The sequence below is a fragment of the Gordonia metallireducens genome (assembly GCF_021245825.1).
Taxonomy (GTDB): Bacteria; Actinomycetota; Actinomycetes; order Mycobacteriales; family Mycobacteriaceae; genus Gordonia; species Gordonia namibiensis.
This window is the reverse complement of sequence record NZ_JAJQJP010000020.1, coordinates 1-44,260: the sequence shown is the minus strand read 5'-3', so window position 1 is coordinate 44,260 and position 44,260 is coordinate 1. Positions and strand designations below refer to the sequence as shown.

The following is a 44,260-nucleotide window of genomic DNA, read 5'->3' as shown; positions in this document are numbered from 1 at the left end:
GTCGGTGGTGGAGCGGTTTGGTGTGTCGGTGTGTCATTTTGTGCCGTCGATGTTGTCGGTGTTTGTCGATGCGCTGGGTGGTTCGGGTGGTGCGGGGTTGGGGTCGTTGCGGCAGGTGTTCTGTTCGGGTGAGGCGTTGGGTGTTGCGGGTGTGGAGGGGTTGCGGGGGTTGGTGCCTGGTGTGCGGGTGGTGAATTTGTATGGGCCGACTGAGGCTGCGGTGGATGTGACGTCGTATGTGGTCGTCGGTGGTGAGGTGGTGGTGCCGATTGGTCGTGCGGTGTCGAATGTGTCGGTGTGGGTGTTGGATTCGCGGTTGCGGCCGGTTCCGGTGGGTGTGGTGGGTGAGTTGTATCTGGGTGGGGTGCAGGTGGCTCGGGGGTATGCGTCTCGGTCGGGGTTGACTGCGGAGCGGTTTGTGGCGGATCCGTTTGGTGGGTTGGGTTCGCGGTTGTATCGGACGGGTGATCGGGTGCGGTGGTCTGGTGTTGGTGAGTTGGAGTATTTGGGGCGTAGTGATTTTCAGGTGAAGTTGCGGGGGCAGCGGATCGAGTTGGGGGAGATCGAGTCGGTCCTGCAGACCGCACCCGGCGTGACCCAGGTGGTGGCGTCCGTGATGGAGGTGCCCGCCGGCGAGCAGCTCGTCGCCCATCTGACCGGAACCGATGTCGATCTCGATGCCGTCCGGACCGTGGCCGAGAAACTGCCGGGCTACATGCGTCCGACGTCCTGGGTGATCCTCGACGAGATGCCGTCGAACACCGCGGGCAAGATCGATCGCAAGGCACTCCCGCTTCCGATGTACGCGGCCGACGAATACGTCGCCCCGTCGACACCCGCCGAGATCGCCGTCGCCGACGTCTTCGCCGATGTGCTCGGGGTCGACGAGGTCTCGGTCGGCACCAGCTTCTTCGACGCCGGCGGGAACTCGCTCGCAGCAACCCGTCTCGCGTCACGACTGGGACGAACGCTCGGCGTCCCGGTCACCGTGCGGGACGTCTTCGACGAGCCGACCGTTCGCGGCCTCGCCGCCCGCGTCGAACGTTCCGGCGCCGATCCCGCGGCGCTCGGCCCGGGGGTGGGCGAGAGGGCATTCCCGCCGCGTCCCGACGTCCTGCCGCTCTCCAGTGCACAACGACGCATGTGGTTCATCAACCAGTACGAACCCGACGTCGCGTCGTACATCATCCCGTTCGGATTCCGTATCCGCGGACGGGTCGACGTCGAGGACGTCCGGTCCGCGATCGGCGATGTGATCGCGCGGCATGAGATCCTTCGGACCACCTACCCCCTCGGGCCGGACGGCCGACCGCACCAGGTCATCGCCGACGACGGCGACTTCGATTGGCGGGTGGTCGATTCCGATGCCGAGGCGATGGCCGTCACCGCGGTGCCGTACGACCTCACCCGGGACCTGCCGGTACGGGCACGTCTGCACCGCGACCCGGCCGACGGTGCGCTGCTCGTCCTCGCGATTCACCACATCGCCGCGGACGGGGCGTCGGGGACGGTCCTGGCCCGCGACCTGCTCACCGCATATGTCGCGCGACGTGACGGCGGGCCACCGGACTGGGCGCCCTTGCATCGCCAGTACGCCGACCATGTCCTGGAACTCCGGCAGGGAGACGAGACCGCGGCCACCCGACGCCAGTGGTGGGCGGACCGCCTCGCCGGTGCTCCGGCGCTCCTCGACCTCCCGACCACACACCCGCGACCGTCGACCCGCGACACTCGCGGTGCCACGGTCGACTTCACGATTCCGGGCCGCACCGCGTCGGCCGCCGCCGATCTCGCCCGTGCCACCGGGACCACGACGTTCATGGTGCTGCACGCCGCGCTCGCGGCGCTCCTGAGCCGCCTCTCGGGGAGTGGAGACATCGTGATCGGCACAGCGACCGCCGGCCGCGATGGCGAGACCGACGACCTGATCGGCATGTTCGTCAACACCGTCGCTCTGAGGAGCCGGGTCGTGGCGGACGGCGGGTTCGCGGACCTCCTCCACGAGATCCGCGACGGCGACCTCGACGCCCTCGCACACGCCGACGTCCCCTTCGACGAGGTGATCGACGCGCTCGGGATCACCCGGGCCGCGTCCTACGCGCCGCTCGTCCAGGTCCTGCTGACCACCGCCGACACCGCCGACACCGCCACGCTGCCCGCGGAGTTGTCCACAGAGCTCGCCGGCCTCGACATCAGTCCGGTGGTCGTCGTGGACGACTCCGCCAAGTTCGACCTCACGGTCGCGGTGCGCACCGACGGGGCGGCGGGCGCACCCTGGCGCGGCACCCTCACCTACGCCGTCGACCTCTACGACGATGCCGACGCCCGGCGCCTGGCCGACCGCTTCGTCAGCCTCCTGGTCGGGGCGGTCGCCGACACCACCACGCCGGTCGGCGATCTCGAACTGCTCGCCGCCGACGAGAACACGGGACCGCTGGTCTCCGGTGACCCGGACCCGGGTGTCGTGCCCCTTCCCGCACTGCTCGCCGCCGCCGTCCGATCGCGGGGCGACCACCCTGCCGTCATCGACGACCTCGGCGGCTGGACGTATGACGAGTTGGACAACGCGAGTTCTCATCTCGCCGCCGAACTCGTCGAACAGCGCGTCGGTCCGGACGACGTCGTCGTGTGCGCCTTCCGGCGGTCGGCACGGGCACAACTCGCACTGTGGGCGGTCGCCAAGGCCGGCGCGGTGTACTGCCCGGTCGATCCCCGCCATCCCGCGGATCGCATCGCCGGCGTGGTGGGAGCCGCGCGCGCCGAGGTTGCGCTCACAGACGGCTCGGTGCCGACGTCGACCGGGGAGTTGCAGTGGATCCTTCTCGACGCCGACCGGGCCGCCGAACTGAGGTCACGAGAGCCCCGGTCGGCTCCCGCGATGCGGCGCCCCGTGTACCCCGACGACGGCGCCTACATGATCTTCACCTCCGGTTCGACCGGAATGCCCAAGGGTGTGCTCGTCACCCACCGGGGCCTGTCAGGAGTGGCCGCGGTGCTGCGCGACCGTCACGGATCAGGGCCGCAGGCCCGATGGCTGGGTATCAGCTCACCGGCCTTCGACGCCTCGATCCTCGAGGTCCTCGGCGCCTACGGCAGCGCGGCCACGCTCGTCGTCGTCCCGCCGGAGATCTACGGTGGACGCGAACTGGCGGACTTCGTCACGACGCATCGGACGACACACGCGTTCCTGGTGACCTCGGTGGCCGCCTCACTTCCCGACCCCGCGTCGTTGCCGTTCACCAACGTGCTCGTCGGCGGCGAAGCCGTCCCCGATGCCGAGAAGGACCGTTGGGCCGCGCACACCGCCTTCCACAACGGTTACGGACCCACCGAGACGACGATCGTCGGCGTCACCTCACCGGCGATCGGCCTCGACGAACCGGTCCGGTTGGGACGTCCCGTGCCCGGCACCACCGCGCACGTGCTCGACGCCCGACTCCATCCGGTGCCACCCGGCGTCGTCGGAGAGCTGTATCTCGCCGGCGGGGAGCTCGCCCGCGGTTACCACGACCGTCCGGCCCTCACAGCCGAGCGTTTCGTGCCTGCCCCGTTCGGCTCACCGGGCAGCCGCATGTACCGCACCGGCGACCTCGTCCGGCGGTCGCGCACCGGCGAACTGACCTATGTGGGGCGCAGCGATTTCCAGGTGAAGCTGCGTGGCCAGCGTCTCGAACTCGGTGAGATCGAAGCGACCCTGACCGCTCACCCGGCCGTGCGCAACGCGGTCGTCATCGGCGTGGGCGACCCCGTCTCGGAGCTCGCCGGGTACGTCGAACCCCTCGATCCGAACACAGAGCTCGACACCGCAGACCTTCGCGAACATCTCGCCGGGCAGCTACCGCCGTACATGGTTCCCGCGCGCCTCTCTGTCCTGGAACGGCTCCCGCGCAATCCGGTCGGCAAGATCGACCGCAGGCAGTTGCCGGAGATCGACACCGCCGACGCGACCGACACCCACACACCGCCGTCGGGTCACACCGAACGAATCCTCGCCGCGGTCGTCGCCGACATCCTCGACCTCGAGAAGGTCTCGGCCACCGCAGACTTTTTCGCCATCGGCGGGAACTCGCTGTCCGCGACCCGACTGAGCGCCCGTGCCGGGGACCAGTTCGGCGTCCGCCTGGGCGTCCGCGACGTCTTCGAGTCGCCGACCGTGCGCGGGCTCGCGCGGCGCATCGAGACCGCCTTCGACTCGGAGCCGCCGCAGGCGCCACTGGTGCGCGTCGTCGACCGCCCGGACCGGATTCCGTTGTCGTATGCGCAGCAACGCATCTGGTTCCTCAACCGGTTCGAACCGGAGTCGGCTGCCTACACCATCCCGTTGGCCGTACGACTGCGCGGTTCGCTCGATCGGTCGGCGCTGCGTGAGGCCGTCACCGATGTGCTCGCGCGGCACGAGATCCTGCGCACCGTTTTCCCGGCCGACGCGGGTGAACCCTTCCAGCGAGTCCTCGACATCGACGAAGCCCGAGCAGCACTGCGGTGGGAAACCGACACGCTGCCCGCCGATCCGTTCGCCGCCGACGACCTGTCCGTGCTCCTCGGGCCGCCCGGGTTCGACATCACCACCGAGATCCCGCTGCGCGTACGGCTCCTGGAAGTGGGAGGAGACCGCACGGACGGTGACGATCACCTCCTCGTCGTACTTCTCCATCACATCGCTGCCGACGGCGAGTCGATGCGACCGTTGCTGTCCGACCTGTGGACGGCCTACCTCGCGCGTGCCGAGGGACGGCCACCGGCGTTCACCGAACTACCGGTCCAGTTCGCCGATCACGCACTGTGGCAACGGCAGACCCTCGGCGATGTCGACGCCCCGGAGTCGGTGCTCGGCAAGCAGGTCGGGTACTGGGTCAACCGGTTGTCCGACCTGCCCGACCTCCTGCCGTTGCCGACAGATCGCCCGCGGCCGCCGGTCGCGTCTCAGCGTGGTGGCCGTGTCACCGCGGAGATCCCGGCCGACCTGGCCGCCCGGATCTCCGCGGTGTCCCGGGATCGCGGGATCACCGACTTCATGACGATTCACGCGGCCCTCGCGATCCTCCTGGCCCGCCTGTCGGCGAGCCGCGACATCGCGATCAGCACGCCGGTCGCCGGACGTGGCCACGCTCATCTCGACGACCTGGTCGGCATGTTCGTCAACACCCTGGTCCTGCGCAGTGAGGTCGACCCGTCGATCGGTGTCCGCGACTTCCTCGACCGCGTCCGCGTCGACGACGTCAACGCGCTCGCCCGCGCGGATGTCCCGTTCGACTATCTCGTGGACCGGTTGTCCCCGGCGCGATCCGAGGCCTTCGCCCCGCTGAGCCAGGTGATGCTGTCGGTGCTGCACGCCGAGGGCTCTGCTGAGACCGCCGACGCAGCCGAGGCCGCCGGCGGACTCCGTCTGGAACCTCTCGCGGTGTCCACCGGGACCACTCAGCTCGACATGACGGTCGCGGTCAGCGTGAACCCGCAGGGTGCGTGGCCGGTCGAGATCGTCTACGCGACAGATCTGTTCGACGCGTCGACCATCGAGGTGATGATCACGCGGCTGATCCGTGTGCTCGACGCTCTCACCGGCACGGAGATCGACGGCCGGTCGGTGGGCGAGATCGATCTGACCGACGACGCCGAGCGGGCCCGGATCGCCGAACTGGTCTCCGGGCCGGACCTGTCCGTGCCCTGGTCGACGGTCTCCGAGGCGGTCGACGCCGCTGCCCAGAGCGCACCCGGCGCGATAGCTCTGGTGGCGGGGGATCGGACGCTGACCTACGCGGAGTTCACCACCCGGGTGTCCGATCTCGCACAGCGGCTCTCGGACCAGGGCGTGGGACCGGATGTTGCCGTGGGCGTGTGTATCCCGCGTTCGGTCGAGCTCGTCCTGGCGATCCACGCCGTGGTCGCCGCCGGTGGCGCCTACGTGGTCATCGACCCGGCAACGCCGCCGGAGCGACTCGCGGCGATGATCGACGCGGCGTCGATCTCGGCGATCCTGGCCGCCGACCCCCGGCCCGAGGTCCTCGTCGGCGTCAGACCGGAGGTCCTGGTGGTCGACGCCGACACCCCGGTTGCCGACGACCACGCCGCGGCGGTGTCCCGCACCGCATTCCGTCGGGTGGTCGACCCCGACAACGCGCTGTACACACTGTTCACCTCGGGATCGACGGGAACACCCAAGGGCGTCACGGTCAGTCACCGAGCAGTCCTGAACCGTCTCGCCTGGATGCACATCCGGGAACCGCTGAGCACCGACGACGTCGTGATGCTGAAGACCCCGGCCACCTTCGACGTGTCGGTGCCGGAACTGTTCGCGCCACTGATGGCCGGTGCCCGGCTGGTGATCGCCGAGGACGGCCGCCACATCGACCCGGCCTACGTCCTCGACGAGATCCGACGCCGGGGGATCACGTCGATCCACTTCGTGCCGTCGATGATGGCGGCGTTCGCCGAGTACATCGGCGACGACCCCGAGCGGCGCGCGGCCCTGGCGACGTTGCGACGCATCCACGCCTCCGGCGAGGCGCTTCCCGCCGCGACCGCGCATGCGCTGGGTGCGCTCGTCCCGGACGCGGACATGGACAACCTGTACGGGCCCACGGAGGCCGCCGTCGAGGTCACCGCTCACCGCCTCGGTACCGACGAGGTGACCGTGCCGATCGGCCGGCCGATCGCGAACACCACGACCTGGGTCCTCGACGACCGGCTGCAACCCGCGCCGGTCGGGGTCGTCGGCGAACTCTATGTCGGCGGCGGGCAGCTGGCCCGCGGGTACGCCTCCCGACCGGATCTCACCGCCGAACGCTTCGTCGCCGACCCCACCGGGCGTCCGGGCGCCCGCCTGTACCGGACCGGTGACCTGGTCCGATGGAACGCGGAAGGCGAACTCGAATACCTCGGACGCGCCGACTTCCAGGTGAAACTCCGCGGACAGCGCATCGAGCTGGGGGAGATCGAATCGATCCTCGCGCGAATCGACGGCATCACCCACGCCGCGGCGACCGTCCGGAGCGGACCGACCGGCGAGGTCCTGGTCGGCTACCTGGCCGGCGACGTCGACCTCGACGCGGTGCGGGCGCGCGTGGCCGAGACCCTGCCGCAGTACATGCGACCGACGCAGTGGGTGATCCTCGACGACGTTCCGCTGACCGCCACCGGCAAGCTCGACCGGCGTGCGCTGCCCGCGCCGACCGCGGTGTCGGCCGAGTTCGTCCCGCCCGCCGACGGAATCGAGCGAGCCCTGGCGGCGGTCTTCGCCGACGTCCTGGCCCTCGACGAGGTCTCGGTGACGGTGCCGTTCTTCGACCTCGGCGGGCACTCGCTCGCCGCGATGCGTGTGGTGGCCGGCGTCGCCGAACGTCTCGGGGCGGACATCGACATCCGCGACATCTTCCGCGCTCCGACCGTAAGAGAGCTCGCGCGTACGCTGACCCGGCGGCGACTGTCGGCGCAGCCGTTGAGTCGTCGCCGGCGCCCGGAGCGGGTTCCGTTGTCGTATGCGCAGCAACGCATCTGGTTCATCAACCAGTTCGATGTGGCGTCGCCGGTGTACAACATGCCCGTCGCCTTCGATGTACTCGGCGACCCAGACCTCGCCGCGTTGCGCGAGGCCTTGCTCGACGTCATCGCCCGACACGAACCGCTGCGCACCGTCTTCCCGATGGCGGACGATGGGACACCGGTACAGCTCGTGCTCGACACGAGTGACGCGGCAACCCGCTTGCGCTGGAACGTGACAGCCGATCTCGACGCCGCGATGGCCGTCTGCGCCGAGGGATTCGACGTCACCGTCGACCTCCCGGTGCGGGTCGCGATCGCGCCCATCGACGGCGGATACCGCGTCGTCGTGGTGATCCACCACATCGCCGGTGATGCCGCATCCCTGCAGATCCTGACCGGGGAACTGCTGGTCGCGTACCAGGTGCGAGCGTCGGGAACGAATCTGCCCGCACCGGAGCCGCTGGCGGTGGGTTACGTCGACCACACGCTCTGGCAGCGTGAGACTCTGGGTGACCTCGACGACCCGACCTCGCTGATGACTGCCCAGTTCGACTACTGGTCGACGGCGCTCGACGGCATCCCCGCGGCGCTCGACCTTCCGACGGACCGGCCGCGACCGCCGGTGATCGATCACCGGGGCGGACGACTGCCGATCGAACTCGGGCCCGAACGCAGCGCCGCGGTCGCCCGTACCGCCCGGGCGCACGGGCTGACCCCGTTCATGGTGTGCCACGCCGCCTTCGCCGCGGCGCTCGCCAGACTCGCCGATGTCGACGACGTGAGTATCGGGGCCGCGGTGTCGGGTCGTGGGCAGGCCGCGACGACGCGCATGATCGGCATGTTCATCAACACCGTCGTCCTGCGCACGAGGGTCGGAACCGATGACACCGTCGCCGATCTGCTCGATCAGGTACGCGACACCGATGCGGCGGCCTTCGCCCACGCGGACATCCCGTTCGAGACGCTCGTCGAGCGCCTCACGCCCGTCCGGTCCACCGCGCACGCCCCGCTCGTCCAGGTCATGATCAACTACCTGGCCGACACCTCTGCCGGACACACCGACCGGTTTGCGGTGCCGTCGGAGATCGCCGACGGTCTCCGCGCGCAGCCCGTCGACCCCGGACCCCCGCCGGCCAAGGTGGACCTCACACTGGGGCTCGCGGAGACCACGACCCGCGACGGGATGGTGATCACCGGCGAGATCGACTACGCAGCAGCGCTCTTCGAGCCGGCGACGGTCGCGGTGTTCCGCGATGTCTTCGAGCGGATCATCGATGCGATCACGACGGACGAACCGGCCACCACCCTGCTGGGTGAGATCGAGTTGGTGACCGAGGACGATCGTCGTCGACTCAGTACCGAGGGTGCGCCGGGTGCGGTCGTCGTCGACACCGCCGGGCGGGCGTTGCCGGCCCGAATCCCCGGCGAACTGCGCCACGACGGCCAGTCGACGGGTGTGCTCGCACGGTGGCTGGATGACGGCGCGAAACCGGGGATCGAGGTCCTCGGCCGGCTCGACCGTCAGGTCCGGCTACGCGGGCTGCGCGTCGATCTCGACCTGGTCGAGACGGCCCTCGCCGAACTCGACGGTGTGCGAGCGAGCGGTGTCGTCGCTGTCCCGAGCGACGACGGTGTCGAGATCCATGGATGGGTGAGCGCCGACCACGAAGGCATCACCACCGACACCATCACCGCTGATGATCTACGTCGCGCTGCCGTCGAAGTCATCGCACCGCACTGTGTCCCGTCGGTCCTGACCATCGTCGGCGAGATCCCCGTCGGGGACGACGGACGACCCGACCACGCGCAGATGTCGGCGGTGATTCGGGAGACCGCTCACAACGCACACGCCGCGGAGCAGCCGGTGGCGCCGGCCGGGGAGTGGGAGGAGCTCGTCGCCGAGTGCATGTCCACGGTCACCGGGGTCGCGGTCACGAGCGCGGCCCAGGGATTCTTCGACGTCGGTGGGACGTCACTGTCCGCGGTCCGTCTCGTCGCCGAACTCCGTCGCCGTACGGGCATCCCGGTCGAGGTCGCCTGGGTGTTCGCCGGACCCACCCCTCGCGACCTCGGCGCTCGGTTGGCCGCACACCTCGAACCGGAATCCGCCGAAACAGTCGCGGCCGACCCGAAGAACGGCGGCGTCGTCGTACCGCTGCGCCGTGAGGGCTCACGGAACCCGGTGTTCTGTGTGCATCCCGCCGACGGACTGGCGTGGCTGTTCGGCGGTCTCGCACCCCATCTCGACGACCGGCCGGTGTACGGACTCCAGGATCCGTATGTGGTGGCCGGCGATCTCCCCGACGCCACGGTGCACGATCTCGCCGTTCGCTACGTCGACGAGATCCGACGCATCGCCCCCGAGGGGCCGTACCACCTGCTGGGGTGGTCGATCGGTGGCCTGATCGCGCAGGAGATGGCCGTCGAACTGCGGTTGCGCGGCGAGGACGTCGGATTCCTGGGGCTGCTCGACAGCTACCCGGCCGACGACGTAGAGCTGGCGACGAGTTGGACGGACGAGGGGGAGATGTCGGTGGACATCGACGCCCGAGAGCTGGCCTCGGAGTTGCTCGGCGGTTGGCGTGAGGTCATCGACGTCGACGAGCTCGTCGACCCCGACGACGCGGGATCGGTTGCGCCGGAGACGATCGCCGTCGCGATCCGGGACAAGGTCACCGGACTCGGATTGCTCGATGCGGAGTCCTTCGACCGGATGCTGACGCGCATGACGAGTTCTGCCGAGCGCACGATCTCGCACCGGCCGCGACCGTACGACGGCGACACCATGCTCATCGTCGCCGCCGACAGCGACACCGAGGGCTCGGCGGACGCGGGCCCGAACCGCTGGGCGCCCTACCTGGGCGGTGGCGTCACGCGGATCGACATCGACACCGACCATCTCGGCATCGTCGGCAGCGACGCCCTGTCGGAGTTCGGACCGCGGATCGACGCAGCGATCAGCGACGCGGAGTCGCGGCGTCGGTGACGGCAGGCAGATCCGCCAGCACCGCGGGCAGCGGCTCGTCGTGCACGACCACCAGACGCTGAGTGGCACGGGTCAGTGCGACGTACAGGTCGCTGAGACCGCGCGGTGACTGGGCGATGATCGTTGCCGGCTCGACCACGATCGTGGTGTCGAACTCGAGCCCCTTGCAGGTCCGGACCGTGTAGACCTTCGGCGCCTCCACACCCTTCGCATCGAACGCGTCCGGGTCCAGAGCGGCGGCCACCACATCGACCAGCGTGTCGGGGACGACGACGGCCGTGAGTCCGTCGGGTTCGGCGAGATCGACGGCGTGGAGTACTCCGGCCGCGATGCCATCCGCGTCACCGGTGTCGTCCACCGGGATAGCCACCGGCTCGATACCGTTGCTGCGCAACGAGGTCGGCGCGGTCTCGCCGTTGCCGATCTCGTCGAGGACACGGGCGGCATAGGTCATGATCTCGCTGGGCGTGCGGTAGTTCACCGATAGTTCCTTGAACTGCCATCGCTTCGCGACGTACGGCTCGAGGACCTCACCCCACGACCGGGTACCCGCCTCGTCGGATGTCTGGGCGGTGTCACCGATGATGGTCATCCACCGGTTCGGGATGCGGCGCATCACCATCCGCCATGCCATCGGCGAGAGCTCCTGCGCCTCGTCGACGATCACATGACCGAAGGTCCAGGTGCGGTCGCCGTAGGCGCGCTCGGCGGTGGTGGCGCGTCGGGTCTCGGTCTGTCGCGACGCCAGTTGTTCGGCGTCGATCAGGTCGTAGGCCATCAGGATCTCGGGATCGAGCTCGTCCTCGAGATCCTGTGGGGCCGACCCGGTCAGGATGTCGAGAGCATCCTGCGCCTCGGCGAGCTGGCGCCGCCAGCGTGCACGTTCGGCGCGTTCGGCGTCGTCGGTGCCGTATCCGATGAGTTCGGCCAGCTCGTCCAGTAGCGGAACGTCGGCGGGGGAGAAGTCCTCCCCGGTGGTGGAGAAGGTGCGCGGTTTCCGCAGCAGCGCTGCCCGGTCGTCGTCCGACCAGCCGGGCGTGGCCCTACGGATGGCGCGTTCGTCGGTCAGCAACTCGCGCAGCATGTCCTGCGGCGTCAGGGTCGGCCAGAACTTCAGCAGCGCGGCACGGATGTCGGGGTCCTGGCTCATGTCGTCGCGGATGTCGGCGATGTCGGCAGGGCTCAGCAACTGCGAACCGTCGAGCAGACTGGAACCGATGGTCGAGGCATGGCGCCGGGCGAGTTCGGCGAGACCGGCCTTGAGGAAGGCGTTCTGCGACTGGTTGTGGGCACGCCGTGTCGAACGGGCCTTGGCCCGTGCGGCTTTGACCAGTTCGGAGTCGATCTCGACCCGGTAGCTGTCGAAATCGACCGGCTCCGGCCGGGACGGCAGGGACTGCTTGGCCCGCACCGCACGTTTGAGGACGTCGACCATCCGCAGGGCGCCCTTCACCCCGGTGGTGACACGCGGGTCCTCACTGCGGGCCCGGACGCCGGGGAACAGGTCGCCGATCGTCGAGAGAAGTACGCCGGACTCACCGAGCGACGGCAGGACCTGACCGATGTAGCTGAGGAAGTCGTCGTTGGGTCCGATGATGAGAATGCCGCTGCGCGAGAGAACCTCGCGATGTGTGTAGAGCAGGTAGGCGGCGCGGTGCAGCGCGACGGCCGTCTTGCCGGTGCCCGGCCCGCCCTGGATGACCGTCACACCCCGGTGCGTCGACCGGATGATGAGGTCCTGCTCCCGCTGGATGGTCTCGACGATGTCGGTCATCTCGCCGGTCCGCGCCGCGTTCAGCGCGGCGACGAGGGCGGATTCGTTGACGACGTCGCCGTGGCCGAAGTCGTCGAGGAGGGCATCGCCGGCGGTCAGCGATTCGTCACTGACCCCCCGGACCTTGCGACTGCGGGTCCGGATGTGGCGACGGCGGGCGACCTCCTCGGGCGCCGCCGGGGTGGCGAGGTAGAAGGGACGCGCGAGCGGTGCACGCCAGTCGAGCAGCAGCGTTGCGTCGGTCGCGGTGTGGTCGTGCGTACCGTCGTCACCGAGGCCGTCGTCGAGGACGCCGATTCGCCCGATCCGCCGGATCTCACCGTCGTCGAGGTCGAGGCGGCCGAAGTACAGATTGTGTTCGGCGGCATCGAATTTCGCGAGATCCTCGTTGTACATCCGTTCGTAGGACTCGCGCTCAGAGAGTGCTTGCGGGGTCCCACCGCGCTCGCTCAGGGTCGAGGACAGGCGGCGCTGTGTGGTCTGGCGCATCCGGTCGAGACGACCGTAGACGCGGTCGAGGTGTTCCTGTTCCTCGCTGATCCGAGGGTCGGTGTCGGGGGACAGTGCGGTCACTGCACAACTCCTCGCGCGTCGACGGGCCACGCCGTCCATGACAGTCGGGCATCCCTGATCTGCCCCGTCATCCGGGTCGCGTGATCGCCGGTCGCCAGTCGTGCGCAGACCTCGGCCGCCGTGCCTCGCAGGGCAGGGTCGTCGAGATGCCGCTGCAGCCAGCCGAACACGCCGGCCTGGGTGCCGAACGGCAGCGGCGTGTGGGTCGCGGGGTCGGCGAGGACTCCGTGACGCGACACGTAGATGTCGAACTCGTCCGGAGTGGCGGGAGCGTCGGCGGGCAGCCGAGGGTCACCGAGAATCAGGGGATGGTCGTGCGTGTTCACTGTCCGTCGATCGTAGTTGGGTTCGGTGAGGTCCAGCGCCTCGGTCTGCGGGGGTGAGAGCCAGGCGGCCACCGTCTCCACGGTGCCGTGACCTGCGCGGACGGGTGCCGCGGGAACGTATCCGCGAACCGCGACGTGGGCGGAATGACCGACTGTGATGTTGGCGACCCGTACCCGCGTCAGGTGCAGGACGCCGGTGGGGTCGAGGTGGCCGAGCTTGCGGCGCAACACGCTCGGCGCCGCGTTCGAGCCGACGGCCACCACCAGGCGCGTACCGGGTGGGGGAGCAGACTGTGGGTCCCGCTCGACCACAACGGACGCGGACACCCAGGGGTAGTTCTCTGGTGGGTGTGCCGCGTCCGTGTGGTTGTCGGTGGTGCTCAGCGTCGTCCTCGCATCGGGCTACCGGGCAGGACGGTCAGCCGCGCGCCTTGCGCCAACGCTTGCGACCCTCGTCTGCGGTGTGCGCCGCGGTCTCCTCGGCGGCGGCCGCGAGATGCCGGGCGGACTCGGCGAGCTCGGCCGACCGGGCGCGTGCGAGTTCGGCGAACCCGGTCGAGCGATCCCGGGCGATGTCGGCGAACTCGGCAGAACGGTCGCGGGCGACGTCGGCGAACTTCGGAGCGTTCTTCGCGGCCTGCTTCTTGGCCTTCTTCGCGCGCTTCTGCGCCTGCTTGGCCAGCTTCGGTCCGCGCTTGCGTGCGGTCTCGGCCAGTTCCGACGAGCGATCGAGCGCGGCGTCGGCCAAGTTCGACGAACGCACGATGGCGGCGTCGGCCAGAACGGGGGCGCGGTCGCGCAGACGGTCGGCGACCTCGGCCGCGGTGTCGGCGGCCCGCTCCGCGATCTCGAGCGAACGCTTCTGCGCGGACTCGGCCAGTTCGGGGGCGTGCTCGCGGAACTTGGCGGCGGCCTCGGAGGTCCATTCCGCGGAACGCTCGGACAGCACGTGGGCGCCCTTGCTCAGCAGGTCGCCGGCCTCGGCCGACCGCTCGCCGACGATCTCGGCGCCCTCATGGCCGCGCTCGACGAGGGTGTCCCAGGTCGAGTGGCCGGCAGCGGCACCGATCGGGAGTGCTGCGGCGACGGCACTGGCCTTCTGCTTGCCGCGCCACGCGAGCGACGGCTTGCCCTCGGTGTCCACCGCGGCCAGCAGCACGCCGCCGAGCAGGCCGACGTTCTTGATGAACGCGTCGCGCTGGGCTTCCTTGCGGACCGGGTCGGCCTCGTTCCAGAAGTCCGTGCCGGCGGCCGTCGTCGGGATCAGGGTTCCGGCCAGGACCACCGAGGCGAGACGCGGGAACTTGCCGGTCGCCAGCAGGATGCCGCCGCCGATCTGCGCCGCGGCGTTGATCTGGACCAGCGTCTCGGTGTTCTCCGGGACCTTGTCCGCGACCTCCTGGGGCAGAGCGGTGCGCGCCTTGTCGACGAGCGGCGCCGCGGACTGCGCGATCGGTTTCGGGCTCCGGATGGCGTCGACGCCACTGGCGACGAACGCAGATGCGAGGAGCGGGCGGGCGATACGGCGGAGAATCATCGGTCACAACCTTCTTCGATCGAGTGCGGTTCGAGATCCGTCGGGGTACAGCGCATTTCTGGCCTGATCAACGCTACCCGCCCTTCGGATACATGCAGGTGAATCGACTCTTCGTGATCCGTTCGGGAACTTCGGGAGCACCGAGGTCACGATCGGGAGAGCGTTTCGGATGTCAGGTAACCGGAGAGGCCCATGCCCAAACCTGAAGCAAACCCGCCCCTTTTCCGTAAACCCACCCCGTCGTGAGGGGGCGAGTTTACGGAAAAGGGGTGGGTTTGTGGGGTGTCACCAGCCGCGTTCGCGCCACTCCTGCAGCGACGGACGCTCGGCGCCGAGGGTGGTGTCCTTCCCGTGGCCGGGGTAGACGACGGTCGAGTCGCCGAAGCGGTCGAACAGCTTCGTCGAGACGTCCTCGATGAGGGTGTCGAAGTCCTCGGACTTCCAGGTCTTGCCGATGCCGCCGGGGAACAGGCAGTCGCCGGTGAACAGATGGACGGTGTCGCCGTCGGTGAGGGCCAGGGCGATGGAGCCCGGGGTGTGGCCGACGAGGTGGATCGCCTCGAAGCGGAGGTCGCCGACCTCGATCACGTCGCCGTCGTCGACGAGACGATCCGGGGCGACCGGCAACTCAGGGGCGTCGAACCGGCCGGCAGCGGTCGGGACGCCGGTGTGCTCGGCAACAGCGGCGAGGGCTTGCACGTGGTCGAAGTGCTGGTGGGTGGTGAAGATCAGTGCGGGCTTCCCGCCGATGGCGTCGAGGGTGGCGATGATCGTGTCTGCGTCGTTCGCGGCGTCGATGATCAGCTGGTCGCCGGTGGCCTTCGAGGTCACCACGTACACGTTGTTGTCCATCGACCCGACGGACAGTTTGACGATGGTGGCCGAGTCCAGGGTGCGTCGCTGCGGGGTCTTCGACTCGGAGAGATCGCCGGTGTAGGAGTCGCTGATCGGTGTCGCTGAAGTCATGGGACAAGGCTATGACACCGCTTGTCCGGTGTGTGACGCTCGCGACGGTCGGGCGTGGCCGGGGCGCGGGTATCGTGGACTATCGGTCCGATGGTGTATGCGCGGATGGCGAGACCGATCGTCCGGCCCGCGGGCCTCGAATCCCATCCGGGCCGACGCATGCGGAACAGAATTGTCGGTGCCCGTCGTTACGGTGCCCATGCGCCACCCGTGCGCCCCGGTGAGTTTGAGAAGACTCTGACTTGAAAAGAATGTTAGGACTGCAGTGGTTGATCGTCTGATCGTCCGAGGTGCCCGCGAACACAATCTTCGCGGCATCGATGTCGACCTCCCCCGGGACAGCCTCATCGTGTTCACCGGGTTGTCGGGGTCGGGCAAGTCGTCCCTCGCCTTCGACACGATCTTCGCCGAGGGCCAGCGTCGCTACGTCGAGTCGCTCTCGGCCTACGCCCGGCAGTTCCTCGGTCAGATGGACAAGCCCGACGTCGACTTCATCGAAGGTCTGTCGCCGGCGGTGTCCATCGACCAGAAGTCGACCAACCGCAACCCGCGGTCGACGGTCGGCACCATCACCGAGGTCTACGACTACCTACGTCTGCTGTATGCCCGCGCAGGTAAGGCGCACTGTCCGATCTGTGGCGAGGCGATCGCCAAGCAGACGCCGCAGCAGATCGTCGACCAGGTGCTCGCCATGGAGGAGGGCACCCGCTTCCAGGTCCTCGCGCCCGTGGTCCGAACCCGCAAGGGCGAGTTCGTCGACCTCTTCGCCGAACTCCAGACCCAGGGCTTCTCGCGCGCCCGCATCGACGGCGTCGTCCACCAGCTGACCGACCCGCCGAAGCTGAAGAAACAGGAGAAGCACGACATCGAGGTCGTCGTCGACCGCCTCGTCGTCAAGGCCGGCGCCAAGCAGCGTCTCACCGATTCGGTGGAGACCGGGCTGCGGCTCGCCGACGGCATCATCGTGCTCGACTTCGTCGACCTCGAAGAGGACGACCCGAACCGCGAGCGTCGGTTCTCCGAGAAGATGGCGTGCCCCAACGCCCACCCGATCGCGATCGACGACCTCGAGCCGCGCTCGTTTTCGTTCAACTCGCCCTACGGCGCCTGCCCCGAGTGCGACGGCCTCGGCATCCGCAAGGAGGTCGACGAGGAACTCGTCGTGCCCGACCCGGAGATGAGCCTCGCCGAGGGTGCGATCGCGCCGTGGTCGACCGGCCACAACGCAGACTACTTCCTGCGCCTGATGTCGGGTCTGGCCGACCAGATGGGCTTCGACATCAACACCCCGTGGAAGAAGCTTCCGGTCAAGGCTCGTCGAGCGTTGCTCAACGGCAGCGACCACCAGGTGCACGTGAAGTTCCGCAACCGCTACGGACGAACCCGCTCGTACTACACCGAGTTCGAGGGCGTCATGTCGTTCCTCGCCCGGCGGATGGACCAGACGGAGTCCGAGCAGATGAAGGAACGCTACGAGGGGTACATGCGCGACGTGCCGTGCCCCGCCTGCCAGGGTGCGCGTCTGCGTCCGGAGATCCTCGCGGTCACCCTCGACCATCCCGAGTACGGCCCGAAGTCGATCGCCGAGGTCTGTGCGCTGTCGGTCGCCGACTGCGCGAACTTCCTCGACAACCTCCACCTCGACGAGCGTCAGGCCGCGATCGCCGGCCGCGTGCTCAAAGAGGTCCAGGCACGCATCCGCTTCCTGCTCGACGTCGGACTGGAGTACCTGTCGCTGTCGCGTGCGGCCGGATCGCTGTCGGGTGGCGAGGCCCAGCGCATCCGTCTCGCGACGCAGATCGGCTCCGGACTCGCGGGTGTCCTCTACGTCCTCGACGAGCCGTCGATCGGTCTGCATCAGCGCGACAACCGTCGACTGATCGAGACCCTCACCCGACTCCGCGACCTGGGCAACACGCTGATCGTCGTCGAGCACGACGAGGACACCATCCGGTCCGCCGACTGGATCGTCGACATCGGTCCCCGGGCCGGTGAGCACGGCGGTCACGTCGTGCACAGCGGCAGCTACAAGGAACTGCTGAAGAACCGTCAGTCGCTGACCGGTGCATACCTCTCGGGCCGGGATTCACTCCCGATCCCGGAGATCCGCCGGCCGATCGACCGCAAGCGTCAGCTGACCGTCGTCGGTGCGCGTGAGCACAACCTGCGCGGGATCGAGGTGTCGTTCCCGCTCGGCGTGATGACGGCGGTGACCGGTGTGTCCGGCTCCGGCAAGTCGACGCTGGTCAACGACATCCTCGCGACAGTGCTCGCCAACAAGCTCAACGGCGCACGTCAGGTGCCCGGCCGCCACACTCGGATCAAGGGACTCGACAACCTCGACAAGCTCGTCCAGGTCGACCAGTCGCCGATCGGACGCACCCCGCGCTCCAACCCGGCGACCTACACCGGCGTCTTCGACAAGATCCGCACCCTGTTCGCGGCGACCACCGAGGCCAAGGTGCGCGGCTACCAGCCGGGCCGGTTCTCGTTCAACGTCAAGGGCGGCCGATGTGAGGCCTGCACCGGCGAGGGCACGATCAAGATCGAGATGAACTTCCTGCCGGACGTCTACGTCCCGTGCGAGGTGTGCCACGGTGCCCGCTACAACCGCGAGACCCTCGAGGTCCACTACAAGGGCAAGACCATCGCCGAGGTTCTCGACATGCCGATCGAGGAGGCCGCCGACTTCTTCGAGCCGGTCACCTCGATCCATCGCTACCTCAAGACCCTCAACGACGTCGGTCTCGGTTACGTCCGCCTCGGACAGCCGGCCCCGACCCTGTCGGGTGGCGAGGCGCAGCGCGTGAAGCTGGCGTCGGAGCTGCAGAAGCGGTCGATGGGTCGCACCGTCTACATCCTCGACGAGCCGACCACCGGCCTGCACTTCGAGGACATCAAGAAGCTCCTCGCGGTGATCAACGGCCTCGTCGACAAGGGCAACACGGTCATCACCATCGAGCACAACCTCGACGTCATCAAGACTGCCGACTGGGTCATCGACATGGGACCCGAGGGTGGCAGCGGCGGCGGCACGGTCGTCGCCGAGGGCACCCCCGAGGACATCGCGGTCGCCCCGGGCAGCCACACCGGCAAGTTCCTCGCCGAGATCCTCGAGGTCGACGAGACGGTCGCCTCGGCCGGCTGACAGCCACAGCAGAATCGCCACTTCCGTTGCAGCAGTGCTGGTTACAGCCAGCGCCTCTGCTCGGAAGTGGCGATTGTGCGTACGGTTGGGCTATTGGCCCATCGACTTGCGGATCTCCTCGAGCCGCTTCTTCGCGGCCTCGTCGCGCTTGCGCATCATCTCGTCGACGCTCTGGCCTTCGGCACTCGCCTCGGCGAGTTCCTGGGAGCCGATCGCAGTGGTGATCCGGTTCTCGATCTTGTCGCGGACGAAGTCGAAGGTCGGGACACCGCTCTCGGTGTAGTCGGGGTCGGGGAGGGTTCCCGGAACCGGGCCGGTGTGCACGATCTCCGCATCGATGATGTCGTCCGACGGGGACGTGTTCGGTGCGTCGGACTCTCCGGGATTCGTCATGAGTCCAGGTTAGTGGTTTCGACACGGCTCGTCGCTACGCTCTTGACCTGCTCAACCAGCAGAGCCCTGCCGGCCGACCGGCGACGATCGAGCGACCGACGCGGGACCCGCGCCCGGCCGGCCGGCCGAGTAGCGACGACCGAGCGAAGCGAGGACGCCGCGTATCGAGGTCCGCCTACTTCTTCGGCGCCCGCACCGGGCCGGTGTACTTCTCGCCGGGTCCTTCGCCGGGCTCGTCCGGGTAGGCGCTGGCCTCGCGGAAGGCGAGCTGCAGGCCCTTGAGGCCGTCGCGGATCGGGGCGGCATGGATGCCGAGGTCGGCCTTCGACGCATCGACGAGGCCGGCCAGCGCGGTGATGAGGGTGCGGGCCTCGGGCAGGTCGATCCGGTCCTCCGGGGTGCCCTCGGCCAGGCCCAACTTCTCGGCGGCGGCACTCATGAGCATCACGATGGACCGGGTGATGACCTCGATGGCCGGAATATCTCCCAGGTCACGGACGTTGTCGAAGTCAGTGCGTGCCGCATCATCGATGTCGGCGCCACTGCCCGTCGCACCCCCCTGGGGTGTCGGTGCTTGTGACGAATTGGGGTTCTCGGCCATGGCTGTTAGACTCCCATAGCACGACCGCCCTGGTATGCGCCGGGGTCGTAAGTGGAGTTCCGCTCCCACCGTTCGACGCGAGTCCTCGCCTGGCGAGTTCGCCGCAGTCGCACGGTCCGGTTCACGCCGATCGTCGCAGATCGCATCCTCGTGATGCGACTGGAGAGATCGGCCGCGCTGTGCCCTCGAGATGCAGTGAAGAGAATCGGTCGGTAACGGAGCCCCGCGGACACTGTCCCGGGGCTCGTTTGCTGAGGTTTGCGCTCGTTCTCCTGCACACGACCCTCGCCACGACGCGACGGTTACCACTGCAGGATTGAACTAGGAGGCCCCATCAGCACTGAGACCCGCATCAACGAGCGCATCCGCGTCCCTGAGGTCCGACTCGTCGGACCCAACTCGGAGCAGGTGGGCATCGTGCGTGTTGAAGATGCGCTTCGCTTGGCTTACGAAGCCGACCTCGACCTCGTCGAGGTGGCTCCCGACGCCCGTCCGCCGGTCTGCAAGATCATGGACTACGGCAAGTTCAAGTACGAAGCGGCCCAGAAGCAGCGCGAATCGCGTCGCAATCAGCAGATGACCGTCATCAAGGAGCAGAAGCTCCGCCCCAAGATCGACGACCACGACTACGAGACCAAGAAGGGTCACGTCGTCCGGTTCCTCGAGGCGGGGTCGAAGGTGAAGGTGACCATCATGTTCCGCGGCCGCGAGCAGTCCCGTCCTGAGCTCGGCTACCGCCTGTTGCAGCGCCTGGGCAACGATGTCGCCGATTACGGCTTCGTCGAGACCTCGGCCAAGCAGGACGGTCGCAACATGACGATGGTCCTCGCCCCGCACAAGGGTGCGAAGACCCGCCAGAAGGCGCAAGAGAGCCGCGAACGTTCCGGCGGCCCGAAGAACGCGCCGGACGAGAGCTGAGCCGTTCGGCCGGACGCGGGTGCATGCCCCGTCCCGGCCGAGATCACGAGACGTGAACCCGGATTCCAGCCGGACCTGGTCAGGTTCGGCTGCCCGAGTTCGCCCGACAGAAGGAAAGACATGCCTAAGAGCAAGACCCACAAGGGCACCGCGAAGCGATTCAAGGTGACCGGCAGCGGCAAGATCGTCCGTCAGAAGGCCAACCGCCGCCACCTGCTGGAGCACAAGCCTTCCAAGCGCACCCGTCGTCTCGACGGCACCACCGTCGTCAGCGAGAACGACACCCCTCGCATCAAGCGCCTGCTGAACATCTGACGCGCGCGAACCCAGACCTCTGACAAGCAAAAGGATTTAACACATGGCACGCGTGAAAAGGGCAGTGAACGCCCAGAAGAAGCGTCGGTCCACCCTCGAGGCCTCGAAGGGCTACCGCGGACAGCGGTCGCGCCTCTACCGCAAGGCCAAGGAGCAGCAGCTCCACTCGATGACCTACGCCTACCGGGACCGTCGCGCCCGCAAGGGTGAGTTCCGGAAGCTGTGGATCGCGCGTATCAACGCTGCGGCCCGCGCCAACGACATCACCTACAACCGCTTCATCCAGGGCCTCAAGGCCGCTGGTGTCGAGGTTGACCGCAAGGTGCTCGCCGACATCGCGGTGACCGATCCCGAGGCCTTCACCGGCCTGGTCGAGGTCGCCCGCAAGGCCCTGCCGGCTGACGTCAACGCCCCGGCTGCCTGATTGCGCCACACCACACACGACCCGCGAGTCGCCCGAGGGATGATCCGATGACGGAGATCCTGTCCGAGCGATCCTCGCGGGTCGTGTCGTATGCAAAGCTCCATCGCGCTGCCGAGCGGCGCGAGCAGGGGCGTTTCCTCGCCGAGGGGGCCAACTCGGTGTCCTCGGCTCTCGCGGTCGAACGCGCCGAGGTCGTGCTGGTCGCCGACGAGGACCGACTCCGGCATCGGGAGATCACCGATGCCGCCGAGTCGGCCGGCGTCCCGGTTCTCGTCATCTCTGCTCGAGCGGCGTCGAAGCTCGCGGAGACCTCGACCCCGCCCGGGATCTTCGCCGTCTGCCCGCTCCTCGACGTGCCGCTCGAGACCGTTCTCGCCGACGAGCCGCGGCTGCTCGCGATCGCCGTCGAACCTCGGGAACCCGGGAACGCCGGAACGCTCATCCGATGCGCCGACGCGATGGGCGCCGACGCCGTCGTGCTGCTCGGTGACGCGGTCGATCCCCACAACGGGAAATGTGTCCGCGCGAGCGCCGGCAGTGTCTTCACCGTGCCGGTGGTGCGGCAGCGCACCCTGACCGAGGGTCTCGATGCCATCTCCGACGCCGGCATCTCGCTGCTCGCGACCGCCGCCGACGGTGAGGTGAACCTCGACCACGCCGCCGAGGTGCTGTCCGGCCGGATCGGCTGGCTCTTCGGCAACGAGGCCCACGGGCTGCCCGCCGGCATCCAGACGGCCGCCGACCACCGGGTGTCCATCCCCATCCGCGGACGCGCCGAGAGCCTGAACGTCGCCGCCGCGGCGGCGATCTGTCTGTACGAGAGTGCGCGCGTCCACAAGGCGGTGGGTCGCGGCTGACAGCTGTCCGAGGCGGCCGGTAGGGTCGGCGATCGTGTCAGAAACCGTGTCACCCGCCTCCGCGCCCCAGCCCGAGTCCGCTCCCGCAGTTCCCGCCCCATCGGAGGCCGCGACCCCGCAGACGGTGCCCGCTCCCGACCCCGCAGTCGTGAACAGCCGCATCGCGTCGGCGATCGCCACCGAACTCGGCGTCGGCGTCGGTCAGGTCCGGGCCGCGATCGAACTGCTCGACGGCGGGTCGACGGTCCCGTTCGTCGCCCGGTACCGCAAGGAGGTCACCGGCGGTCTCGACGACGCCCAGCTGCGCACCCTCGACGAGCGTCTCGGCTACCTCCGCGACCTCGAGGCCCGGCGTCAGTCGGTCCGCGAGTCGATTGCCGCCCAGGGCAAGCTCGACCCCGAACTCGACGCACGAATCCTCGCGGCCGACACCAAGGCCCGCCTCGAGGACATCTACCTGCCTTACAAGCCGAAGCGCCGCACGAAGGCCCAGATCGCCCGCGAGGCCGGGCACGAGCCGGTGGCCGACGCCCTCCTGTCGGACCCGACCACCGACCCGTCGACCTTCACCGCCGAGCAGCTCGACGGTGCGCGCGCGATCGCCGTCGAACGGTTCGCCGAGGATGCCGACCTGGTCGGTGAACTGCGTGAACTGATGTGGCAGACCGGCGTGCTGCGGACCGCGGTGCGCGAGGGCAAGGAGTCGGCCGGCGCCAAGTTCGCCGACTACTTCGACTTCTCCGAGCCCTTCACCTCGATCCCGTCGCACCGGGTGCTCGCCGTGCTGCGCGGGGAGCGCGAGGAGATCCTGTCGGTCACCCTCGACGCCGATCCGGAGGCGGCCGACCGCCCGGCCGGACCCGGTCCGTACGAGCAGCGCATCGCCGCGCGGTTCGGGATCTCCGATCAGGGCCGTCCCGCCGACCGCTGGCTCGCCGACACCGTGCGCTGGGCGTGGCGCACCAAACTGTTCGTCGGACTCTCCCTCGACGTCCGGATGCGGCTGCGCCAGGCCGCCGAGGCCGATGCGGTGGCGGTCTTCGCGACCAACCTCAAGGACCTCCTCCTGGCCGCACCCGCCGGTGCCCGCACCACGATGGGACTCGACCCCGGCCTGCGGACCGGTGTGAAGGTCGCCGTGGTAAACGAGACCGGCAAGGTCGTCGACACCGCCACCATCTACCCGCACGAGCCGCGCCGCGACAAGGCCGGCGCGCTCGCGGTGTTGGGAGCGCTCGTCCAGAAGCACGGCGTCGACCTGATCGCGATCGGCAACGGCACCGCATCCCGCGAGACCGATGCGCTGGCCGGCGAACTGATCGCCGCCATCAAGGACTCCGGCAAGAAGCCGCCGACCAGTGTCGTCGTGTCGGAGGCGGGCGCCTCGGTGTACTCGGCGTCGGCATACGCGTCGAAGGAACTGCCCGACCTCGACGTGTCGATCCGCGGTGCGGTGTCGATCGCCCGCCGCCTGCAGGATCCGCTCGCCGAACTGGTGAAGATCGATCCCAAGTCGATCGGCGTCGGGCAGTACCAGCACGACGTCTCCGAGACGCTGCTCGCACGCTCGCTCGGTGCCGTGGTCGAGGACGCGGTGAACGCGGTGGGTGTGGATGTGAACACCGCATCGGTGCCGCTGCTGTCCCGCGTGTCCGGAATCACCGCCGGACTTGCGGAATCGATTGTCGCGCATCGTGACTCGAACGGCGCCTTCCGCAGCCGCAAGCAGATCACCGATGTCCCGCGCCTCGGACCCAAGGCGTTCGAGCAGTGTGCCGGCTTCCTCCGGATCACCGACGGCGACAACCCGCTCGACGCGTCCAGCGTGCACCCGGAGGCCTACCCGGTCGTCACCCGGATTCTGGACAAGGTCGGCACCGACGTCCGCTCGCTGATCGGCGACACCGCGACCCTCACCAAGCTGCGTCCCGACGACTTTGTCGACGAGACCTTCGGTCGTCCGACTGTCATCGACATCATCGCCGAGCTCGACAAGCCGGGTCGCGACCCGCGCCCGGAGTTCAAGACCGCGACCTTCGCCGCCGGTATCGAGAAGGTCTCCGACCTCACACCGGGCATGGTGCTGGAAGGTCAGGTCACCAACGTGGCGGCCTTCGGTGCCTTCGTCGACGTGGGCGTCCACCAGGACGGCCTGGTGCACGTGTCGGCCATGGCCCACCGCTTCGTCTCCGACCCGCACGAGGTCGTGAAGTCCGGCGACATCGTCAAGGTGAAGGTCATGGACGTCGACGTCGAACGCAAGCGGATCGGCCTGTCCCTGCGCCTCGACGACGAGCCAGGTGCCGGCAACACCGGCGGCAAGGGCGGCGCCCGTGTGCCCCGCAGCGACAACGGCGGCAATCGCGGTGGTGGTCAGCGCCGCAACGATCAGCGCGGTGGTCAGGGCGGCCAGGGCGGTCGCGGCAACCCGGGCAACCGCGCGGGCGGCAGCAACCGCAACGACCGCAGGCCCGCGCCCAGCGGTGCGATGGCCGACGCCCTCAAGCGCGCCGGCTTCGGCAAGTAGCTCTCCCGACAACGGTCCCGGCACGCATGGTGCCGGGACCGTTGCTGTTCGCGCCCACACCCCGACCAGCTGAAAAGCGCCCCTGAGATCGGCCCTCCAGAAGTCGACCGACGACAGTGTGTCGCCGGCCCGCCTCTGGAGGGCGGATTCCGGGGGCGGGTTTCGGGGGTGGCTTTCGGCGGCGGATCGCGGAGCGGGGCTGCGGGGATTGCCGACCCCGACCGAGTAATTCTGCTCAGGTCCGGCGGCGCGTACCCGGCGACACTCGACGCATGCTCACGACGTCACCCCGCCGGAAGTCCGGGAGTCTGCCGACACCACTCGAGCTGGCCGCCCTCACCGGAGACCGGGATCGGGTCATCGACCTCATCCGCATCTGCTCGCTGCTCGTGGTGGTCGCCGGTCACTCGATCATGCTGACCGTCGACACGTCCGACGGCGCGATCCACCTCGGCAACACACTCGGGGATGTGCCGATCCTGCAGCCGGCCACCTGGCTGCTCCAGGTGCTGCCGCTGTTCTTCTTCGCGGGGGCCGCGGCGTCGACGCACGGCTGGATGTCCCGGGCTCCCGGCGACACCCCGTCAGCCGGGCACTGGCTGTTCACGCGTACCCAGCGTCTTCTTCGGCCGCTCGGCTGGTACCTCGGAGTCGTACTCGTCGTGCTGGCCGGACTGACGACGGCCGGCCTCGACGCCGCGGCCGATGTCGTCGCACGCCTTGGGGTGCAGTTGCTCTGGTTCCTCGGTGCGTACCTGCTCGTGCTGGCCGTCGTCCCACTGCTGCAGCGGATCCGCACATCTCTCCAGGTGGCGATCGCACTCGGAACCTGCTGGGGGAGTACGGCACTGATCGACGCCGTCCGACTCGACCACGGGCCGTCGTGGCTCGGTTACCTGAACTTCCTCACCGTCTGGACGATCCCGGCTGTACTCGGTGTCGCCTACGCGCGGCGAATCCTACGTCCGGGAACCGCGGCGGCCGTGGCGATCGGCGCCCTGATCCTCGACGCCGGGCTCGTGCAGTGGGGTCCGTATGAGGTCTCCCTCGTCACGGTGCCGGGCCAGCAGCTGTCGAACATGAGCCCGCCCAGCCTGCTTCTCGCGGGTCACGCGATCGTGCTGTGCGCGGGCGCCATCGCGGTGCGTCGAGTACTGGTGAGCATCGCCGACCGTCCGCGGGTCTGGTGGTGGGTAGTCCTCGGCAACCGTGGTGCGATGACGCTGTATCTCTGGCACCTCCCGGTCCTCGCCGCGGTCATCGTCCTGGGCGCGGCCTCGGGCCTGGATCGCGCCGACGTGCACTCCGCGTCGTTCCCGATCGTCGTCGGACTGCAGACGATGCTGCTCCTCGCCCTGATGGTTCCCGTCGTCGCGATGCTGTCTCCGTTGGAGAACCGGTCGATCCCGTGGTGGGACGACCCGGCCGCCCGCCGTGCCGGACGCGTGCGGGACGTGACCCTGGCGGGCGTCCTGGTGTGCCTCGGTGTCGCCGTCCTGATGGTGTCGCGGTACGGGCTGCTCGGGGGCGGCCGCATGTGGCTGATCGCCGGGATCGGATGCGCGGTGACGGCTCGTGTCCTCGCTCTTCGGCCCGCACCGCGTCGCGGAGCGGACGCACTTCCCGGAGGCGACGCCTCCCTGCAGGTCAGCGCCTCGCGGCGGTCGACTACCCTCGATGGGAGTCATCGCCGCCGTTGACGGTCGCCTCGAGCCGGTTCTCCCGCGCTCGACCAGCCCTCCGCGTGACGACGACGCCGTCCACCCACCGACCCACGCATGAGGAGCTCGCCGACCGTGGCCACTTCCGCCGACGAAACGGTATTCCCCGGACCCGACGACCTCGAGGCGGCGGCGACGTCGGCCGTCGAGGCCTTCGAGGCGGCGGCCGATCTCGAGCAGCTGTCCGCGGCGAAGTCCGCGCACCTCGGCGACCGGTCGCCGATCGCACTGGCCCGGCGCGCCCTCGGCAGCCTGCCGAAGGAGCAGCGTTCGGAGGCCGGCAAGCTCGTGAACCAGGTTCGGGGTCGGGTGACCGCGGCGCTGGAATCGCGGACCGCGACCCTCGAGGCCGAACGTGACGCGGCGGTCCTCGTCGCCGAATCGGTCGACGTGACGCTGCCCAGCGGTCGTCGCCCGGTCGGCGCCCGTCATCCCATCACCGTGATCGCCGAGCAGGTCGCCGACGTCTTCGTCGCCATGGGTTGGGAGATCGCCGAGGGGCCCGAGGTCGAGACCGAGCACCACAACTTCGACGCCCTCAACTTCCTGCCGGATCACCCGGCGCGCTCCATGCAGGACACCTTCTACATCGCGCCCGAGGGCTCGCGCCAGGTGCTGCGCACACACACCTCGCCAGTCCAGGTGCGCTCGATGCTCAACCGCGACCTGCCGATCTACGTGGCCTGCCCCGGTCGCACCTTCCGCACCGACGAGCTCGACGCCACCCACACGCCGGTCTTCCACCAGATCGAGGGACTCGCGGTCGACAAGGGTCTGACGCTGGCGAACCTGCGCGGCACCCTCGAGACCTTCGCCCGTGCGCTGTTCGGACCGGAGACCACCACCCGGATGCGTGCGTCGTACTTCCCGTTCACCGAACCGTCGGCCGAGGTCGACGTCTGGTTCCCGGCCAAGAAGGGCGGACCCGGCTGGGTCGAGTGGGGCGGTTGCGGCATGGTCAACCCGAACGTGCTGCGCGCCAGCGGAATAGACCCGGACGTCTACTCCGGCTTCGCCTTCGGCATGGGCCTGGAGCGCACCCTGCAGTTCCGCAACGACATCTCCGACATGCGCGACATGGTCGAGGGCGACATCCGGTTCACCCTCCCATTCGGTCCGGCCGCCTGACCGGCCCGGCGAGCATCCTCAGACTTCCACGACGCGACGAAAGTAGTTGATACACAGTGCGTGCACCCCAGTCCTGGTACACCGAGGTCCTGCGCTCGGGCGATCCGAAGTGGTCGGCGACCACCGAGGAGATCGATGCGGGGTTCGTCCGCGTCGGTTTCGAGATCGAGGACATCGAGAAGTTCCCGGAGATCACCGGCCCGCTGGTGATCGGTCGCGTGGAGACGATCGAGGAGCTCACCGAGTTCAAGAAGCCGATCCGCTTCTGCACCGTCGAGGTCGGCGAGTCGGAGCCGCGCGGGATCGTCTGCGGCGCCCGGAATTTCGCCGAGGGTGACCTGATCGTCGCCGCACTGCCCGGCGTCGTGCTGCCCGGTCCCTTCGAGATCGCCTCGCGCAAGACCTACGGCCGCGTCTCCGACGGCATGATCTGCTCGGTCTCCGAGCTCGGCATCGGCAACGACCACAGCGGCATCCTGGTGCTGGCCCCCGGCACCGCCGAGCCCGGCGCCGACGCCCGCGAGGTCCTCGGACTCGACGACGCCGCCATCGACGTCAACGTCACCCCCGACCGCGGTTACGCCTTCTCGATCCGCGGTCTCGGCCGCGAACTGGCGAGCAGCTTCGAGGTTCCCTTCGTCGACCCGGGTGTCGTTGAAGCCGATGTGATCGCAGAGGGCACGCCGTGGCCCGTCGCCATCGAGGACGGCTCCGGCGCCACCCGCTACACCGCGCGCGTGATCACCGGCGTCGACCCGAAGGCGATCTCGCCGTGGTGGATGCAGAAGCGTCTCATGGTCGCGGGTATCCGGCCGATCTCGGCGATCGTCGACGTCACCAACTACGTCATGATCGAACTCGGTCAGCCGCTGCACGCCTTCGACGCCGACCGCATCACCGGCACCGTCACCGTGCGGTCGGCGAAGCCGGGGGAGAAGCTGCGCACCCTCGACGAGGTCGACCGCGTGCTCGACCCCGAGGACGTCGTCATCGCCGACGAGACCGGTCCCATCGCCCTCGCCGGCGTCATGGGCGGCGGCGCCACCGAGGTGGGTGACTCGACGACCACCGTGCTGCTCGAGTCGGCGACCTTCGACCCCGTCCGCGTGTTCCGCACCGGCAAACGTCACAAGCTGACCTCCGAGGCCAGCAAGCGCTTCGAGCGCATCGTCGACCCGGAGATCACCGCGGTCGCGTCCGATCGCGCCGCCCAGCTCATCGTCGAGATCGCCGGCGGCACCATCTCCTCGCCGCTGTCGGAGGCGCGCGTCGCGACCCCGCCCCCGTCGGCGATCACCATCGCCGCCGACGAGCCCGACCGCGTCGCCGGCATCGGCTACCCGGCAGGCACCACCGCCGCACGTCTCACCGAGGTGGGCTGCGTGGTCACCGGCACCGATCCCCTCGATGTCGTCCCGCCGTCGTGGCGTCCCGACCTCAAGCAGCGCGCCGACCTCGTCGAAGAGGTGCTGCGCCTTGAGGGCCTCGAAGACATCCCGGCCGTCGTGCCGCGCGCACCCGGCGGCACCGGTCTCACATCGGAGCAGCGTCGTCGGCGCAGCGTCGGACGGACCCTCGCCCTCGATGGGTATGTCGAGGTCCTCCCGTACCCGTTCATGCCGGCCGGGGTCTTCGACCTCTGGGATCTGCCCGCCGACGACGAGCGCCGCCGAACCGTGAAGGTCCTCAACCCGCTCGAGTCGGACCGGCCCGAACTCAACACGACGCTGCTGCCCGGCCTCCTCGAGATGGCCGCGCGCAACATTGCCCGTGGTCAACGTGACCTGTCGCTGTTCACCATCGGCCAGGTCGTCATCGCCGGTGACCACGTCGCACCTGTTCCCGCGCTCGACGTGACGCGGCGTCCCACCGATGCGGACATCGCGGCACTCGACGCCTCGTTGCCGCACCAGCCGCTGCACGTCGGCATCGTCCTGACCGGCCTGCGCGACCCCGCGGGGCCATGGGGTCCGGGACGCGCCGCCGACCACCTCGACGCCTTCGAGGCGGCTCGCACGATCGCGCGTGCTGCAGGAGTGGAGGTCGAACTCTCCGCTGCCGATCACCGGCCGTGGCATCCGGGTCGCTGCGCCCGCCTGACCGTCGAGGGACGCACGGTGGGTTTCGCCGGCGAGCTCCACCCGACGGTTCTCGAACGCGCCCACCTGCCCAAGCGTGCGTGCGCGGTCGAGATCGACATTGACGCCCTGCCGCTCCGCGAGGTGTTGCCCGCTCCGGCGGTGTCGGTCTTCCCGGCCGTCCTGCAGGACGTCAACGTGGTGGTCGCGGCCGACGTGCCGGCGGCCGAGGTCCGGTCGGCGCTGCGCGACGGTGCGGGTGAGCTGCTCGAGGACATCGCACTGTTCGACGTCTTCACCGGTGAGCAGGTCGGTGAGGGCAACAAGTCGCTGACGTTCTCGCTGCGCTTCCGCGCGAACGACCGTACGCTGACCGAGGACGAGGCCAACGCCGCGAAGATGGCCGCGGTCGACGCCGCTGCCGAACGGGTGGGCGCCCGCCTCCGCTGACACGCGGGGGCAGACGCCCATAGGGGCCACCCCGTTTATGTATTGATTTGCATGCCGGTGCATAATGATTGCATGGCTTCGACAAGCTCAACCAGCGGTGTGAAAGTGGCAGTGGCCGGCGCGAGCGGCTACGCGGGTGGTGAGATCCTCCGACTCCTGTGCGGGCATCCCCGTCTGCGATCCGGTGAGCTCGAGATCGGTGCGCTGACTGCCGGCGGCAACGCCGGCACCACGCTCGGGTCCCACCATCCACACCTGCTGCCGCTGGCAGATCGGGTTCTCGAGGAGACCACCCCGGAGATCCTGAGCGGCCACGACGTCGTTTTCCTGGGCCTGCCGCACGGTGCATCGGCGGTCATCGCCGACGCCCTGCCGCCGACCACGCTGATCATCGACTGCGGCGCCGACTTCCGGCTGCGCGACGCCGGCGACTGGACCTCCTACTACGGCGGGGATCATGCAGGCACCTGGCCGTACGGCCTGCCCGAGCTTCCCGGTAATCGTGAGGTCCTCAAGGACGCCAGCCGGATCGCCGTTCCGGGCTGCTACCCGACGGTGTCGATCCTGTCGCTGCTCCCGGCGATCGCGGCCGGCCTGGCCGAGCCGCATGTGACCGTGGTCGCGGTCAGCGGCGCGTCGGGCGCCGGGCGTTCGCCGAAGGTCGACCTGCTCGCGTCCGAGGTCATCGGGTCCGCCCGGGCCTACGGCGTCGGCGGCGTCCACCGGCACACCCCGGAGATCTCGCAGGCGCTGTCGGAAGCGGCGCAGCAGCCCGTCACCGTCTCGTTCACCCCGATCCTGGCGCCGATGGCCCGGGGCATCCTCGCGACGTGCACCGCACGGACCACCGTGACCGGCGACGAGGTCCGCGCGGTCTACGAAAAGGCCTACGCCGACGAGGAATTCATCCATGTCCTGCCGGACGGCCGCCTGCCGGCCACCGGTTCGGTCATCGGTTCCAACGCCGTCCAGCTCGGGGTGACCGTCGACGAGCGCGCCCAGACCCTCGTGGTCGTCGGCGCGGTGGACAACCTGACCAAGGGGACCGGCGGCGCCGCGGTCCAGTCGATGAACCTGGCGCTGGGCTGGACAGAGAACGAGGGACTGAGCACCGTGGGAGTTGCACCATGACAGGCGTCGAGGGAACCGGAATCCAGGACGCACAACCGGATCCGGAGCGCATCGAGGGCGGGGCCCCCGGCGACACCCCGCGGCTCGTCCGCGAACAGGGCGTCACCGCGCCGCTGGGTTTCCGTGCTGCGGGGATCGCGGCCGGTATCAAGGTGTCCGGCAATCCCGACCTCGCCCTCGTGTTCAACGAGGGCCCGGATTACTCGGCCGCCGGCGTCTTCACCAGCAACCAGGTCAAGGCCGCACCCGTCCTGTGGTCCCAGCAGGTTCTCACCACCGGCAAGCTGCGCGCGGTGATCCTCAACTCGGGCGGTGCCAACGCGTGCACCGGGCCCGGCGGATTCCAGGACACCCACAAGACGGCCGAGGCCGTCGCGGAGGCGTTGAGCAACTGGGGGACCAGCACCGGCGCCGTCGAGGTGGCCGTCTGCTCGACCGGGCTGATCGGTGACCGCCTCCCGATGGACAAGGTCCTCGCCGGCGTCACCGAGATCGTCCAGGAGATGGGCGGCGGACTCACCGGCGGCACCGACGCCGCACACGCCATCATGACCACCGACACCGTGCCGAAACAGGCTGCGCTGCACCATCCCCAGGGATGGAACGTCGGCGGCATGGGCAAGGGCGCCGGGATGATGGCGCCCTCGCTCGCGACGATGCTCGTGGTGCTGACCACCGACGCCGCCGCCACCAGCGAACAGCTCGACACCGCCCTGCGTCGGGCGACCGAGCGGACGTTCGACAGGCTCGACATCGACGGCTCCATGTCCACCAACGACACCGTGCTGCTGCTGAGTTCGGGTGCCAGCCAGATCCCGGTCGACCAGGCCGATCTCGACGAGGCCGTGTTCGCGGTCTGCGACGACCTGGCCGCCCAGATGCAGGCCGACGCCGAGGGGGTCACCAAGCGGGTCACCGTCACCGTCACCGGTGCACGGACCGAGGGCGATGCCCTGGTCGTCGCCCGGTTCGTGGCCCGCGACTCACTGGTCAAGACCGCACTGTTCGGTTCAGATCCCAACTGGGGCCGGGTGCTGGCCACGGTCGGCGCGTCCCCGGTCCGGATCGATCCGGACGTGATCGCCGTGTCGTTCAACGGATCCCCCGTGTGTGAGAACGGTTGCGGCGTCGAGGGGGCACGCGATGTCGACCTCTCCGGTGCCGACATCGACGTGCTGGTCGACCTGAAACTCGGCGACGCCTCGGCATCCGTCCGGACCACGGACCTCTCACACGCTTACGTCGAAGAGAACTCGGCGTACTCGTCATGAGCGACACCACACCGGAATTCGGTGCACCCCAGATCGATCCGGCCGCGGGCCTCGCGAAGGCGAAGGTCCTCGCCGAAGCGCTTCCCGCGCTGCAGGAACTCGCCGGCGCCACGATCGTCGTCAAGTACGGCGGCAACGCCATGGTCGACGACGAACTGAAGAAAGCCTTCGCCGCGGACATGGTGTTCCTCCGCGCCTGCGGCATGCACCCCGTCGTCGTGCACGGCGGCGGACCGCAGATCTCGGCGATGCTGAAGAAACTGGGCCTGCAAGGAGAATTCAAGGGCGGCTTCCGGGTCACCACCCCCGAGGTGATGGACGTCGCCCGGATGGTCCTCTTCGGTCAGGTCGGTCGTGAACTAGTCGGTCTCATCAACGCGCACGGCCCCTATGCCGTCGGCATCACCGGCGAGGACGCCCATCTGTTCACCGCGACCCGGCGGACGGTCCTCGTCGACGGCATCGCCACCGACATCGGCCTCGTCGGCGACATCTCCTCGGTGAACACCTCCGCGGTGCTCGATCTCGTTGCGGCGGGACGCATCCCGGTGGTCTCGACCATCGCCCCGGATCGTGATGGCGTCGTCCACAACATCAACGCCGACACCGCGGCCGGTGCGCTCGCCGAGGCGCTCGGTGCCTCGCGGTTGGTCATGCTGACCGATGTCGAAGGGCTGTACACTGATTGGCCCGACCGCGGGTCGCTGGTGTCCCAGATCGGCACCGATGCCCTGGCCGAGCTGCTGCCGTCGCTGGACTCCGGCATGGTCCCCAAGATGGAGGCCTGCCTGCGAGCGGTGACCGGGGGAGTCGAACGCGCCCACGTGATCGACGGTCGCGTCGCCCATTCCGTGCTCGCCCAGCTGCTGACCGAGAGCTCCACCGGCACCACCGTCGTCGACCCGTGTGAGGAGGACCAGTGACCGCACCGCTGCAACAGCGTTGGGGCCAGTCCCTGATGAAGAACTACGGCACCCCGCCGATCGCCCTGGTCGGCGGTTCGGGGCCGTACGTCACCGATGCCGACGGCAAGCGATACCTCGACCTGCTCGGCGGCATCGCGGTGAACTCCCTCGGCCATGCGCATCCCGCGATCGTCGAGGCCGTCACGACCCAGCTGCAGACGCTCGGACACGTGTCGAACCTCTACATCTCGCCGCCCGTCGTCGAACTCGCGGAGAAGCTGCTCGACCGCTTCGGCCACCCGGGCCGCGCGTTCTTCTGCAACTCCGGGACCGAGGCCAACGAGGCCGCCTTCAAGCTCGCGCGGCGGACCGGCCGGCCCGAGATCGTGGCCGCCGAGAAGGCCTTCCACGGCCGCACCATGGGCGCTCTCGCCATGACCGGACAGCCGTCGAAGCGTGCACCGTTCGAGCCGATGCCGCCGGGAGTGCGGTTCGTCCCGTACGGCGACACCGAGGCACTCGACGCCGCCGTCACCGACCAGACCGCCGCGGTGATCCTCGAACCGATCCTCGGTGAGGCCGGCGTGATCGTCCCGCCCGCCGACTACCTGGCCGCCGCCCGCCGTATCACCAGCGAGCGCGGTGCGCTGCTCATCCTCGACGAGGTGCAGACCGGCGTCGCGCGGACCGGCACCTTCTTCGCCCATCAGCAGGTGGGTGTGGTGCCCGACGTGATGACCCTGGCCAAGGGACTCGGCGGCGGACTGCCGATCGGTGCCTGCATCGCCACCGGCCCGGCCGCCGAGCTGTTCGAACCCGGCCAGCACGGCACGACCTTCGGGGGCAATCCCGTCGCCGCGGCCGCCGCGCTCGCCGTGCTCGGGGTCATCGAGTCCGAAGGCCTCACCGATCACGTTGCCGCCGTGGGCAAGACGATCGCCACCGGTATCGAGGACCTCCACCATCCGCTGATCGCGGGTGTGCGGGGAGCCGGTCTGCTGCTCGGCGTCGAATTGACCGAGGCCCTGTCCGGGCGCGTCGAGGCTGCGGCCCGTGACGCCGGATTCCTCATCAACGCACCGGCACCCGACGTGCTGCGGCTCGCGCCGCCACTGATCATCACCGAGGAACAGGCGCAGACCTTCGTCGGCGCCCTGCCGACAATCCTCGATACCGCCGCGGCAGCGGCCTCGAAGGGCGCCACTGCCCAGAACGACAAGGGAGACAAGGCATGACGCGTCACTTCCTACGCGATGACGACCTCACCCCCGCCGAGCAGGCCGAGGTGCTCGCCCTCGCCGCCCTGGTGAAGGCGCAGCCGTTCGCCTTCCGCCCGCTCGAGGGACCCCGCGGGGTCGGGGTGATCTTCGACAAGAACTCGACACGTACGCGCTTCTCGTTCGAGGTCGGCATCGCCCAGCTCGGTGGTCACGCGGTGGTCGTGGACGGCCGCACCACCCAGCTCGGCCGCGAGGAGACCCTCGAGGACACCGGACAGGTGTTGTCGCGCTTCGTCGACGCCGTCGTGTGGCGCACCTTCGGTCAGGACCGTCTCGAGGCCCTGGCGTCGAGCGCGTCCGTGCCGGTCGTCAACGCCCTGTCCGACGAGTTCCACCCGTGCCAGGTGCTCGCCGACCTGCAGACGATCATCGAGCAGAAGGGGTCGCCCACGGGTCTGAAGATGACCTACCTGGGCGACGGCGCCAACAACATGGCCCACTCGCTCGGTCTCGGCGGCGTCACCGCCGGGATGCACGTGACGATCAGCGCCCCCGAGGGTTTCCAGCCCGATCCGGCGATCATCGCCGACACCGAGCGGCGTGCCGCCGAGACCGGGGGATCGGTGCGGCTCGTGACCGACCCGGTCGAGGCGGTCACCGGTGCCGACGTCCTGGTCACCGACACCTGGGTGTCGATGGGTCAGGAGGAGGACGGCAAGGACCGCACAGCACCTTTCCGGCCGTACCAGATCAACGACGAGCTGCTCGCCCACGCCGCCGACGACGCAATCGTGCTCCACTGTCTGCCGGCGCACCGCGGCGACGAGATCACCGCCTCGGTCATCGACGGTCCGCGCAGCGTCGTCTTCGACGAGGCCGAGAACCGTCTGCACGCGCAGAAGGCCCTGCTGATCTGGCTGCTGGAGCACCAGTGAGATGACACCAGAAAGCCAGGACCAGTTGTGACCGCCGGAGCCGAACACTCGGAGAACCGCCTCGCCGCGACCCGCGCGGGGCGGCATGCGCGGATCATCGACATCCTGTCGACCCACCAGGTGCGCAGCCAGTCGGAGCTGCAGCGGTTGCTGGCCCAGCAGGGGATCGATGCCACCCAGGCCACGTTGTCCCGTGACCTCGACGAGCTCGGGGCCGTGAAGCTGCGGGCCGCCGACGGCGGTGCGGGTGTGTACGTGGTGCCGGAGGACGGTTCGCCGGTGCGCGGCGTGTCCGGCGGTACCGATCGCCTCTCGCGCCTCGTGTCGGAGCTCCTGGTCTCCACCGACAACAGCGGCAACCTCGCCGTACTGCGCACGCCGCCCGGCGCCGCGCACTACCTGGCGGCTGCCCTCGACCGTGCCCGACTTCCCGATGTGGTGGGCACGATCGCCGGTGACGACACGATCTTCGTCGTCGCCCGCGAGCCGCTCGACGGCGCCGAGCTCGCCCGACGGATCGAGGGCCTCGTGTAGCCCCCGCCCACTGCAGAACCACCGGCCGCGCCCGTCGCGGCCGGACAGAACGAGAACCGCAACCGAACACACCGCCAACCGAGACCCGGACGGTGTGGTCGGAACCCCGGGGCCGATGATGGACTCGGGTCATCGCTTAGAACAGGAGCTTCACCTCATGGCAGAACGTGTCGTACTCGCATACTCGGGCGGCCTGGACACCTCGGTCGCGATCAGCTGGATCCAGAAGGAGACCGGCAAGGAGGTCGTCGCCGTGGCTCTCGACCTCGGTCAGGGCGGCGAGGACATGGACGTCATCCGCCAGCGCGCCCTCGACTGCGGCGCGGTCGAAGCCGTCGTCGTCGACGCCCGTGACGAATTCGCCGATGAGTACTGCCTCCCGGCGATCACCTCGAACGCCCTCTACATGGACCGCTACCCGCTGGTGTCGGCGCTGTCGCGTCCGCTGATCGCCAAGCATCTCGTGACCGCCGCCCGCGATCACGGCGGCACCGTCGTCGCCCACGGCTGCACCGGCAAGGGCAACGATCAGGTCCGCTTCGAGGTCGGCTTCGCCACCCTCGCACCCGATCTCGAGGTTCTCGCCCCGGTCCGCGACTACGCGTGGACCCGTGAGAAGGCCATCGCCTTCGCCGAAGAGAACGACATCCCGATCAACGTGACCAAGAAGTCGCCGTTCTCCATCGATCAGAACGTGTGGGGCCGCGCCGTCGAGACCGGCTTCCTCGAGGACCTGTGGAACGCGCCGACCAAGGACGTCTACAGCTACACCGAGGACCCGACCGTCAACTGGAACAGCCCCGACGAGGTCATCATCGGCTTCGACAAGGGTCGCCCCGTCAGCATCGACGGCCGCCCGGTCTCCGTGCTGGAGGCCATCGAGGAGCTGAACCGCCGCGCCGGTGCGCAGGGTGTCGGACGCCTCGACGTCGTCGAGGACCGTCTCGTCGGCATCAAGAGCCGCGAGGTCTACGAGGCCCCGGGCGCCATGGTGCTGATCCGCGCCCACGAGGAGCTCGAGCACGTCACCATCGAGCGCGAGCTCGGCCGCTACAAGCGCGGCACCGACCGCAAGTGGGCCGAGCTGGTCTACGACGGTCTGTGGTTCTCGCCGCTGAAGCGTTCGCTCGACGCCTTCGTGGACTCGACCCAGCACCACGTCTCCGGCGAGATCCGCCTGGTCCTGCACGGCGGCAACATCTCCGCCACCGGGCGTCGTAGCTCCGAGTCGCTCTACGACTTCAACCTCGCCACCTACGACGAGGGCGACAGCTTCGACCAGTCGGCAGCCCGTGGCTTCGTCGAGTTGCACGGCCTGTCCTCCAAGATCTCGGCCAAGCGGGACCTGAATCTGTGAGTGGCGAGCAGACCGGCGGGACGACCAACGAGGGTTCGCTCTGGGGCGGCCGTTTCGCCGGCGGTCCGGCCGCGGCGATGGCCGCCCTGAGCAAGTCGACCCACTTCGACTGGGCCCTGGCGCCGTTCGACATCCAGGCATCGAAAGCCCATGCCCGGGTGCTGAACAAGGCGGGACTGCTCACCGATGACGACCTGACCGGCATGCTGGACGGCCTCGACCGTCTGGCTGCCGACGTCGCCGACGGGACGTTCGGTCCCGCGGAGTCCGACGAGGACGTCCACGGTGCGCTCGAGCGCGGACTCATCGAGCGGGTCGGCCCCGAGCTCGGCGGACGGCTGCGTGCCGGCCGGTCGCGCAACGACCAGGTCGCCACGCTGTTCCGGATGTGGCTGCGCGCCGCCATGCGACGCGTCGCCCTCGGAGTGCTCGACGTCGTCGACGCGCTGACCGCTCAGGCGGCCGCGCATCCCGACGCGATCATGCCCGGCAAGACGCACCTGCAGGCGGCGCAGCCGGTGTTGCTCGGCCACCATCTGCTCGCGCATGCCCAGCCGTTGCTCCGCGACATCGATCGCCTCGCCGACGCCGACCGCCGGACCGCGGTCTCGCCGTACGGCTCCGGTGCCCTCGCCGGTTCGTCGCTGGGACTCGATCCGGCCGCCATCGCCGCCGACCTCGGGTTCGACGCGCCGGCGGAGAACTCCATCGACGCCACCTCGTCCCGCGACTTCGCGGCCGAGGCGGCGTTCGTGTTCGCGATGATCGCAGTCGACCTCTCCCGGTTGTCCGAAGAGGTGATCATCTGGAGCACACCAGAATTCGGTTACGTGACGCTGGCCGACGCCTGGTCGACGGGCAGCTCGATCATGCCGCAGAAGAAGAACCCGGACGTCGCGGAATTGATGCGCGGCAAGGCCGGCCGCCTGATCGGTGACCTGACCGGTCTCCTCGCGACGCTCAAGGCGCAGCCCCTGGCGTACAACCGGGACCTCCAGGAAGACAAGGAACCGGTCTTCGACGCGGTGGCACAGCTCGAGATGCTGCTGCCGGCCGTCACCGGTCTGGTCGCGACGCTCGAGTTCCACACCGACCGGATGGAGGAGCTGGCCCCGGCCGGCTTCACCCTCGCCACCGACATCGCCGAGTGGATGGTCCGGCAGGGCGTGCCCTTCCGCGTCGCCCACGAGGTCGCCGGAGCCTGTGTCCGCGAGGCCGAGTCGCGGGGCATCGGTCTCGCCGAGCTCGACGACGAGACGTTGACCGGCATCAACCCCTCGCTCAGCCCCGCGGTGCGCGAGGTGCTGACGGTGCGCGGTTCGGTCGAGTCGCGCAACGCGCATGGCGGTACCGCGCCCGATCAGGTACGACGGCAGATAGACGTGGTGTCGGCACAATCGGCCGACCTGCGGACACGCTGGGACGCCGGTCCCGGAGGACGAGAGTAGAACCACTGCTCAGTGGGTAGAGTGGCGTATGTCACCGACGTGTCGGTGGTGGACGTCTCGCTGACAACGGGGAGGAATCGACGCGATGGTGGGTTTGGACGGGCTCCCGGATCTGGGCGGCGTGGTCAGCCGGGTGGTGGCGACCGCTCAGAACGGACTCGAGGTGCTCCGCTTCGGCGGTCTCGAGACCGGGACCGAACCGGCTCCTTTCGCGATCGTCGAGACACACAAGATGTTCCGGCTGCGCCGGTACTTCCCGAACGAGCCGTCCACCGGCCCGAACATCGTGCTCGTTCCGCCGATGATGGTGTCCGCCAACGTCTATGACGTGACCGAGCACAACGGTGCGGTGTCCATCCTCCATCGCAACGGCATCACCCCGTGGGTGATCGACTTCGGTTCCCCGGACACCGAAGAGGGCGGGATGGAACGCAACCTCGCCGACCACGTGGTGGCCATCAGCCACGCGATCGATCTGATCGTCGAGGCGACCGGACGCGACATCCACCTCGCCGGGTACTCCCAGGGTGGCATGTTCGCCTACCAGACCGCGGCCTACCGGCGGTCGAAGGGGATCGCGAGCGTCATCACCTTCGGCAGCCCGGTCGACGTCCTGGCGGCCCTGCCCCTCGGATTGCCCGCCGGTCTGGTGGCGCCGGCCGCAGAGTTCCTCGCCGAACGGTCCTTCGTGCGGAACCTGTGGGTCCGGGACTGGATGGCGCGCACCGGCTTCCAGCTACTCGACCCGGTCAAGACCGTGCGCAGCCGGATCGACTTCCTCCGCCGTCTCCACGACCGCGAGGCGCTGCTCCCGCGTGAGGATCAGCGGCGGTTCCTCGAGGCCGACGGCTGGGTCGCCTGGTCCGGCCCGGCGATCGCCGAACTGCTGCGCCAGTTCGTCGCCCACAACCGCATGGTCTCCGGCGGCTTCGTCATCAACGGCGACCTCGTCTCGCTCACCGAGATCACCTGCCCGGTACTGGCGTTCGTCGGCGAGGCCGACGACATCGGTCAACCGGCGGCGGTGCGCGGGATCGTGCGCGCCGCACCCGACGCCGAGGTCTACGAATCCACCCTGCCGGTCGGGCACTTCGGGCTGGTGGTCGGCTCGACGGCGGGACAGCACACCTGGCCCACCACGGCCGACTGGGTGAACTGGTTGTCGGACAACGGGACCCGTCCGGAACTCATCAGCGAGATGTCGCAGGTCGAGCCGGGACACGGCGGCGGTGTCAGCCTGTCCTCGCGCATCACCCACGGCGTGGGGTCGGTCGCCGATGCCGGCACCGCAGCGTCCCGGGAACTGCTCACGCTGGTCAACTCGGTGCAGCGGACATCGCGGGCCGTCGCGTCGGAGTCGGTGCGCACGGTGCCCCGCCTCCTGCGCCTGGGCCAGATCCAGAGCGGCACCCGGATCTCGCTGTCGAAGCTGATGGCCGAGAACACCAAGAAGCACGGCGACAAAGAACTCTTCCTGTTCGAGAACCGTGTGCTCACCCACGCGCAGGTCGACGCCCGCATCAACAACGTCGTCGCCGGCCTCATCTACTGCGGCGTGCGTCCGGGACAGCACATCGGCGTCCTGATGGACACGCGTCCGAGCGCGCTGGTCGTGGTCGCCGCACTGGCCCGGCTCGGCGCCGTCTCGGTGCTGCTGGCCGCTGACGCAGACGTGCGGGAGATGATGCGCCTCGCGGACAGCTCGGTCATCGTGACCGACCCGACCAACCTCGACCTCGCCGACGCGGCGTCGGACCGGGTGCTCGTGCTCGGCGGTGGCAGCGGCGACTCCCGTGCCATCGACGGCGTCGACGGCAAGACGATCATCGACATGGAGCAGATCGACCCCGACGAGGTCGACCTGCCCACCTGGTACCGGCCCGATCCCGGTCTCGCGGGAGACCTCGCATTCATCCTGTTCAGCCGTGCCCGGGGAAAGCTCGTGCCGTGGCCGGTGACCAACCATCGGTTCGCGATGTCGGCGTTCGGTGCGGCGTCGGCGGCGGCGCTCTCCGACCGCGACACCGTGTACTGCCTACCGCCCCTGCATCACGCCTCCGGCCTGCTGACGACCCTTGGCGCGACGGTCGTCGGCCGGTCCCGGATCGCGCTGTCCAACGGCATCGACCCGGAGACGTTCGCGACCGAGGTGCAGCGCTACGGCGTCACCGTCGTGTCCTACACCTGGTCGATGCTGGGCGACGTCGTCCGCGATCCGCGCTTCCGGATCAACCAGCACAACCCGATCCGGCTGTTCATGGGTTCCGGTATGTCGGCGGGCCTGTGGGAAGACGTGTGCAGCAGCTTCCCCCGGGCCCGGATTCTCGAGTTCTTCGCGACCGCCGACGGTTCGGCGATCCTGGCCAACGTCTCCGGCGACAAGCTGTCGTCCGTCGGGCGGCCGCTCCCGGAGACCAACCCGGTCGAGGTCGCGGCCTACGACATCGCGAACGATCGTCTCCTGATCGACGAGTCCGGTTTCGTCCGGCGTGCCGAGGTCGGCGAGCCCGGTCTGCTGCTGGCCAAGGCCCGGCACAAGTTCGACACCAACGGCACTGTGCTGCGTGACGTCTTCACCAGCCGTGACCGGTGGGAGGTGTCGGGGCATCTGTTCGTCCGCGATGCCGACGGCGACCTGTACTTCCTCGGTGCCACCGACCGGGTGGTCCGCACCGAGGCCGGACCCGCGTTCATCCCGCCGATCACCCACGCGCTGTCGCGGATACAGGGCGTCGACCGGGTCGTCGCCTACGGCGTGGGGGAGCCGGGACACCAGGTGCTGGTCGCTGCGCTGACCCTCCGCCCGGATGCCAAACCCGAGTCGCTCACCGTCACCCAACTGCGAATCGCGCTCGGGGAGTTCCCCGCCGAGATCCGGCCCCACCTCATCCGCGTCGTCGACGAGATCCCGCACTCCGCGTCGTACCGCCCGTTGAGCACCATATTCGCGGCCGACGGGTTGCCCAAGCCCGGACCGCGGATCTGGTACCGCGACGACGAGGGCCGCTACCGGCGCTACACGAAAACGATCGCCGAGAAGCTGGACTGGAGCGGGTCGTCGGCAGAAGATGCCCTAGGCTGAGCGGCGTGACGACACGCGCTGAGGCCATCGACCCGATCGTGCGCGAGCGGCTGGCCTGCCCGCAGGACCACGGCCCGCTGATCGACGCCGGCGACGAGCTCTACAACCCGCGACTGCACGTCGCGTACCGGATCGACGAAGACGGAATCCCCGTCATGCTCATCGACGAGGCACGCAAGGTCGACGACGCCGAGCACGAGCGCCTGATCGCCGGGCAGTAGGCCCGCGGTCGTCCGACGCCCGCAGGCGTCACCTCGTCCGAGCCCCGATCTCGATGGATGACAAGATCGAGGGGTGAGTGCTGAGACTGAGGGAACCGCCAACACGACCGAGGGATCCATCCGGACCGGGGACGCTCCCGTCGACATCCTGGACGAACTCGGCTGGCGAGGTCTGATCGCGCAGTCCACCGACCTCGATGCACTGCGCGAGGCACTGGCGGACGGGCCCATCACCTTGTATGCGGGCTTCGACCCGACGGCGGCCAGCCTTCACGCCGGCCACCTCGTGCCGCTGCTGACCCTCAAGCGTTTCCAGCTGGCCGGTCACCGCCCGATCGTTCTTGCAGGTGGCGCCACCGGCCTCATCGGTGACCCCCGTGAGGTGGGGGAGCGCACCATGAACGCTCCCGACACGGTCGCCGAATGGGCAGGCCGGATCGATGCGCAGCTGCGCCGCTTCGTCGACATCGACGAATCCCCGACCGGTGCACTCGTCGTCAACAATCTCGACTGGACCGGGCAGCTCTCCGCCATCGAGTTCCTCCGCGACCTCGGCAAGCACTTCTCGGTGAACGTCATGCTCGCCCGGGACACCGTGAAGCGGCGTCTCGAGGGTGATGGCATCAGTTACGCCGAGTTCAGCTACCTGCTCCTACAGTCCAACGACTTCGTCGAGCTCAACCGCCGGTACGGCTGCGTGCTGCAGATCGGTGGCTCGGATCAGTGGGGGAACATCATCGGCGGTGTCGATCTCGGACGTCGACTCGACGGGTTGTCGCTGCACGCGTTGACCGTGCCGCTCGTGACCTCGTCGGACGGCAAGAAGTTCGGCAAATCCACTGGTGGCGGCAGCCTCTGGCTCGACCCCGAGCTCACCAGCCCGTACGCCTGGTACCAGTACTTCGTGAACACCGCCGACGCAGACGTCATCCGTTACCTGCGTTGGTTCACCTTCCTCGGACGTGAGGAGATCGCCGAGCTCGAGCAGGCGACGGAGGAGAAGCCCCACCTGCGTCTCGCGCAGAAGAAGCTCGCCGCCGAGATGACCACCCTGATCCACGGGGAAGAGAACACGCGCGCCGTCGAGCTCGCCAGCCAGGCATTGTTCGGACGGGCCGAGCTCGACGAACTCGACGAGGCGACGCTGGCAGCAGCTGTGGGGGAGACCGTCATCGCCGAGTACTCGACAGAACGGCCCTCCATCATCCAGTTGCTCGTCGACACCAAACTCTCCGAGAGCAACAAGGCCGCGCGGCGTGCGGTGTCCGAAGGCGGCGCCTACGTGAACAACACCAAGATCACCGATCCGGAGTGGCAGCCGGCGGACTCCGACCTGCTCCACGGTCGTTGGTTGGTGGTGCGACGAGGCAAGAAGAGTTTTGCCGGCGCAAAGCTGACCCTCTGACCAGGGGATTTGACGCGTTGTTCGCGGCTGTGTAACTTAATCGACGCACCGCAGAGAGCAACTCCCCCGGAGCCGCAAGCACCGGGGAAGCAAAAGTGCCCGAGCCACTCGCTCGGGCCGCCTGTGCGGGGCCACTCCCAAGAACAAGATTGCGAGTAATGCTCGCGCTCTGGGAGAGCTCATCGGAGCCGGCCTCATCACGAGGACGTCTGGTGGGTGTGTGTTCTTTGAGAACTCGATAGTGTGATGATGAATTGTCTGATGCCATTTTTTGGCATCGAGCATTCTTTATGGATGTAGATGTTTGTTTTTTGTGTGGCGCTCGGCCCCGTCTGGGTGTCACATTAAGCTAGTTTTGGATTGGTCAGGTTTGCTTTCCTGATTGTGTTGAAACGCTGGTGCTTTTGGGTGCTGGTTTTGTTTCACTATTTTTTCATGGAGAGTTTGATCCTGGCTCAGGACGAACGCTGGCGGCGTGCTTAACACATGCAAGTCGAACGGAAAGGCCCAGCTTGCTGGGTACTCGAGTGGCGAACGGGTGAGTAAGACG

General features: G+C 68.8%; 27 protein-coding genes and 1 rRNA gene. 22 read left to right on the top strand and 6 right to left on the bottom strand.

The window, feature by feature from the left end:
- Positions 1–10,465 (top strand): non-ribosomal peptide synthetase (locus LQD00_RS06585; RefSeq protein ID WP_269784728.1); only part of this gene is annotated, 10,465 nt, incomplete at its 5' end.
- Here LQD00_RS06585 and LQD00_RS06580 read toward each other — a convergent pair.
- The 4 genes from LQD00_RS06580 to LQD00_RS06565 all read right to left on the bottom strand — a co-directional run bounded on the left by LQD00_RS06580 (position 10,437) and on the right by LQD00_RS06565 (position 15,641).
- Positions 10,437–12,812 carry a HelD family protein gene (locus LQD00_RS06580; RefSeq protein ID WP_232716224.1) on the bottom strand — a complete coding sequence of 792 codons (2,376 nt, stop codon included), beginning with the start codon at positions 12,810–12,812 and terminating at the stop codon, positions 10,437–10,439. The genes LQD00_RS06585 and LQD00_RS06580 overlap by 29 nt on opposite strands.
- Positions 12,809–13,465: a hypothetical protein gene (locus tag LQD00_RS06575; RefSeq protein ID WP_232716223.1), complete on the bottom strand. Its 657-nt coding sequence runs from the start codon at positions 13,463–13,465 to the stop codon at positions 12,809–12,811. The genes LQD00_RS06580 and LQD00_RS06575 overlap by 4 nt, the downstream gene beginning before the upstream one ends.
- Before the next feature lie 91 nt (positions 13,466–13,556).
- Positions 13,557–14,675, bottom strand: a complete 1,119-nt coding sequence (locus LQD00_RS06570) for a DoxX family protein (protein WP_232716221.1) — start codon at positions 14,673–14,675, stop codon at positions 13,557–13,559.
- A gap of 285 nt (positions 14,676–14,960) precedes the next feature.
- Positions 14,961–15,641, bottom strand: a complete 681-nt coding sequence (locus tag LQD00_RS06565) for an MBL fold metallo-hydrolase (RefSeq protein WP_232716219.1) — start codon at positions 15,639–15,641, stop codon at positions 14,961–14,963.
- 265 nt (positions 15,642–15,906) lie between these two features.
- Between LQD00_RS06565 and uvrA the strand changes: the two genes are divergently transcribed.
- Positions 15,907–18,789: an excinuclease ABC subunit UvrA gene (uvrA, locus tag LQD00_RS06560; protein ID WP_232716217.1), complete on the top strand. Its 2,883-nt coding sequence runs from the start codon at positions 15,907–15,909 to the stop codon at positions 18,787–18,789.
- A gap of 90 nt (positions 18,790–18,879) precedes the next feature.
- Here uvrA and LQD00_RS06555 read toward each other — a convergent pair whose 3' ends face one another.
- Together LQD00_RS06555 and LQD00_RS06550 are read right to left on the bottom strand one after the other, a co-directional pair.
- Positions 18,880–19,182, bottom strand: coding sequence for a PspA domain-containing protein (locus LQD00_RS06555; protein ID WP_232716215.1), 303 nt, complete (start codon positions 19,180–19,182; stop codon positions 18,880–18,882).
- A 175-nt stretch (positions 19,183–19,357) separates the two neighbouring features.
- Positions 19,358–19,783 carry a DUF1844 domain-containing protein gene (locus LQD00_RS06550; protein ID WP_232716213.1) on the bottom strand — a complete coding sequence of 142 codons (426 nt, stop codon included), beginning with the start codon at positions 19,781–19,783 and terminating at the stop codon, positions 19,358–19,360.
- A gap of 315 nt (positions 19,784–20,098) precedes the next feature.
- On the opposite strand from LQD00_RS06550, the gene infC reads away from it, so the two are divergent.
- From infC to LQD00_RS06450, 20 genes are all read left to right on the top strand, one after another.
- Positions 20,099–20,701, top strand: a complete 603-nt coding sequence (gene infC, locus LQD00_RS06545; protein ID WP_081712428.1) for a translation initiation factor IF-3 — start codon at positions 20,099–20,101, stop codon at positions 20,699–20,701.
- Positions 20,702–20,821: 120 nt separating this feature from the next.
- Positions 20,822–21,016 (top strand): 50S ribosomal protein L35, encoded by a 195-nt coding sequence (gene rpmI, locus LQD00_RS06540; RefSeq protein ID WP_005200211.1) that lies wholly within the window; start codon positions 20,822–20,824, stop codon positions 21,014–21,016.
- A gap of 43 nt (positions 21,017–21,059) precedes the next feature.
- On the top strand, positions 21,060–21,440 hold the full coding sequence (gene rplT / locus LQD00_RS06535) for a 50S ribosomal protein L20 (RefSeq protein WP_005178731.1): 381 nt from the start codon (positions 21,060–21,062) through the stop codon (positions 21,438–21,440).
- Positions 21,441–21,487: 47 nt separating this feature from the next.
- Complete coding sequence (locus LQD00_RS06530) at positions 21,488–22,297, top strand: TrmH family RNA methyltransferase (RefSeq protein WP_232716212.1); 810 nt, start codon at positions 21,488–21,490, stop codon at positions 22,295–22,297.
- 34 nt (positions 22,298–22,331) lie between these two features.
- Positions 22,332–24,824 carry a Tex family protein gene (locus LQD00_RS06525; RefSeq protein ID WP_406566969.1) on the top strand — a complete coding sequence of 831 codons (2,493 nt, stop codon included), beginning with the start codon at positions 22,332–22,334 and terminating at the stop codon, positions 24,822–24,824.
- A gap of 272 nt (positions 24,825–25,096) precedes the next feature.
- Positions 25,097–26,524 (top strand): acyltransferase family protein, encoded by a 1,428-nt coding sequence (locus tag LQD00_RS06520; RefSeq protein WP_232716210.1) that lies wholly within the window; start codon positions 25,097–25,099, stop codon positions 26,522–26,524.
- A gap of 96 nt (positions 26,525–26,620) precedes the next feature.
- Positions 26,621–27,673, top strand: a complete 1,053-nt coding sequence (pheS, locus tag LQD00_RS06515) for a phenylalanine--tRNA ligase subunit alpha (protein WP_232716209.1) — start codon at positions 26,621–26,623, stop codon at positions 27,671–27,673.
- 56 nt (positions 27,674–27,729) lie between these two features.
- A complete protein-coding gene (gene pheT / locus LQD00_RS06510) occupies positions 27,730–30,201 on the top strand; it encodes a phenylalanine--tRNA ligase subunit beta (protein WP_232716207.1) in 2,472 nt (823 codons plus the stop codon).
- Positions 30,202–30,273: 72 nt separating this feature from the next.
- On the top strand, positions 30,274–31,332 hold the full coding sequence (gene argC / locus LQD00_RS06505) for an N-acetyl-gamma-glutamyl-phosphate reductase (RefSeq protein ID WP_232716206.1): 1,059 nt from the start codon (positions 30,274–30,276) through the stop codon (positions 31,330–31,332).
- Positions 31,329–32,603, top strand: coding sequence for a bifunctional glutamate N-acetyltransferase/amino-acid acetyltransferase ArgJ (gene argJ, locus LQD00_RS06500; protein ID WP_232716204.1), 1,275 nt, complete (start codon positions 31,329–31,331; stop codon positions 32,601–32,603). The genes argC and argJ overlap by 4 nt, the downstream gene beginning before the upstream one ends.
- Positions 32,600–33,526 carry an acetylglutamate kinase gene (gene argB, locus LQD00_RS06495; protein ID WP_232716202.1) on the top strand — a complete coding sequence of 309 codons (927 nt, stop codon included), beginning with the start codon at positions 32,600–32,602 and terminating at the stop codon, positions 33,524–33,526. Before argJ ends, argB begins: the two co-directional genes overlap by 4 nt.
- Positions 33,523–34,743 carry an acetylornithine transaminase gene (locus LQD00_RS06490; protein ID WP_232716200.1) on the top strand — a complete coding sequence of 407 codons (1,221 nt, stop codon included), beginning with the start codon at positions 33,523–33,525 and terminating at the stop codon, positions 34,741–34,743. Before argB ends, LQD00_RS06490 begins: the two co-directional genes overlap by 4 nt.
- A complete protein-coding gene (argF, locus tag LQD00_RS06485; protein WP_232716199.1) occupies positions 34,740–35,663 on the top strand; it encodes an ornithine carbamoyltransferase in 924 nt (307 codons plus the stop codon). The genes LQD00_RS06490 and argF overlap by 4 nt, the downstream gene beginning before the upstream one ends.
- Positions 35,664–35,690: 27 nt before the next feature.
- Complete coding sequence (locus LQD00_RS06480; RefSeq protein ID WP_232716197.1) at positions 35,691–36,197, top strand: arginine repressor; 507 nt, start codon at positions 35,691–35,693, stop codon at positions 36,195–36,197.
- A gap of 157 nt (positions 36,198–36,354) precedes the next feature.
- Complete coding sequence (locus tag LQD00_RS06475) at positions 36,355–37,554, top strand: argininosuccinate synthase (RefSeq protein WP_232716196.1); 1,200 nt, start codon at positions 36,355–36,357, stop codon at positions 37,552–37,554.
- Positions 37,551–39,002: an argininosuccinate lyase gene (gene argH / locus LQD00_RS06470; RefSeq protein WP_232716194.1), complete on the top strand. Its 1,452-nt coding sequence runs from the start codon at positions 37,551–37,553 to the stop codon at positions 39,000–39,002. Before LQD00_RS06475 ends, argH begins: the two co-directional genes overlap by 4 nt.
- Before the next feature lie 85 nt (positions 39,003–39,087).
- Positions 39,088–42,084 carry an AMP-binding protein gene (locus tag LQD00_RS06465; RefSeq protein WP_232716192.1) on the top strand — a complete coding sequence of 999 codons (2,997 nt, stop codon included), beginning with the start codon at positions 39,088–39,090 and terminating at the stop codon, positions 42,082–42,084.
- A gap of 5 nt (positions 42,085–42,089) precedes the next feature.
- Positions 42,090–42,305 carry a Trm112 family protein gene (locus tag LQD00_RS06460; RefSeq protein ID WP_232716190.1) on the top strand — a complete coding sequence of 72 codons (216 nt, stop codon included), beginning with the start codon at positions 42,090–42,092 and terminating at the stop codon, positions 42,303–42,305.
- Between the two features lie 73 nt (positions 42,306–42,378).
- The gene (gene tyrS / locus LQD00_RS06455; protein ID WP_232716189.1) at positions 42,379–43,710 is read left to right on the top strand and encodes a tyrosine--tRNA ligase; all 1,332 of its coding nucleotides are present in this window, start codon (positions 42,379–42,381) and stop codon (positions 43,708–43,710) included.
- A gap of 432 nt (positions 43,711–44,142) precedes the next feature.
- Positions 44,143–44,260, top strand: a 16S ribosomal RNA gene (locus tag LQD00_RS06450); the annotation flags it as partial.

Coding starts and splice junctions, on each gene's coding strand:
- rplT (WP_005178731.1), top strand. CDS start 21,060: ATGGCACGCGTGAAAAGGGCAGTGAACGCCCAGAAGAAGCGTCGGTCC.
- LQD00_RS06475 (WP_232716196.1), top strand. CDS start 36,355: ATGGCAGAACGTGTCGTACTCGCATACTCGGGCGGCCTGGACACCTCG.
- LQD00_RS06555 (WP_232716215.1), bottom strand. CDS start 19,182: ATGACGAATCCCGGAGAGTCCGACGCACCGAACACGTCCCCGTCGGAC.
- LQD00_RS06550 (WP_232716213.1), bottom strand. CDS start 19,783: ATGGCCGAGAACCCCAATTCGTCACAAGCACCGACACCCCAGGGGGGT.
- rpmI (WP_005200211.1), top strand. CDS start 20,822: ATGCCTAAGAGCAAGACCCACAAGGGCACCGCGAAGCGATTCAAGGTG.
- argF (WP_232716199.1), top strand. CDS start 34,740: ATGACGCGTCACTTCCTACGCGATGACGACCTCACCCCCGCCGAGCAG.
- LQD00_RS06570 (WP_232716221.1), bottom strand. CDS start 14,675: ATGATTCTCCGCCGTATCGCCCGCCCGCTCCTCGCATCTGCGTTCGTC.
- LQD00_RS06465 (WP_232716192.1), top strand. CDS start 39,088: ATGGTGGGTTTGGACGGGCTCCCGGATCTGGGCGGCGTGGTCAGCCGG.
- argC (WP_232716206.1), top strand. CDS start 30,274: ATGGCTTCGACAAGCTCAACCAGCGGTGTGAAAGTGGCAGTGGCCGGC.
- LQD00_RS06565 (WP_232716219.1), bottom strand. CDS start 15,641: ATGACTTCAGCGACACCGATCAGCGACTCCTACACCGGCGATCTCTCC.
- argB (WP_232716202.1), top strand. CDS start 32,600: ATGAGCGACACCACACCGGAATTCGGTGCACCCCAGATCGATCCGGCC.
- LQD00_RS06520 (WP_232716210.1), top strand. CDS start 25,097: ATGCTCACGACGTCACCCCGCCGGAAGTCCGGGAGTCTGCCGACACCA.
- argJ (WP_232716204.1), top strand. CDS start 31,329: ATGACAGGCGTCGAGGGAACCGGAATCCAGGACGCACAACCGGATCCG.
- LQD00_RS06530 (WP_232716212.1), top strand. CDS start 21,488: ATGACGGAGATCCTGTCCGAGCGATCCTCGCGGGTCGTGTCGTATGCA.